The following is a 54,816-nucleotide window of genomic DNA, read 5'->3' as shown; positions in this document are numbered from 1 at the left end:
GGCGATCGTCGCCAACGACGCGGACCAAATCGGTTCCTACATGGCCGACGAGTGGATCATGGTCTCCGAGAACGGCATAACCACCGCCGAACAGTTCCTGGCCTTCGTCCGGTCGGGCGATCTCACGCACTCGGCGATGGAGCGCGTCGGTGAGCCCCGAATCCGCTACCACGGCGAACTCGCCCTCCTGAGCACCCGGGTCACCAATACCGCCCATTACCAAGGCATTCGATTCGACGCCGACGAATGGACCACCGACGCCTTCATCCACACCGACGGCCGGTGGCGCTGTCTGCTGACCCAGATCACCGCCACCAAGAAGTAGTGTTCGCGCGGGAGATCAGGCGGGCGGGGTGGCCATGAGGGCTCGGACGTGGCCGAGGACGTCGGGGTATCTGCGCAGGTGCGCGCCGCCGTTGAGATCGATGGTCGAGCCGGTCATCCAGGTGGCCTTGTCCGAAGCGAGGAAGGCGGCCATGTCGGCGATCTCCTCGGGACGGCCGCTGCGGCCGAGCGGGGCGTTCTCCAGGTAGTCCTCGGTCAGGCCGGGGACGAAGGCGATGCCGGCAACCAGGGGAGTGTCGACGAGGCCGGGGGAGATGGCGTTCACGCGGACCCGGCGATCGGCCAGCTCCAGCGCCGCGACCTCCACCAGCATCAGCACGCCTGCCTTCGCGGCGCAGTACGCGGCCATTCCGGTGCCGGGCTGGCGTCCGTTGAGCGAGGCGATGCAGGTGATGCTGCCGCCGTCGGCGATGCGGCGGGCCGCGTGCTTGAGCACGAGAAAGGTTCCGGTCAGGCAGACGTCGAGGGTGAGCTGCCAGTTCGCGAGCTCGAGGTCGGTGATCGGGCCGGTCATCGACAGGCCCGCGCAGCTGACCACGGCGTGCACGTCGTCGAGGTCCGCGAATCCGGCCGCGACGGACGCTTCGTCGGTGACGTCCATCCGGATGCTGGAGGCGGACCCGCCGATGGCTGTCGCGGCCTCGGCGGCCGCACTGTCGTTGACGTCGGCGACGATCACCCGGAAACCGTCGGCGGTGAGGGCGTGCGCGGTGGCCAGGCCGATGCCCGACGCGCCACCGATCACGATGGCGGTGCGCTGGTCTGTGGTCATGGTGCTCCTCGCGGCTGCGGACCTGCCCAGTAGACAGATTCTGGAAACTGTCCAGCGATCGTAGACACATTCTCGAAGATGTCTACTCCGTTGGTAGGATTCGTCCGTACCAGGACTGATCAGCCGTTCGGGAGGTGGGCCACGTGGTCGAAACGCAGGCGGTGACCGTCGGGGACAGGCTGATCGATGCGGCCCAGAAGATGCTGGCCCGCAAAGGGATTCGATCCACGACGATGATCGAGATCGCCGAGGAAGCGGGGGTGTCGCGCGCCTGGCTCTACCGGCACTTCCCCGACAAGACCGCGCTGCTCGGCGCCGCGATCGTTCGGCTCAACGACGCGCTGTGGACCGGGTCCCGCGCCGAACTCGATGTTCTCGGCACCTTCGGCGAACAACTCGCGGCAGGCGTGCGCATCGGCCGGGGAGCCTACGACGCCCCCGGTGCGCTGATCATGCGTCTGCGGCGCGACGAACCCGACGAATTCGCGCTGTGCACCGGTGCCGGCGTTTCGGGCCTCGTCCCCGATCTGGCCGACTTCTGGCTGCCCTACGTCGAAGCGGCCCTCGCGCGCGGCGAGATCCATCCCGGCCACGACCGCACCGAGGTCGCCGAATGGGTTGCGCGTGTACTGATCAGCCTCGGGACCGTCCCCGGTGAAACCGTCGACGTCGACGACAACGCCGCGGTGCTGCGCTACCTCCGTCGCTACCTACTCCCTGGACTGACCACCGACCCGATTGCGGGATAAGCCGTCTCACGCACGTCGATGACGCTCAGGCTCGGTCGGGGGTTCCAGGTGGAGACGGCCCAGATGACGATGAGGTCGATGACGATGATGATCACCGACCACCACGGGTAGTACGGCAGCGACAGGAAATTGGCGATGATCGACAGGACGGCCAGGCAGTAGGCGAAGATCCGGGCCCAGGTCGCGGTCAGCATCATGCCGATGGCCACCGCCACGAGGAATACCCCCAGCGCCAGGTGGATCCAGCCCCAGCTGCTGACGTCGAGCTCGTAGCTGTATTCGCTCGGGATCAGGAATAGCTCGTCCTTGGTGACGCCGGCGATACCGCGCAGGATGCTCAGCGTGCCTGCCACCAGGAGCATGATCGCCGCGAGCATGGTGATGCCTGCCGCGAGACCCTGGCGGACGGGGTGCGAGGTGATCGTCATGGATTCGACGGTAGGGGCTGTCGGGGACGATCCGGATCCCCCGTTCTGGGTGAGGTGGAGCGGCTCGGACGGATTCACCCGATTCGGATGATGTGGACGGCCGGGGTTCTTCGCGACGATGGCGGCAAGGGTCGAACCGTGACCGCCGCCCGGTGGACACGCATCACAGAAGTGAGGGTCGAATCATGTCGTCGGTGTGGGACGTTCTCTGGGTCATCATTGTGAGCTTCTGCTTTGTCGCCTACCTGATGTTGATGTTCTACCTGCTCACCGATCTTTTCCGTGACCGGTCCACCTCGGGCTGGGTGAAAGCGGTGTGGGTGGTGTGTTTGATCCTGTTCCCGCTGCTCACCGGACTGGTGTATCTGATCTTCCGCGGTAGCGGCATGGCGGAACGAACCGCCGAAGCGCAGAAGCAGGCGCGCACGGAGGCCGACGATTACATCAGGCAGGCCGCGGGCACGAACTCCGCCGCCCAGATCGCCGACGGGAAGAAGCTGCTCGACGCCGGGGCCATCACCGAGGCGGAATTCCAGCAGCTCAAGGCCAAGGCCCTCGCCTGACATCCGCGCACGACTGCGCGATCCGGCGTCGCTCACAGACAGGAACACCATCTGATGACCAGTCAGCAGGAAGCCTCGGCCAGCGTCGAAGCCGATAACGAGACGTTGCTGCGCTCGCTACCGTTCGAAGACACCCAGGATTTCGCCGATGCCGAGCGCGGGTTCGTCGCGGCGCTGACGCCGGGGGTGGTGAAGAACGCCGCGGGCAAGGTGGTGTGGGACATCGACGCCTACTCGTTCCTCGACGGCGAGTGCCCGCCCACGGTGAACCCGAGTCTGTGGCGGCAGTCGCAACTGTGTGTGAAGCAAGGCCTGTACGAGGTCACCGACGGCATCTTCCAGATCCGCGCATTCGATCTGTCCAACATGACGCTGGTCGAAGGTGACGCCGGCGTGATCGTGATCGATCCGCTGATCTCGGAGGAGACCGCCGCCGCCGGGCTCGCGCTGTACCGCGAGCATCGTGGCGACCGCCCGGTGGCCGGGGTGATCTATTCGCATTCCCACATCGACCATTTCGGCGGTGTGAAAGGGGTGACCACCGAAGCAGAGGTCGCGGCGGGGCGTTGCCCGATCATCGCGCCGGTCGGCTTCACCGAACACGCGGTCGAGGAGAACGTGTACGCGGGCACCGCGATGGCGCGCCGCTCGGCGTACATGTACGGCGCCGCACTTCCTCGTGGGCCGAAGGGGGCGGTCGGTGCCGGTCTCGGGCCGACCAATTCGCTCGGCACCCCGACCTTGATCTCGCCGACGGTCTACATCGACCACACCGGGCAGACCGTGACGGTGGACGGGGTGAGCATCGAATTCCAGATGACGCCGGGCACGGAGGCGCCCTCGGAGATGAACTTCTACTTCCCCGATCGGCGGGCGCTGTGCATGGCCGAGAACGCCACCCACACCCTGCACAATCTGCTGACATTGCGTGGTGCGCTGGTTCGCGATCCGCACGTGTGGTCGAAATACCTCACACAGGCGATCAACCGATACGCCGCCCGCACCGATGTCGTGTTCGCCTCGCACCATTGGCCGACCTGGGGAACCGACCGGCTGACCGAGTTCCTCTCGGTCCAGCGTGATCTCTACGGCTACCTCCACGACCAGACGTTGCGGGCATTGAACAAGGGCTCCACCGGCATCGAGATCGCCGAGGACCTGCCCTTGCCGCCGGCCGTCGTGAACTCGTGGTCGACCCACGGCTATTACGGGTCGGTGAGCCACAATGTCAAAGCGATCTACCAGCGATACATGGGCTGGTTCGACGGCAATCCCGCCACGCTGTGGCAGCACCCGCCGGTCGCGAACGCCCGCCGCCATGTCGAATTCATGGGCGGTGCCGACGAAGCCGTCGCCAAGGCGCGAAAGTCCTACGACGAGGGCGACTTCCGCTGGGTGGCCCAGGTGCTCAACTACGTCATCTTCGCCGACCCCGACAATGCCGAGGCGAAAGCGCTACAGGCCGACACGCTCGAACAGCTCGGCTTCGGCGCGGAGAACGGCACCTGGCGCAACTTCTTCCTGATGGGCGCCTACGAATTACGCAACGGCAATGTCGGTACTCCGCTGGCGACGTCCTCGGCCGACATTTCCGCCGCCCTGTCCGTGGAGCAGGTGTTCGACGCGATGGCGCTGCGCGTCGACGGCCCGCGCGCGTGGGACGCGACGATCGTCATCGACTGGCGCACCACCGATTCCGGCACGGTGCACCGCACCGAACTGCGCAACGGAGTGCTCGTGCACTTCGACGTCGAAGGCGAGCCCCCGCCCGCCCAGGCGACGTTCACGCTCACCGAAGCGGACCTGCGCGCGGCACTGCTCGGTGGCCAGGATCTGGCGACGATGATCGGCGACGGTCGCGTCACCGCCGAGGGTGATCCCGCCAAGCTGGCCGAACTGGTCGGCTACCTCGACGCCCCCGACCCGGATTTCGCGATCGTAACCCCCTGATCCACCGGTCCGCCGTCGAAGGAGCCGCGCACCGAGAGCGGAGGTCGTGACGTATGCCTGCCGTGCTGAGCTTTCTTGTCCCGCAGGAGCAACGTCGATCGCTGGACGAGCTGACCGACAAGCTGGATCTGTCGGTGGGCCAGGTCGCGTCGAAGCGGTCGGCGTTCTGGATCATGCTGGTGATGTCGGCGGTGATCGCTATTTCGGGGGTCATCGGCGATTCCACCGCGACGGTGATCGGCGCGATGATCGTCGCGCCGCTGTCGATACCGATCCTGGGTGTCGCGTTGGGCGTGGTGACCGGTCGCGGGCCGTTGCTCGGCCGGAGTCTGCTGCTGGTCCTGTCGGGGATCGTGGTGGTGGTCGCGCTGGGGTTCCTCTTCGCGCAGGTGCTGCCCAATCCGGTGAATGTGCTGTCCAACGCCCAGGTCGTCGGGCGGACCTCGCCGAAATTGATGGACCTGACCGCGGCGATAGCGACCGGCATCGTCGCGGCGATCGCGATCACCCGGCGTGACGTGGGCGATGTGCTGCCCGGGGTGGCGATCGCGATCTCGCTGGTGCCGCCGCTCGGGGTGGTGGGGGTGTGCCTGGGATCGCATGCGCCCGCGCTCGCCGGTGGCGCGTTCGTGCTGTTCGCGTCGAATGTGGTCGCGATGATCATCACGTCGACGATCGTGCTGCTCATCGCCGGGTACGCGCGCGAGGCCGATCCGGCGACGATGCGGCGGGGCCGGGCCTACCTGGTGCTCGGCGCGGCGCTGGTGCTGGTGGCGATCCCGATGATGCTCAACTCGCTGTCGACCCTGTGGGCCGGTCAGATCGCCGACGCGGCCGGCGACTGGCTCCGGGACACACCGGACGCACAGGTCATGGATGTCACCCTGCACAGCGATATCGCGACCGTCTCGGTGCTCGGTCCCGCGCAGTTGCCGCCGCGCGAGGAGTTGCAGCGGAAGGTGGACGAGCTCGTGCCGTGGGACCCGAAGCTGGTCATCATCCACACGGTCGGCGGTCGCGTGCAGTGAGCACAGCGCGACGCCCCCGGCACCGTGGCCGGGGGCGTCGTTCACCGGAAAATCAGCTGAGCAGTTTGGCTTTCGCGGCGGCGAATTCGGCGTCCGACAACGCGCCCGCGGAATGCAGCTCGGCCAATTTGCCGAGCTGGGCGACGGTGTCGTTGCCCGCACTCGGCGCGGCGGGCGGCGGGGGAGCCGGTTGCTGCGGCGGAGGCGGCGCCTGCTGTTGGGCGTAGGCCTGTTGTTCGGCCGCCCGCTGCGCGCCGCGCCGGTTGACCGCGTTCGAGGTGGCGGTCGCGGTTCCCGCGACGACCGCGGTTCTGGCGATGGTGCCGATCAGTCCCGGTCGCCCGACGCGACCCCTGCGAAGTGGCATATCGATTCCTTCCTAGGCGAGGGCGAGCGCGGCGTCGACGGCATCGCGCGGTACCTGCACGTGCAGCGCGACCTCGCCGTCGGCCGCGCGCACGGCGCTTGCCAGGCGCAGTGCCCACGTTTCCTCGAAAACGATGACGACAGCGGTCGTTCCCGGTTCCATCGACGCGCGGACCACATCGAGGTCGTCGTCGCTGACGAGGTCGATGTCGGCGGCCGTCAGACCCGTCAGACCCACCACGGCGATGTCGTCGTCGATCTCGCGTTCGGTGATCGCGCCCGCGTCGTCCATGGACAGCACGATCAGATCGAGCAGCGTGACCGTGCCTTTCGCGACGATCTCGGCCAGTGCCGCAGACACCGATTCGTCGATCTCGGTGCCGGGAAAAGTGAGCACAAGGAATTCGACCGGTCCGAGCGTTGCTGGTGATCCCATGGGCCGAATCATGCCGTCGGTGAGTGCCCGGCTGCTTCACCCGAATCGGATGAAAACAGGCGCGCGCAGTTCACCCGGAAAGTGTGAGGCGCGCCGGGACCGGCCCGCTTAGCGTCGTGGCATGGGCTCAGTAATCGGCGGTCTCCTGCCACTGGCGGTGGGTGTGGCGGTCTCGCCGATCCCGATCATCGCCGCCATTCTGATGATCTTGTCGAAGAACGCGGGCGGTGCCGCGAAGGGCTTCGCCGTGGGGTGGGTGGCCGGCATCCTCGTCGTGACCGGCGTGATGACCTTGCTCGCCGGGACACTGGGCGGCACGGACAGCGAACCGTCGACCGGCGCCTCGATCGTGAAGATCATTCTCGGCATCGCGCTGGTGGTCCTGGCGGTGATCCAGTGGCAGGAACGGTCGCAGACCGAGGTGCCCGGCTGGATGAAGGCGATCGACACGCTCACGCCGGTGAAGGCGCTGGGGCTGGGGGCGCTGCTGTCGGGCGTCAATCCGAAGAATCTGCTGCTGTGTGTGTCGGCGGGTGTCGCGATCGGGGCAGGCGGTCTGAGCGCGGGGGGCGACCTGGTCGCGATCGTGGTGTTCACCTTGCTCGCCTCGGTCACCGTGCTGGCGGTGGTCGTGGGGTACATGCTCGCGGCCGACAAACTCGGTCCGATGCTCGACAGCCTGCGGGAGTGGTTGCAGCTCAACAACCATGCGGTGATGGCGATCGTGCTGTTGATCATGGGCTCCGTGGTCGTCGGCAAGGGCATCGGCGGGCTGTAGCGAGGAGGAATCGTGGCGCTGTCGATACCGGTGTTCGAGTCACTGCACGGCTATCGGCGGGCCTGGCTGCGACCGGATGTGATCGCCGGTCTCACGGTGTGGGCGGTACTCGTGCCCGAAGCGCTGGCCTACGCGTCGATCGCCGGGGTGCCGCCGGTGGTCGGGCTCTACGCGGCGGTGCCGTCACTGGTGCTCTACGCGCTGGCAGGCAGTTCGCGGCACCTGGTGGTCGGCCCGATGTCGGCGACCGCGGCACTGTCGGCGGCGATCATCGCCCCGCTCGCGGGTGCCGACAACGGCCGCTACATCGCGTTGACAGCCGCACTCGCCATCGCAACCGGCCTGGTCGGTCTGCTCGCCGGTCTCATCCGGCTCGGCTTCATCGCCGCGTTCATCTCCGAACCGGTGCTCAAGGGCTTCATCGTCGGACTTGCCCTGGTCATCATCATCGGGCAGGTGCCCAAGTTGCTCGGCGTCGACAAACACGACGGCAACTTCTTCCGGCAGGCGTGGGGCATCATCACCGAGCTGGGCCATGCCCAGTGGCGCACTGTGACGGTCGGCCTGATCAGCCTCGCGCTGGTGCTCGCATTGCGCCGCTGGCTGCCGTTCGTTCCCGGCGCGTTGGTGGCTGTGGGGTTCGGCATCGTGGTCGTGACGTTGTTCGGACTCGACGACGAAGGTGTCTCGATCGTCGGTCATATCGACGCGGGACTGCCCACACTCGGCCTGCCGTCGGCGGTGTCGTTCGGTGACTACCTCGATCTGCTCGGTCCCGCCGTCGGAGTGTTGCTGATCGGCTTCGCCGAGGGTCTCGGCGCCGCGAAAACCTATGCGGCCAAGGCGGGTTATCCCATCGACGCGAATCGGGAGCTGTTCGGGCTCGGCGCCGCCAATCTCGGCGCGGGGCTGAGTTCGGGGATGGTCGTCAACGGCAGTTTGTCGAAGACGGCGGTCAACGGTGGGGCGGGGGCGAAAACCCAGCTCAGCGGGCTTGTCGTGGCCGGGCTCACCGTCATCACTCTGCTCTTCCTGACCGGGTTGTTCGAGAAACTGCCGGAGGCCACTTTGGCGGCGGTCGTGATCGCGGCCGTCATCGAACTGGTAGACATCGCCGCCCTGCGCCGCCTCTACCGGGTCTGGACCCACATGCTCGCCAGCATCTACGGCAGGGCGGCACGCGCCGACTTCCTGGCCGCGATGGCCGCGATGCTGGGCGTACTGATCTTCGATACGCTGCCGGGTCTGCTCATCGGTATCGGCGTGTCGATGCTGCTGCTGGTGTACCGGGCTTCGCAACCGCATGTGGCCGAGCTCGGCAAGGAAGGGTCGTTGTGGGTGGCCGCCGTCCGGCACCCGGACGCGGCGACGCGCCCAGATCTGCTGGTCGTGCGGGTGGAATCGGGGTTGTTCTTCGCCAACTCCGATTATGTGAAAGACCAGATCGAAGGGCTGTGCACCGACCGCACCCGGATGGTCGTCCTCGACGCCGAGACCTCGCCCTCGGTCGACGTGACCGCCGCGGCGATGCTGCTCGCCCTGCGTGACACGCTGGCCGCCCGGCGCATCGGGTTCGCGATCGCGCGACCGGTCGCCCAGTTCGGTGACGCCCTCGGCTCGGCCGAACACGGTGATGTCCCGGTCCCGATCTATCCCACCGTCGCCGCCGCGGCCGCGGCACTGTCCGGCTCATGACCATGCTCGCCTGCCGAAAGGAACTCAGATGAACGGCATTCTGGTCGCTCTCGTCGGAGCGCTGTTGTGCTTCTACGGGATTCGCTCGGTCCACCTGGGCTTGCTCGCGATCGGGTTCGGTCTCGGCTGGCTGATCGCGGACCTGTTCAACGCGAGCTTCTGGTGGCTGTTGCTGGCCGCGCTGATCGGCGCGGTGTCGGTCTGGGTGGTCACCTCGCTGGTGCTCCGTTTCGCCTCGTATTTCATCGGCGGTCTGACCGGCGTGATGATCGGTACAAAGCTGGCGACGGTGTTGCAGCCCGGTGACAAGAACGTCGCCTTGAGCATGATCGTCGCGCTCGCGGTCGGCGTGTCGGGCGCGTTCCTGGCACAGAAGTTCCGGGCTCGCGCACTGCTGTGGTTGACCTCGATCGGCGGCGCCAGCATGGTCTGTAGCGGTGTCGCGCTGTTCAGCGACTCGCTGTCGTTCCTGCGCGACCCCGAGCCAGGCTGGCAGCAGGTCACCGCCACCCTGGCCTGGGTGGGTCTGTCGATCCTCGGCTGGATCACCCAGCGCCACCTGTTCGCCGAGAAGCTGGGCATCCAGCACCTGGTCGGTGACGACGACGAGCCGGACATGAGAGACCGCAACGGCGGCTGGCCCACGAGGTGACCAGCCGGCGGTCGGCACCACCGGCTGGTCGAACCCGGATCAGTGGGCGGTGCCGCCCGTGGCCGGGGTGCGGCCGTGCTTCATCACCAGGGCGAGGATGAGGGCGACGGCCGAGGCCGCCGCGCAGACCCAGAAACCCAGTTGGTAGCCACGATCACCGAACAGGTCGGGCAGCGGGGTGGCCGGTTGGTCCTGGCCGCCGACGCTCACCAGGGCGCTCATGCCGTTGCTGTGCAGGAACGCGGTGACGATCGCGAGACCGATCGCGACACCCATGGACTGCATAACGCCGAGCATGCCCATGCTGACGCCCTGTTGTTCCTGCGGAACCGCCTCCACCAGCAGGATCGGCATACAGGCGTAGTACATGCCGAAGCCGATGCTGAAGATCGAGTTCACGATCAGGAAGTTGGTGGTGGTCAGCGGCAGGACCGCGAAGGCGACGGCCGCGGTGGCGAAGATGACAAGTGCCGCGACGAGCGGCAACCGGGCACCGACCCGCCTGGCGAGCAGACCGGCGACCGCGCCGAAGATCATCGTGATCACCGAACCGAGCAGCGCGATCCGGACGGCGAACTCGAGCAGGGTGTATCCGCTGCCGTAGGTGTAGCCGGGATCGAGCGTCACCTGCACGGCCTCGATCGGCAGTGCCTGACCCGTCAGCTGCTGGATCTGGGCCAGGGTGCCCTGCGCAACACCGTCGACGACGGTCGACTCCGGCGGGGTCTGGGACATGTAGGCGATGGCGTAGGACACGATGCCGATCTGCAGCGACGCGAAGAGCGCACCGGCCAGCACCAGCGCCACGCGGGGGTGGAACAGCAGCTGCATGTCCATGATCGGTGTGGTGGCCCGCTTCTCGACGAGGACGAACAGCACCAGCAGCAACAGGCCCGCGATCAGCCAGGCCAGCGTGGTCGGCTTCGACCAACCCCAGTCGTGGCCCTTGTCGACGTAGATCAAGGTGAGTGCGGCACCACCGGCGAGCAGTGCGGCGCCGACGATGTCGATGCGCTCGGTGACCCGCAGCTTGGACTCGGGCACGATGAACCACACCAGCGGCAACATCACCACAGTGAACGCCCCCAGTACCCAGAAGATGGCACGCCAGCTGTGGTTGTCGACGAGGTAGCCGCCGAGCAGCGGGCCCGCGATGGAGGCGACGCCGAAGCCGGTCGCGGTGAGACCGAGGGCGAGCGGAACCATCTTGCGCGGCATCAGATCCCGGATGAGACCGTAGGCGATCACCGCGGTCGCGATGGCGGTGGCTTGCAGGCAGCGACCGAACAGGAACACACCCCAGTTCGAGGTGGTCGCGTCGAGTACGCAGCCGATCACGAACAGGGCGCCGCAGATGAGGAACATCCGCTTCTTGCCCCAGACATCACTCATCTTGCCGATCAACGGAGACGCGGCCGCGCCGATCAAACCGAAAACGATGATGGCCCAGTTGATGTTGGCCCCGACGCCGGGGAAGCTCGGTGCGATCTTCTGTAGGGCCGCCGCGACGATCGTGTACTGCATCGGGGCGATCTCGGAGAAGAGCACGATCACGGCTAGGACCGTGAAAATTCTTGCGCGCGAAGCACCTTCGAGTCTTCCGGTGTCATTGGTGTCGTCTGGCTTGATGGTACTGGTGGACATGGCCACGCTCCGTTGTTCGAGCTGATAGAAATTTCGAGCTAGTAGATGTAGGCGGTGTGGGGAAGGTCGGTGACGGAAGTTCCGGCCCGCACGATGAATTCGCCGGGTTCGCTCTCCCAGCCGCTCGTGCCCCAGTGCTGGAAGGCGCGAGCGGGTAGGTCGATCGACACCGTGTGAGTCTCGCCGGGGGCGAGGCTGATGGTGGTGAAACCGGCGAGCCAGCGAACCGGACGGTCGATTGCGCTGTCCGGGCGCGAGAGATACACCTGGACAACCTGTTTGCCGGTTCGCTTACCGGTATTGGTCACCGTCAGCGCGACGGTGCGGCCCTCGACGGTGAGATCGCTGGTCTCCCAGGTGGTGTAGCCCAGACCGTGACCGAACGGGTAGGCGGGTTCGATGTCTGCCTTCAGCCACGCGCGGTAGCCGATGTGGATGCCCTCGGCGTAGTCGAGCACGCCGTCGACGGGGGTGGTGTCGAGCACGGGGACGTCGGCCATGGTCTTCGGCCACGTGGTCGGCAGTCGGCCGCCGGGTTCGGCGGTGCCGGTGAGGACATCGGCCAACGCCGCGCCGAACTCCTGGCCGGGGAACCAGGCGAGCAGCACGGCGGCGACATCGTCGCGCCACGGCATCTCCACCGGCGCACCGGAGTTCACCACGACCACCGTGCGGGGGTTCACGGCGGCGATCGCCGAGACCAGCTCGTCCTGGCGGCCGGGCAGCCGCAGCGAGGTGCGGTCGACGCCTTCGCTCTCGATCTGCTCGGTGGTGCCGACCACGACAACGGCCACCTCGGCGGCCGCTGCCTGTGCGACCGCGGCCGCGAACTCTTCGTCGTCGGCGCGCTGGGGACGGCGGATACCGAGCGTCGCGCCGAGGATGATGCCGAGGCCGGGCATCGCTTCCTCGATGCTGGTCACCACCTGGACATCGACCTCCTCGCCGACGGCGAGCACGCGCGTGACGTGGCGTTGCGGCGGGTTGAGCAGTGCGGCGGCCGGGTCGCCACCGTCGAGCACCATGTTCTCGTCGAGCACGGTCTCGCCGTCGAGGTCGAGCCGGATGTGACCGACCCCGCCGAAACCGATCTGCCATTCTCCGGCCATGTCGGCGCGCAGGCGCGTGTGCAGCTCGATCGTGTTCGACCGCGCCGCGAGTTCATCGCCGAGTAGGACGAGTCGGCTCGTGGTCCGGTGTTGGGTACCGAGCTCGGTCTCGTCCTTGAAATAGCGGGCCGACAAGCCGGGCTCGCCGGTTTCGGGGTCGGTCATGAGGGCGAGCGGGGCCGGGATCAGCGCCTCGGACAGGTGGACGCCCGCGGTGTGTGTCAGCGGTCGTCGGCCGGTGAGACCTTCGACGGGCGTCGTCGTGTGGCCCGGGATGACGGTGGCGCTACCGCCGCCGAGGAACCGGGGTTCCCCCGCCGACGGGCCGAGCAGGGCGACACCGGTTTCCGGTGCGAGCGGGAGGATTCCGTCGTTGCGCACCAGGACCATCGCCTCGGCGGCGACCCGGCGAACCAGGTCCTGTGCCTGCTCGTCACTGAAAACCGGTGTGGGCTGGGGTGTTCCGTCGAGCGCGCCGACGCGGTGTGCGAATCGCAGGATGCGGCGGACTTTGTCGTCGATCACGGATTCGGCGATCTCGCCTGAGCGAACCTTCGCGGCCAGCGGCTCACCCCACAGGTACCAGGGCCCCGGCATGCACAGGTCGGTGCCGTTGGCCGCGCTCTCGGTGCTGCGGACCGCGGTCCAGTCCGAGACGACGACACCGTCGAATCCCCACGCGCCCTTGAGTGGTTCGTCGAGCAGCGGGTTCTCGGTCATGGTCGTGCCGTTGACCGAGTTGTAGGCGTCCATGAGCATCCACGCGCCCGCTTCCACGGTGCGTTCGAAGGGGTAGAGGTACAGCTCGTGCAGCGCGCGGTCGCCGACCCGCACGTCGACGGTGAAGCGGTCGGTCTCGGAGTCGTTGGCCACGTAGTGCTTCGGGCACGCGCTGACCCCGTGCGCCTGCACCGATCGCACGGAGGCGCCGGCCATCTCGGCGGTGAGCAGCGGGTCCTCGGAAAAGCATTCGAAGTGCCTGCCGCCCAACGGCGAACGATGCAGGTTCATCGTCGGGCCGAGGACCGCGTAGACGTCCTTGCGGCGCGCTTCGGCGGCGATGAGGGCTCCGATCTCGGTGAGGAGTTCGGGATCCCAGGTCGCGGCGACCGCGGTGCCGGAAGGCAGGCTGACCGAGGGATCGCGCTCGTCCCAGTTCTCGCCACGCACCCCGGAGGGGCCGTCGGACACCGGCATCTCGGCGAGTCCGATCGCGGGGTCACCGGCCATCCGGAACAGGCCTGCGCCGGAGATCAGCCGGAGCTTGCCCTCCAGATCCAGCTCGGCGAGTAGCTCCTTGATGCGGTCTTCCATGAAGAGGCAGCCTTTCTTCGATCAGTGGGTGAGGGTGCTGGCCTGCTCGGACCAGTACGGGTTGTGCAGGAATTCGCCGGTGCCCGCGACGAATGCGCCACGGGCGGCTGGATCGTCGCGCAATTGGCCACGGAACCACGCTGCCGAGTAGCCGAGGTAGCGATAGACGCCTTCGGTGCAGCTGTAGTTGGTGCAGTCGGGCCGGCCCTGGATGTCGTTGTGCTGGGCGCCGACCAGCGCGGCGCGGGCCTTGGGCACCTGCGCGGGCAGGGCGTCGTAGTACGCCTGCATGGACTGCTCGCCGATCAGCTCGGGTGGCAGCTGCTGGGTCCCCGGCGAGATGCCGTCGGCCGAACCGTTGACCAGCAGCACCGAGCCCGAGGTGATCGCACTGGTGTCGACACAGGCGCTCTGGCCGTCGACCGTCGGCAGCGACGAACACACCGCGGCCAGCGGCATCTCGAGCGTCACGGCGGTGTCGACCAGGCCGGACCCACGCGCGAGCGCGTTCAGCGCACCCAGACCGCCTTGGGAGTGACCCGCCGCGCCCACCGCATCGAGATCGATCTTGCCGTGGAAGACGCTGCTCGGGTCGTTGTTCTGCCCGGCGAGGTAGCGCACGGCGTCGAGCATCTGCACGCCGGTTCCGGTGTCGGTCCGGTCGGCGGCGATCACGACGAATCCCCACGACGCGAGGTGTGCGAGCAGGTACGCGTATTCGCGTGGGTGCGCCATCGTGCCGTTGCCCCACGTGATGACCGGGTGAGCGCCCGCGCCGAGATCCGCCGGGTACCAGATGTCGTAGGTATCGCCGGTCGAGGTGCAGCAGTCGGCACCGGATCGCTCGGCCACCGCCCATGGCCCCGGGCTGTAGTAGGTCGCCTCGACCGGCGCGGCCGACTGGTAGGACGGCGCGGCCGAGACCGGTGCCGTCGACACGGCCGCGGTCAGCGCGACGGCGGTCAGGGCGATGCGGGTGCCTCGATGCACCCGCTGGACAGTTCTGATGCTCACGATCTCCGACGTTAAGCAGGTGAACGGGCATAGAGGGCCCGCCACGTCGTCTTGCAGACATGTTGCAGACACCCACGCGGGGGGCTGCCCGCGACGTATTCTCGGACTGATGAACGAGTCGACCCGCACCGGTGCGGACCTCGGATGACCGAGGTCGGTTCTGCGCTGCGCGCGGCACGAACGGCGGCGGGAATCAGTCTGCAGGGCATGTCCGCGCGCACGAACTATTCGAAGCCGTACCTGGGCCAGCTCGAGACCGGCGCCCGGATGGTGCGCGCCGAGCACGTGGCCGCGTACGCGTCGGCGCTGCACACTCCGCTGGATCATCTGCGCGACCGGCTCACCGTCGATTCGGTCAGCGAACTCGACGATCTGCCCACGCAGCTGTCGTCGCTGCTGCTGCCGCCCGTGGCGCACTCGCGCGGCGATCACCCCACCTTCGCCGCGACGGAGCTGACGGACGCCGAGCAGCTCGCCACCTGGGCGCGCGCCCGGCAGTGGGACGACGGACCGGCGCCGCGCCGCGCGGTGACGGCCTGGCTGTCGGTGAATCTGCCGCGTTTGCAGCAGCTCTCGGCCGCGGGCGGGCATGGGCGCGCCTTCCGGGCCGGTGCCGAGCTGGCCGATATCGCGGCCGCCATGAGCTGGGACGTGGAAGACGTCGTCGCCGGTCGCCGGTACTCGGTCGCCGCGGCACGGCTGTCGCATGCCGCGGGCGAGGAGGTGCTCACCGCCGCGATCCTCGCCGAGGCATCCTGGCAGCTCCTCGACAGCGGCAGGCCGGCCGAAGGGCTCGAGGTGGCCCAGCTGGCCCAATATCTGGCGCGGCGTACCGCGACGCCCCTGCTCCGGGTCGCACTCGCCGAGTTGGAGGCATACGCGCACGGCATTCTCGGTGATCATGCCGCGTTCCAGCGTGCGATTGTCATCGCGGCGGAATGCCGTTGCGAAGCCGCCGGGACAGTGGCCGGTGACAGCGTTGCCGACCGGAGCCTCACCGCGGCCACCGTCGGCATGATTCTCGGACCGCGCCGGAATTGGCCGGGGCCAGGCCAGCAGTGGCGGCTGCTCGGCAACAGCTACCGTCACCTCATCGCTACCCGACCCGATCTGGCTCGCATCGGCTTCGGCGAGATGCACACGCCGCTGTCGCAGGATCTTGTGACACCGGCGACGGCCGCGATCTCCTCGGCACGCCTACAGCTGATGCTCGGCGAGCCCGAGCTGGCCGTCGACCACGTAGGTCTCGCCCTGTCGCTGTGCGGTCGACGACCGACGGGCCGGACCGCTGCCCGGCTGTTGGATTTCCTGCACGAGTCGACCGAGTTCGCCGAGGTCTCGAGGGTCGGCGAGGTCCGCACCAGCATTCGCGAGCTGGTCGCACGCTGAGTTCGCGTTCGACCGTCGGCAGGTTCTCAGCCCGTAGCCGTTACCCGCGGTGGGACATCAGCAGGCCGATGATCCCGGACTCCTGGCTCTGTGTGCTGATCATGTCGCGGGCCGCCTGTTCGACCGGCCCACCGGTGGATATTCCGTCGAACGTCTGCGCCATGGCGATGCCGCCCTGGTGATGGCGGTACATCAGACGCAGGAACATCGTCTCCGCGTCGGCGCCGTGTGCCTGCGTGAGCGCGTCGAGGTCGGCGCGAGTGGCCATGCCGGGCATGGTCATCGACGAGGACGCGGCGGTGTGGTGACCGGTGGGCATCCACGACATCGGGTGCGGGTTGGTCGGGGTCGCCGCGGCCAGCCGGAGCCAGCCGAGCATCATGCCGATCTCGAGGCGCTGGGCATCGGCGATCTGGTCGGCCAGCCGCCGCACGGTGGGATCGACATCGACGGCCAGGCGCTCGACCATGATGAGCGCCTGCTGATGGTGACCCGTCATGTCCTGCACGAAGCCGATCTCGGTGGGCGTCAATACCGGTGTGACGGTGGCGGTCTCGGAGAAGCAGAGCGGTCGGATGGCCGCGCCGACCACCAGCAGCAGCAGTACCGTCGCCGCACCCGCGGCGCCGAGCAGCACCCGCCGGGTCATGAGCCGACCGTCGACCGCTGATCGGTGGGCGGGGTGTACACCTCGGGCGACAGCTCCAAGATGAGCAACCCGTTGTCGGCGCAGGCGGCCCAGAGCTGGTTGCCGCGCCACTCGGGAGCGGAGAAGCACCAGTCGGTGGAGAGGTCACCGAAGGCCACGTCACCGGTGCGCGAACTCCGCGCCTGCTCGGGATCGAGAACGCCCGCGTCGACGGCCTGCATCACCGATTGCGCGCTGAGCAGCGGCACTCCGATGATCGAGGCGAGCGCGTGCGGGGAGTTCCACAGTTCGCTGTTCTGACCGGTACGCGCGGGCGGGTTGTAGTAGGCGATCTCGCGTACCCGGAGCGGGTCGCGGACGTCGAAAACCCGGATGCCGGAGGCGATCCAGCCACATGCGAGCGCGGTGGGGTTCACCGGGCGATCGGCGGAGCAGTAGTGGGCGTCGTATGTGAAGATCGACCCACCCATCCCGGAGGCGAGCGCGCTGTCGCGATGTTGTTGCAGGTTGATCTCCAGCTTGATGGAGTTCACGATGCGCGGGTTGGTGTCGTCGGAGATGTCGATGAGTTTGACGCCGCCGGATCCGGCCTCGTCGGCGGTGAACAGGTAGGGCACGCCGTTGTAGGTGACGGGCACGTTCTGCTGCGTCGCCCAGCCATCGGTCCAGGTCAGCTGGGAGATGATCGGCACCTGCGGGTCGGGGTCGCGCCGCTGCACCGCACTGGTGTCGAGGACGGTGAGCCCGCCCATGTTGTTGGCCAGGTAGAGGCGGTTGCCGTCGGCGCGCAGGCCCATGCCGTGCATGGACTGCCCCGGCATGCCCTGCCAGATCACGTGGGGGTCGGCCGGATCGGTCAGGTCGACGGCGCTGACGATGCCGGGGATGACCCCCGATGCCCAGTAGGTGCGGCCGTCGGGGGAGAAGCCGCCCTCGTGCGCCGTGATCGGGACCGGCAGGCTCACGTCGGTGCCGGGTCCCGGGTTGAGCAGGCGCGGGTGCGCGCAGTCGGAGATGTCGTAGATCGAGATCAGTCCCGCTCCGGTGAACGCGGGAGCTCCGGTGCCGACCAGCAGCTTTCGCGCGGCGTTGACCTTGAGGCTCTCCCAGGTGCCCGCCAGCATCGCGGGTTCGGTGAGCGTGGCGGTGAGCACCGGGTTCGCCGGATCGGCGACGTCGACCACCTGCACGCCTTGCGCGGGACCGAGCAGGTTGCCGGGGAAGAAGCTGCCGAGGTAGACGCAGTGATCGAACTGCGTGGAGGTGATGCCGGCGCCGCGGCCCGCGTAGCCGCCGATGCGGCTGATGTTGCAGCGGTAGCCCTGGGTGCTGCGGCCGCTGTCGCGTTCGGTGGCGGGTACGTCGCCCTGGAGGCCCGGTTCGGGGATCGCGTCGCTCGCACAGCTCGCGCGGGCGACGGCGGTATCGGCGAGGCCGCGGTCCTCCTGAACGACGGCAGGCGAGTCCGGCTGCGCGGTGCCGACGGCGTTGGGGACCACGAGCACGGCCGCGACCGCGATCAGCAAACAGTAACGTGTTCTCATGGCTGACTCTCGTGCTCGGTGGCCAGGGTGACCAGTGCCGCCGCGGTCTGACGGCAGAAGCGCTCGCCGTCCTCGTCACCGCGGGTGAGCGCGCGCAGGAGGGTTGCGCCGCGCAGGAATTCGAAGATCAGGTCGGGATCGCAGGCCGGTTTGACCTGTCCGTTCGCGATCGCCGCGTCGATGGTCGCGCGGATGGCGACCCTGGCCAGGCCTTCGCCGCGTTCGCGCAGGCGCTGGTAGCTCTGTTCGTCGTCGTGGTAGGCCGAGAGCAGGCCGGGGATACCGGAGCGGGCCGCGGGATGGGTGGCCGCGGCGAAGAACAGTCGTGTCCAGGCCAGCAGGTCAGCGGCGATATCGCCGGTCGGCTGCGGGACGGTGCCGGTGTCGAGGGCGAAGATCGCGTCCTCGACGAGGTGGATCTTGTTGGGCCACCGGCGGTAGATCGAGGTGGCGACCACCCCGGCTCGGCGCGCCACGCCCTGGATGGTCGTGGCCTGGAAACCCTGCTCCACCAACAACTCCTGAGTGGCTCGCAGCACCTGCTCGTCCAGCTGTGGGTCGCGCGGTCGGCCGGGACCCTGTCGGGCCTCGCTCTTGTCGGTCACCGGTTGATTCCTCCTTCGACGTGGGCTGAGCGTAGCCGAGGTCGAGCGTTTTTCAAAAACGCTTCATGGTGTATTCGAATTAGCTAACTTGAAACGTGTTCTACACCCTCTCTCGAAGGAAAAGTCCATGCTGACTCCCCAGGACGAACTGCTCTGCCACCAACTGCCGACGACCTTCGACCACGTCGCCCAGAGCGATCTGCGCTGGACCGAACGCATCGTGCTCTACGGCTTCGACACCACCGGCCGGGTCAGCGTCATGACCGGCATGGCGCGCTACCCCAACCGCAATGTGATGGACGCCTACGCGATGGTCACCATCGACGGCACCGCGCACGTGGCGCGGCTCTCGCGCGAGATCAGCGGCAAGTACGACGACCTCGGCGCCTGGCAGATCGGCCCCTACCGCTACGAGATCACCGAGCCGCTGCGCGGCGTGCGCGCGACCCTCGGCGACAACGACCACGGCCTGCGCCTGGAACTGAACTTCGCCGGCCAGTTCCCCGCCTACGAGCAGGAACCCGCCTTCTTCCGTACCCGTGGCCGGGTCCGTGAGGATGCCCGCCGCTACTACCAGAACGGTGAGGTCTCCGGGTGGCTCGAGGTCGACGGCGAACGCATCGAGATCGATCCCAGCACGTGGTGGTTCGGCCGCGACCACTCGTGGGGCACCCGCCACGGCGGCGGTGGCGGCAGCCTCGGTGAGGGCGGCGGCCTGCAGCCCTCGGAGATCCCCGACGGCGTGCTGTACTTCATGGGCATCTTCCAGTTCGACGACGAACTGGTGCATTTCGCGCAGCGCGAGACCGCCGACGGGCAGCGCTGGCACTTCGAAGGGTCGATCCAGCGCCCGATCGAGGCCGAAGTACCGACCGTGCCGATCGTCAGCGTGACCCATGACCTGAAGTTCCGTGACGACTTCCGGATCGTGTCGGAGGGCTCGTTCACCACCGACGCCGCCGACGGCAGCGTGCGCACCTTCGCCGTCACCGCACTGCACGATTTCTGGCCCGGTCTGGCCGGCTACGACATGTATCGCGGCTACGCGTCGGGGATCTGGAAGGGTGAGTCCTACAGCGACGGCTACACCGTGGATCTGTCCGACACCGCCGAACTGCGCCCGGTGAGCATGCTCACCGAGACTTTCGTCGAGGTCGAGTCCAGCGACGGCAAGGTGGGCTACGGCCTGGTCGAGATGGTGTTCATGGGCCGCAATGCCCGGTACGGGTACGAGGGGTACTGATGACTACTCGCCCCACCGCCGAGGACCTGCCGAGCGCTGTCGTTCCCGTGTTGCGCCACGGTTTTCCCGACGCCGAGTCCGCGCGGGTGACGAACTGGTCCGCCAGCCCGCGCGGTCTCGCCACCGAGACCTTCCTGTTCGACCTCGAACGCGCGGACACCGAGCCGGTCTCGCTGGTGCTGCGCCGCCCGCCCGAGGTGGCGCTGTTCCCCGACTACGACCTGCTGCGTCAGGTCCTGGTCATGCGCCGCCTGGCCGATACTCCGATCGCCGTTCCGGCGGTGCGGTGGCTCGAACGCGACGACACCACGCTGGGTAGCCCGTACTTCGTCATGGACCGCATCGACGGCTCCGCCCCTGGCGACCTGCCGTCCTACCACTCGGCGGGTCTGTACTTCGACGCCGAACCCGCCGATCGCGCCACGATGTGGTGGGGCTGCGTCGACACCATCGCCGAGATCCACCAACTCGACTGGCGCACACTGAACTTGGATTTCCTGTCCTTCCCGAAGTTCGGCGCGGCACCGCTGGAGCAGATGATCGGCTACGTCGATTCGGCGCTGGCCTGGGCGACCACCACCCAGCCGCCCGCGCTGCGGCGGGCCGTCGAATGGCTGCGCGTCAACCTCTACGAACCCGAACACATCACCCTCTGCTGGGGCGACGCGCGTATGTCGAACATCCTCTACGACACCGAATTCCGCGTCGCGGGGGTGCTCGACTGGGAGATCGCCTACATCGGCGACCACGAGGCGGATCTCGCCTGGATGCTGTTCCTGGACTGGGCCTGCTCGGAATTCCAGGGAACCGAACGGCTTCCGGGTACTCCCACCCGCGAGGAGTCGATCGCCCGCTACGAGGAACGCAGCGGCATGAAGGTCCGCAACCTGCGCTACAACGAGGTGCTGGCCGCCGTCCTGCTCAGTATTCCGTTGCTGCGCATGGCCCATCGCCTGAACTTGCCGCCGGACATCGACATCACCGCCTTCTGCACCCAGCGGGTAGGGGAGTTGCTCGGCGACGAGTAGAAACGGTGCCGACTCGAACACGGGTCCGCACGATTCGTGTTCGAGCGGCGGTCAGGTGAGCACGCGCTGGTGGCGGTCCTGGTCGAAGGTGGGCAGGGGAGCGCCGGTGCGCAGCACGCGGGCGATCGCGGGCTCGGCGAGATGCAGGCGGCCGATGGCCACCAGGTCGAATTCGCCGTCGGCGAGCCGTCGGTAGAGGCCGTCGAGCGCGGCCGGTTCGGGAACGCCCTGCTCGTGTAGCGACGTGCTCAGTCCGACGCTGCCGACAGCCATGCTGTACGCGCCGGTCAGCTTCTTGGCCCAGCCCGCCAAAGTCAGGTCGCTGCCGTCGAAGGCGGGTCGGTCGAAAAACCTGCTGCTGGCGTCGAATACATCCACACCGGCCTCCGCCAGGGCGGTGAGGATCTGTCCGAGTTCGTCGGGATTCTCGGCGATGCGTGCGCCGTAGTCCTGCTGTTTGTGCTGGGAGAAGCGGTAGAAGATCGGCAGTCGCGGACCTATTTCCCGGCGGATCGCGCGCACGACCTCGACCGGGAAATTGACGCGTCTGCCCAGATCGCCGCCCCAGTGGTCGGTGCGTTGATTGGTGGCCTCCCAGAGGAACGCGTCGAGGAGATAGCCGTGGCCGGCGTGGACGGCGATACCGTCGAAACCGACCGCCACCGCGTTGCGGGCCGAGCGTACGTAGGCGGCGATCACATCCTCGATGTCGTGTTCGGTCATGGGGCGGTCGGTGCGCTCACCGTCGACAGGTAGCGCTGGGAGTACGTCGTGCGCCCGACCCGGCCCCACAGTCCCGAGGGGCGCAGGGGTGTGAGCGCCGGGTCCACACGAGCCATCGCGCCCCACAGCGGGCCGACGTGCCACAGTTGCGGCACGATCTTGCCGCCTGCGCCGTGGACGCCGTCGACCACGCGCCGCCATCCGGACAGGGCTGATTCGCCGTGTAGCCGAGGCACTTTCGTGCTGTCGACCGCCGTCGGATGATCGATCGCGACGCCTTCGGTGATGATCAGCCCGGTGCCGCCCTCGGCGCGCCTGCGGTAGTAGGCGGCGACGTCGTCTCCGGGTGTGCCGCCGGGGGAGTGCTGCCGGGTCATCGGCGACATGACGATCCGGTTCGGCACTGTCAACGGCCCGATTCGCAGGGGAGTGAACAGGGCGTCGGCGGCGGTCATGCACCCACGCTCTCAGTGTTGGCGGCCCCGGGCAATCGGCAGGCCCGCTGAGCGGCATCGTGAATTATGTAACAGGTTACTATGTAATGATGCCCTCGGAACCCTCGCCCCGCCCCGGCAGGCCCCGCGACGCCGACAAAGACCTCGCGGTACTCATCGCCGCCAGGCAGCTGCTCGCCGAGGTCGGCTACGCGCAGGCGACGGTCGTCGCGATCGCCAAGCGCGCCGGGGTCAACACCCCCGCCATCTATCGCCGGTGGCCGACTCGTCAAGCGCTGCTCGAAGAGGCTGTTCACGGCCCCGGTGGGCACTCGCTGCCGGAGCCGACCGGCGATCTCCGGGCCGATCTGGCGACCTGGGTGCGCATCTTCCTGGCTCGCGCCGACAGTCCCGCCGCCCGTGCGGGCGTGCCGGGCCTGCTCGCCGATTCGCAGACCGAGGAGGCTCGCCGCAGGTTGCTCGCGATCGGCACGCCCGTGCGTAAGGCCTTCGCCGAGTTGCTGGGTAGCGCGGTCGACGACGGCCGGATCGCCCCCGGCGCCGATGTGGACCTGATCTTCGAGATCCTCTCGGGTACCACGACATTCCATGCGCTGCTGCGTGACGCCGAGGAGGGTGAAGCCTTCGTCGCGCGCCTGGCCGACGCGCTGTATGTCCTGGCGTCCGCGGGGCGCTGAGGCGGCTGATCACCATGACTCGGGCACGTTCCAATAACGTTACATGCTAGTATGTAATTGTGAGTCGAAAGCCCCGTGGAGTGCGCGCATGAAGGTCGACCTGCAGTTGGGCGCGCGCCCGGAGCAGGTGATCGCGCGGTCCGCCGAGCTGATCGCCTGTGGGGTCGACGGCCTGTTCACCTTCGAAGGCGCCCACGATGTCTTCCTCCCGCTGACCCTGGCCGCCGCGGGCCCCGAGCCGGTCGACCTGATGACGAACGTCGCCATCGCCCTTCCGCGTAGCCCGGTCCACCTGGCGCACGCCGCCTACGACCTGCACCTGCTCAGCGGTGGCCGGTTCCGCCTCGGGCTCGGTTCGCAGACCCGCGCGCACATCGAAAAGCGGTACGGCGGTGAGTGGTCGCGCCCGGCCGCGCGCATGCGGGACATGGTGCTCGCCATCAAAGCCGTGCTCGGCTCCTGGCAGGAGGGCACCCCGCTGCGCTACGACGGCCAGTTCACCCGGCACACCCTGATGCCGCCGACCTTCGATCCCGGCCCGAATCCCTTGGGGCTGCCGCAGATCTGCCTCGGCGCGCTCGGCCCGATCGTGACCAGGACCGCGGCCGAAGTGGCCGACGGGCTGCTGGTCATGCCGTTCAACAGCGCCCGCATTTCACCGAACACACCATGCCCGCCATCGAGGAGGGGCTCGACCGCGCCGGGCGCGATGCCGACGATCTGCACATCTATCCACAGGTGATCGTCGCGATGGGTCGCACGCCGGGTGAGCTGGCGGCCGCGGCCGTCGGTGCGCGTCGGCTGCTCGGCTTCTACGGGTCGACGCCCGCGTACCGCGCGGTCCTCGACGCCGAGGGCTGGGGTGAGCTGCAACCGGAATTGAACGCGCTGTCCAAGCGCGGCGAGGTCGCGGCGATGACCGACCTCATCGATCAGACGATGCTCGACACCTTGGCTGTGCACGGGACACCGGAGCAGTGCGCCGCGGCGATCATCGAACGCTTCGGTGCGTACGCCGACCGGATCTGTTGCTATTTCCCGGGTTACGACGTGTCCGACGAGTACATCAAGGACCTCGTCACCGCATTGCAGGTGCCGTGAGCATCCGGATCGAGGTCACCGACGGTGTCGCGGTGCTGACGCTGGATCGGCCCGAACGCCGCAACGCCTTCACGGGCGCGATGGGCCGGGCGATCGGCACGGCCTACCGCGACCTGGACGCCGACGACGCGGTGCGCGTCATCGTGCTCACCGGCGCGCCCCCGGCATTCTGCGCCGGCGCGGACATCGGTGGGGGTGACAGAACCTTCGACAAGCCCGACAGCGCGACGTTTTCCGCGTCTCCCGTCGACCCACCCGCCTTCGCCCTGCGCAAGCCGGTGATCGCCGCGGTGAACGGGCACGCGATCGGCATCGGCCTGACCATCGCCATGCAGGCCGACATTCGCATCGTCGCCGAGGACGCGCGCTACGCCATTCCCCAAGTGCGGCTGGGTGTTCTGCCCGACGCGATGGCACATTGGACGGTGGCCAAGGTCGCCGGAATATCGGTCGCGGCCGACATCCTCCTGTCGGGTCGGACCTTCGACGGTCACGAAGCGGTCCGGCTCGGGCTCGCCGGCCGGTGTCTCCCGGGGGCTGAGGTATTGCCCGCGGCCCTCGCGATGGCGCGCGATATGGCGGTGAATGTGGCGCCGATGTCTGCCGCTCTCAGTAAGAGGCTGTTGTGGGACACCGCGATCCACGGCTACGAACCCGCCCGGGTCGCCGAACTGGAAACCGAGTCGCACCTGCGTGTCATGGGTGGACCCGATGCGGGCGAGGGCATGCGTGCCCGCGCCGATCGGCGCCGACCGGTCTGGTCGGCGCGGTTGTCGCGCGATTGGCGGGGATTCCGGCCACCGATGTGATAGCCGCCTTCGCCCGCGAATCGTCGCGCGGCGGGTGCTGAGCCTGTTTCGCGAGTCGGTCGACCGCGGTTTCGCCGCAATCGGTTTCAGCGCCGGGTGTCGGCCTCGCGTTGCCGCCACTGGCGGGGGCTGACCCCGTACTTCGCGCTGAACCACCGCGAGAAGTTGCTCACCGACGAAAAGCCGAGCAGGTCACCTACTTCGGTGAGGGAGTGGCGGCGGTTGGCCACCATCCGCTCGGCCAGTGCCCCGCGGATCTCGTCGACCATCGAGGTGAACGTGGTGCCCTCCTGGGCGAGCTTGCGGTGGACCGTGCGCCGGTCGACCCCGAGGCTGCGCGCCACCTGGTCGACGGTGCACCGGCCCGTCGGCAACAGTAGTTCGACGAGTTCGCGGACCCGGTCGGCGACCGTGGCCTCCCGCGAGGGCGCCATCGCGCCGAGCAACTGCTGCGCGTAGGCGTGCAGCAGCGGATCGGCCATCGCGTTCTCCGCGTCGAGATCGCTGCTGTAAGTGAGGATTCCGTCGAAATCCTGATCGAACTCGACATGCGGGCCGAACATCTTGAGGTAGGTGTTGCGGTCGCGCGGGGCGGGGTGGGAGAAGCACACCTGCATCGGCCGCCAGGTGGGTCCGACGAAACCGCGGAGCAATCCGTGCAGCACCCCGGTGGTGAGTTCGACGGCCTGCCGTACGGGCACCGCTCGGCCGACGTCCACGCTCACCCGAATGGTGGCCATGCCGTTCGCCTCGATGACCTCGGTGTGCAGCGCCTCGTTGTACATGTGCTCGTGGCGCGACAGCAGCCGCAGCGCGCTGCGCACGTCCGGTTCCTCGCGGATGACCAGGCTCAACGGGCCGAGGTTGGAGAAGCGGCGAAGCTGCGCCAACCGCACACCGAAGTCCTCGCGGCCGGATTCGGCGGCCGAGCGTTCCAGTAGTTCGGCGACGGCTTCGGCCGGAATCCAGCGGTCCTGCGTGCCGAAACCGGCCGGGTCGAGTCCGCAATCGCGGATCAGCCGGGCCGGTTCGAGCCCGAGCGAGCGCGCCAGTTCGACGTAGTCGTTCAGTGACGCGTACCTGGACAACGGCTTCATCCGACACCTCCTCGCTGTCCCGAAATGAATAGTTTTCTGTCCCGTGAGGGCAAATATCCCGGTGTGACCCACCCTACAGTTAGCTGCATCACACAGGAGGAGATGGCAGTGGCACACGCAATTCGATTCGCTGAAACCGGTGGTCCCGACGTGCTGCGGTGGGAGTCCACCGAGGTCGGTGAGCCGGGGCCGGGCCAGGTCCGGATCCGGCACGAGGCGGTCGGTCTCAACTTCGCCGACACGTATTTCCGCACCGGCCTGTACCCGGCAGCGTTGCCGGCGGGCCTCGGCGTGGAGGGGGCGGGCGTCATCGAAGCCGTCGGCCCCGGCGTCGACTTCGCGCCCGGTGACCGCGTCACCTACACCGGCAGCCCGCTCGGCGCGTACAGCACCGAACGGATCATGCCCGCCGAGCACCTGATCGCCCTGCCCGACGCGATCGCGTTCGACACCGCGGCCGCGACCACCATGCGCGGCCTGACCACCGCCTATCTGTTGCGCCGCATCCATCCGCTGCGCGCGGGCGACACGGTGCTCCTGCACGCGGCGGCGGGTGGGGTCGGTCAGCTGTTCACCCAGTGGGCGAAGCTGCTCGGGGTCAGTGTGATCGGCACCGTCTCCAGCGAGGAGAAGGCGGCGGTCGCCCGCGCCAACGGCTGCGACCACGTGGTGATCTACACCCGCGAGGACGTCGCGACCCGGGTCCGTGAAATCACCGGCGGCGCGGGTGTTCCCGTGGTCTACGACAGCATCGGCAAGACCACCTTCCAGTCCTCGATCGACTCCCTCGCCCGCCGCGGGCTGCTGGTGTGCTTCGGCACCGCCTCGGGTCCGGTGCCGCCGATCGAGCCGATGCAGCTGGCCGTGAAGGGCTCGCTGTTCGTCACCCGGCCCGCGCTCGCGGACTACATCGCCGACCCGGGCGAACGCGCCGAACTGGCCGGCGAACTGCACGACCACCTCACCGCGGGCCGCCTGCGGGTCGAGATCAATCAGCGCTACGAACTCCCGAACGCCGTCCAGGCGCATCGCGACCTCGAAGCGGGCCGCAGCGTCGGCGCGTCGGTCTTCGCGATCTGACGCGCCCATCGGAAAGGAACAAGCCAATGACCGTTCGAACCGCGATCCACGCGGTGCCGCTGACCGCGACCATCGGCGCGCAACTGCACGGGGTGAACCTCGCCGAGGTCGCCGTCGACGACGCCCTGTTCGCCGAACTGCGCACCCTGCTGCTGCGCCACAAGGTGCTCTTCGTCCGCGACCAGGACATCACCCGCGCCGAACACGTCGCCCTCGCTGAACGTTTCGGCCCGCTCGAGGACCACCCGGCTCTCGGCAGCGATCCCGACCACCCTGGTCTGGTCCGCATCTACAAGGACCTCGACAGTGCGCCCGAGCACTACGAGAACGCCTACCACTGCGATGCCACCTGGCGGGTCAATCCACCGATGGGCGCCGTGCTGCGCTGCGTGGAAACGCCGCCCGTCGGCGGCGACACCATCTGGGTGAACATGGTCGAGGCGTACAAGCGGCTGCCGCAGTCGGTGAAATCGCAGATCGCGCATCTGCGGGCCCGGCACAGTATCGAGGCGAGTTTCGGCGCCGCACTCACCGAGGAGAAGCGGCTCGCCCTGCACGAGCGCTTCCCCGACGCCGAACATCCGGTCGTGCGCATTCACCCGGACACCGGCGAGGACATTCTGTTCGTCAATTCCTTCACGACGCACCTGGTCAATTACCACACGCCGGAGAACATCCGATTCGGCGCCGACTACGCGCCGGGCGCGAGCGAACTCCTCAATTACCTGATGCGCCAGGCGAGTATCCCCGAGTATCAGGTGCGCTGGCGCTGGACCGAGAACAGCTTCGCGATCTGGGACAACCGGTGCACCCAGCACTACGCGGTCCAGGACTACTGGCCCGCCGTCCGCAAGATGGAACGTGCCGGGATCGTCGGCGACCGTCCCTTCTGACATTCCCTTTTTCGATAACCCCCGCAATTCCGATCGGAGTACCCCCATGCATTTTCACGACGACGCACTGTTCCCCGAGAACCAGGAAAAGCTGGTCATCACCGTCGCACCGTACGGCCCGGAATGGGAACTCGACGACTTCCGCGACGACCTGCCGCTGACCATGGACGAGCACGTCCAGGCGGCCGTGGACTGCTACGAAGCCGGCGCCACCGTGCTGCACATCCACGTGCGTGAACTCGACGGCAAGGGCTCCAAGCGCCTGTCGAAGTTCAACGAGCTGCTCGGCCGCCTGCGCGAGGCCGTGCCGGACATGATCCTGCAGGTCGGCGGCTCTATCTCGTTCTCGCCCGAAGGCGAAGGCGCCGACGCGAAATGGCTCACCGACGACGCCCGGCACCTGCTGGCCGAGCTCGATCCCAAGCCCGATCAGGTCACCATCGCGATCAACACCAGCCAGATGAACATCGTCGAGCTGATGACCGAGGACGACATCGCGGGCACCTCCTTCGAGCGGCCCGAGGTGTTCGAGGCCTATCGCGAGATGTTCGTCCCGGCGGGTCCGACCTGGGTCGCCGAACACCTGAAGCGTTTGCAGGCCAACGGCATTCAGCCGCACTTCCAGCTGTCGAGCATCCCGCAGCTCGAGACCGTGGAGCGGCTGATCCGGCGCGGCGTCTACACCGGCCCGCTCATGCTGACCTGGGTCGGCATCGGCGGCGGCTTCGACGGCCCGAACCCCTACAACATGATGGAGTTCATCCGCCGGACCCCCGACGGCGCCGTGCTCACCCTGGAGACGCTGATGCGCAGCGTGCTGCCGGTGAACACGATGGCCATCGCCATGGGTCTGCACGCGCGCTGCGGCAACGAGGACACCCTGTGGGGCCGCAAGGGCGAGAAGATGACCTCGGTCCAGCAGGTGCGCCAGCTGGTCCGGATCGCGGGCGAACTCGGCCGTGAGGTCGCCACCGGCAAGGAAGCGCGCGAGATCTACAAACTCGACGAGCACTACACCGACGCTGACGAGACGCTCGCCAAGCTCGGGTTCGCCCCGAATCGCCGGCCGGGCCAGGTCGGGTTCACCCACCACGCCTGACCCTTCCCCTTCTCGACAACCCGGTGGACGTCAGCGACGACGTCCACCGGTTCGCAGGAGCACCCATGGACCTCACCACCACCGCCGCGAAGCCCGCGCCGGCGCCGAGCCGTTCCTCGACCATCCGCCGCAACTATCCCTGGCTGGTGTTCGCACTGGCCTTCGGCCTGCTACTGGCCGACTACATGTCCCGACAAGTGTTGAGCGCGGTCTTTCCGTTCCTGAAAACCGAATGGACGCTGTCGGATTCGCAGCTGGCGTCACTGAGCAGCGTGGTCGCGCTGATGGTCGGGTTGCTCACCCTGCCACTGTCGGTGCTGGCCGACCGGTGGGGCCGGGTCAAGAGCCTGGTGCTGATGGCCGTGGTGTGGAGTATCGCGACGCTGGTGTGCGCACTGGCCGACAACTATCCGCAGATGCTGGCCGCGCGTTTCTTCGTCGGCGTCGGGGAGGCCGCCTACGGCAGCGTCGGTATCGCGCTGGTGCTCAGTGTGTTCGCCGCGCGGCGGCATGCCGCGCTGAGCGGCGCGTTCATGGCCGGTGGTTCGTTCGGATCGGTGCTCGGTGTCGCCGCGGGCGGTGTGATCGCCGTGCACCTCGGGTGGCGGTGGTCGTTCGCGACGATGGCGGTGTTCGGGCTCGTGCTGGCCGTGGCGTTCTGGGTGGTGGTCAAGGAGCGGCGCAACGCCGAACACGCGGCCGAACCCGCTCCCGAAGTCGCCTTCCGCGCGCCGATTTCGACCCTGTTCACCAATCCGGCGGTGCTGTGCGCCTATGTGGGCAGCGGGTTGCAGATGTTCACCGCCGCGGTGCTGCTGTCGTGGATGCCCAGCTTCTTCAACCGCTACTACGGGCTGGCCCCGGACCGGGCCGCGGGTCTGGCGGCCGTGATCGTGACACTCGTCGGCACCGGCATGGTGGTGTGCGGGGTGATCACCGACCGGGTCGGACGTTCGGAGATGGCCCGCAAGTGGACCACCGCGATCGTGTTCTGCCTGATCTCGCTCGTCACCCTCGGCATCGGATTCAGCCTGAGTACCGGTGCGCCGCAACTGATTCTGCTCGGCATCGGCGCGTTCTTCGCCGGCGGCTCGGCCGGTCCCACCGTCGCCATGGTCGCCAACCTCACCCACCCTTCGGTTCGCGCCTCGGCGTTCGGCACCCTCACCCTCGCCAACAGTCTGCTCGGGCTGGCGCTCGGCCCGTTCGTCGTCGGCGTGCTCGCCGATCACCTCGGGTTGCAGAACGCGCTGCGTATCACCCCGGTGGTGTCGGTGCTCGCCATCGCCGCCCTGGTCCTCGGCCGCCGGATGTACCCGATCGGTCTGCGCAGACTCGCCACCGTCCACGCGGCCGCTCCGCACTGATCCCGTCGAAAAGGATTACCGCACAGATGAACTCCCTGAACGAACCCACCGTCGTGATCGTGCCCGGTCTGCGTGACCATGTCGCCGGCCACTGGCAGACGCTGCTCGCCGACACCCTCGACAAGGTGGCGATCGTGCCGCCGCTCGAGCGCGACGGGCTGAGCCTGGCCGCGCGGGTCGCCGCACTCGAGGCGGTGCTCGCCGAGATCGACGGCCCTGTCGTCCTGGTCGCGCACAGCGCGGGCGTGATGATCACCGTCCACTGGGCTCAGCAGTCCGACCGGCCGGTGCGCGGCGCGCTGCTCGCCACTCCGCCCGACTTCGAAACCCCGCTGCCACCGGGCTATCCGGCCGCCGAGGAACTGGCGGCCAACGGCTGGACGCCGATCCCGCGGCGGCAGTTGCCGTTCCCGAGCATCGTGGCCGCGAGCAGCACCGATCCCTTGGCCACGACGCGTCGCGTCGCGGGCATGGCCGAGGTGTGGGGGAGCAGGCTGGTCGACCTCGGCGATGTCGGCCATCTGAATCCGGCGGCGGGCTACGGTCCGTGGCCGCGCGCCGGAGAACTGCTCGACGAACTCCTCGACCTCACCGGGGAGCTCGCCCGATGACGACGGTGTTCGCCACGGCCGCCGCGGCGGTCGCCGATATCGGGTCCGGATCCTCGCTCGCCGTCGGCGGTTTCGGAGTGTGCGGCATTCCCGACGCGCTCATCGCCGCACTGGCGGCGGGCACGGCCGACGAGCTGGAGATCTTCTCCAACAACTGCGGCACCGACAGTCATGGGCTGGGGATCTTGCTGGCGCAGAAGCGCATCCGCCGGATCACCGCGTCCTATGTCGGGGAGAACGCCGAGTTCGCGCGCCAGTATCTGTCCGGTGAACTGGAAGTCGAACTGACACCGCAGGGCACCCTCGCCGAGAAACTGCGCGCGGGCGGGACCGGGATTCCGGCCTTCTTCACCGCGGCGGGCGTCGGGACGCCGGTATCCGACGGGGGATTGCCGTGGCGATACCGGCCCGACGGGTCCGTCGCGGTCGCCTCGCCCGCCAAAGAGGTCCGCACCTTCCACGGTCGCCGGTTCGTGCTCGAGGAATCCATCACCGCCGACTACGCGCTCGTGCACGCCCTGATCGGTGACACCGACGGAAACCTGGTGTTCAACAAGGCCGCCCGCAATTTCAACCCGCTCGCCGCGATGGCGGGCACGGTGTGTATCGCCCAGGTCGAGACGCTGGTGCCCGCCGGTTCCCTCGACCCGGCGCAGGTGCATCTGCCCGGCGTGTTCGTCGACCGGATCGTGCACACGGGACCGCAGACCAAACTCATCGAAAGGCGAACCGTGTCATGACCGCATCGACTGTGGCGCTCGGCTGGACGCGCACCGAGATGGCCGCCCGCGCCGCGCGGGAACTACGGCCCGGCGAGTACGTCAACCTCGGTATCGGGCTGCCCACCCTGATCCCCAATTTCCTGCCCGAGGGTGTGGCGGTGACGCTGCATTCGGAGAACGGGATCCTCGGCACCGGTCCCTACCCCCACGACGACGACGTCGACGCCGACCTGATCAACGCGGGCAAGGAAACCGTCACCGTCGCCGACGGCGCCTCGTTCTTCGATTCGTCGCTCAGTTTCGGCATGATCCGTGGTGGCCACATCGACACCGCGGTCCTCGGCGGCATGCAGGTCTCGGCCGCGGGCGACCTCGCCAACTGGATGGTGCCGGGTCAGATGATCAAAGGGATGGGCGGGGCGATGGACCTGGTCCACGGCGCCCGCCGCGTGATCGTGGTGATGACCCACACCGACAAGGCAGGCACCCCGAAAATCGTGCCGACCTGTACCTTGCCGCTCACCGGGGCGGGCGTCGTGCATCGGATCATCACCGATTTGGCTGTCGTCGACGTCGAGCCGACGGGTCTGATCCTGCGCGAATGCGCACCGGGCGTGCGGGAGGAACACGTCCGCGCCGTTACCGCGGCACCGCTCACGTCGGGCTGATCACCTTCTTGCGCAGGTGCCCGTAGACGACCGAGGTGCGGACGTTGGCGAGTTCCGGACGCGTTGTCAGCTTGTCCAGGACCACCCCGTGCAGATGGTCGGTGTCGCGGACGGCCACGTGCACGAGGAAATCGTCGTTGCCGGTGAGCACGAACAGCGAGATCACCTCGGGCATCTGCTCCAGGAACGCCTGGAAGCCCTCGATCACCGCGCGGGTCGGCGGGTGGACGCGCACGGCGATCACCGCCTGCAACCCGCGCCCGATCGCCGCGAGGTCCGCCTCCGCGTGGAACCCGGTCAGGATGCCGCGTTCGCGCAGCGATCTGATCCGCTCCAGACAGGTCGAGGGGGCGATGTCGAGCGCTTGGGCCATGTCGCGATTGGTGCGCCGACCATCCTGTTGCAGCATCCGTACCAACGCCGAATCTAGTTCGTCCACGCTCGCCTCTCTCTAGCAATTTCCGAATCTAGTTCGGAGTGTACGCATTGTTACTGACTATATTGCTAGCGTCTCGCCGGCCAGCTGATCTTCGTTCGGCTGCGATACTTCGGAAAGAGGTGCCTTCCGGTGCGTGAACGAGGGCCGAGCGTGGGGGCGGTGGGCGCGGTGGTGGCGGCCGCACTGTTGTGGAGCAGTTCCTACGCGGTGACGAAAGTGCTGTTGGCCGACCTCGGCCCGCTCAGTATCGGGGCCGTCCGATTCACCGTGGCGGCGTTGCTGCTCGCCGCGATGGTGCGGCTGGACCGCCACCGCGGCGACCGGCCGGATGCCAGGCAGCGACGCCGGCTCTACCTGTGCGGATTGCTCGGCATCACCGTGTATTTCGTCCTCGAGAACGTCGGCGTGGATCTGTCCACAGCCTCCGACGCGGCTCTCATCGTGGCCACATACCCGCTGATGACGATGCTGCTGGAGCTGGCCGTCCTGCGCGTACGGCTGCCGCCGCTGCGGGTGGCGGGCGTGCTGCTGGCCACCGCCGGCGCCGTTCTCGTTGTCCACGACGGTGCCCGGATCGGCGGCAGCGCACGGTGGCTCGGCGACATCATCCTGCTGCTCGGCGGACTGGCCTGGGCGGGCTACAACGTGCTCGGCAAGCGGGCGAGCGCCGGACACAGCGCCCTGACCGTCACCTATTACCAGACCATGGCAGGGGCGGGCGGATTCCTCCTGATCGCGCTCCTGGAAGCCGACAGCTGGCGCATGCCGGACGTGACCACGTCGTCGCTGCTCGTCTACCTGGCCGTGGCGTGCTCGGTCGGCGGGTTCCTGCTCTACAACTACGGCCTGCGCAGGATGGCGCCGAGCGTCGCGGTGAACATCCTCAACCTGGTCCCGGTCTTCGGTGTGCTCAGCGCCGTGATCATCAACGGCGAACCGTTGCGGCTCGCCCAGGTGGCGGGCGGCGCGGTGATCGTCGCCGGCGTCGCACTGGGTTTGATCGAACGGCAATCGTCCTCCCCGGCCGAGCGGCCGAGCGAACTCACCGCGAGTCGTTGACAGTGGGTGGAGGTACTGCGGTTACCTGGAAGGGCCGTCACTCCCGTGAGCGCGGGAGTCGGCGTGTACTGGAAACAGAGGCCAGGCGAGAACCGAATCAGACAGGAGACTGCTCATGCGAGCGACCTACATGTACGGCCCCGGCGATGTCCGCGTCATCGAGGTCGCCGACCCGGTGATCGTCGACCCGACGGACGCGGTGGTTCGGATCGTCCGCAGCTGCATCTGTGGTTCGGACCTGCATCCGTATCACTCCATGGCGCCGTCGTCACAGGGCAGCCCGATGGGTCACGAATGCGTCGGTGTCGTCGAAGACGTCGGGCGTGAAGTGCGCACGGTCAAGAAGGGAGACCTGGTGATCACGCCGTTCGCGTGGTCGGACGGCACCTGCGAGTTCTGTCGTGAGGGCTTGCAGACTTCGTGCAAGCACGGCGGCTTCTGGGGTGGCGGAAAAGTCGGTGGGTTGCAGGCCGAAGCGGTGCGCGTGCCCCTGGCCGACGGCACGCTCGTGGCGGTGCCGGTGGCGGAGACCTCGCCGCTGATCCCGTCGCTGCTGACGCTGTCCGATGTCTACGGCACCGGCCATCACGCCGCGGTCAAGGCCCGCGTCACCTCGGACACCACGGTCACCGTCATCGGGGACGGGGCTGTCGGGCTGATGGCCGTGTTGTCCGCCCGTCGGCTCGGCGCCGAGCGGATCATTCTGATGGGTCGGCACAAGCAGCGCACCGACCTGGGGCGCGAGTTCGGCGCGACCGAGGTCGTGGCCGAACGTGGTGACGACGGCATCGCCGCGGTGCGCGAACTGACCGGCGGCGACGGCACCCACGTCGTCATCGAGGCGGTCGGCCACATGCCCGCCTATGAGCAGGCCATCGGTGTGGTGCGGCCGGGTGGCGTGATCAGCCGTGTAGGTGTTCCCCAGTATTCGAAGGCTCCCATCGGATTCGGCACCTTGTTCGGCCCGAACATCACCCTCACCGGTGGCCCGGCCCCGGCCCGCGCCTACATCGACACCCTGCTGCCGGGTGTCCTCGACGGCAGTGTCGATCCGGGCAAGGTGTTCGACCGCGAGATCGGCCTCGACGAGGTTCCCGCGGGCTACCGCGCGATGGACAACCGCGAAGCTCTCAAAGTCCTGGTCCGCCCCTGACCTCGTGAAACCCCGGTCAGCGGAGGTCGTCGGGGTGCGGGCCGGTGCCGAACGGGTTCGGCTCGTCCTCGGCGAGGATGCCCACAAAAGGTTCGCCCTCGTCGGCGAAGGTGTACGCGCCGCCTTCGATGCGGTCGATCAGGCCGTGCGTCCAGGCTGCTTCGCTGTCGGCGGAGTGCACCCACATGTTCATGATCTCGCCGATGTGGCCGAGCTGCCCCGGACCCTGCTCCGGTGTGTAGTACTCGGTGACCGAGGCGCGCCACTGCTCGAGGCCGATCATTCGTTGCTTCAGGAGTGCGACGGCCTCGGCACGCGGTAGGTCGACGATGAAACCGATGGCGGCCGAGATCATGTCCATCTGCTGGTCGTAGGAGGTCAGGGCCTCGCGGAGCAGCGTGAGGAACTCCTCGGTGCCCTTGTCGGTGATCTCGTACTCGACGCGGGGCGGACCGCCGACGGTGCTCGGAGCGACCTCGTGCGCGAGGAGCAGTCCCTGCTTGGCCATCTGCTTGAGCGCGTGGTAGATCGAGCCGGGCTTGGCGTTGGACCATTCGTGCGCGCCCCAGAATTCCAGGTCGTTGCGCACCTGATAACCGTGCGCTCGTCCGTGCTGACGGACCGCGCCGAGGACCAGCAGCCGGATCGCTGACATGGACGTCTCCCTTCCGAGCGAATGCGATCAAAATAGCAGTATTCAAGTTTGACTAACCGAACCGGGCCCGGTACCTTGGCCATCTAGTCAAATTTGATCACTGGTGATGGAGGGTGTTTTGACTGACCACGATCTCTCGATCGTCGTCGAAGGCCTGCGCAAGAAATACGGGGCGAAGCAGGCCCTCGACGGACTCGATCTCGCTGTTCGAGCCGGGACCGTACACGCGGTACTCGGCCCGAACGGCGCGGGAAAGACCACGGCCGTGCGCATCATGTCCACGTTGCTCCGGCCGGAGGCAGGGCGGGTCGAGGTGGCGGGCATCGACGTGCGCACGCGAGCCGACGAGGTGCGTTCGCGCATCGGCCTGCTCGGCCAGAGCGCGGCTGTCGACGAGGAACTCAGCGGTCGGCAGAACCTGGAGATGTTCGGGCGTCTCTACCATCTGGGCGCGCGGCGCGCGGGTGTCAGGGCCGACGAACTCCTCGCGCGATTCGGTCTCGCGGACACCGGCAAGAAGGCGGTCAAGCAGTACAGCGGCGGTATGCGGCGCCGGCTCGACCTCGCGGCGTCCCTCATCTCCCAACCGCAGGTGCTGTTCCTGGACGAACCCACGACCGGGCTCGATCCCCGTGGCCGCGCCGAGGTGTGGAGTTCGGTGCGTTCCCTGGTCGACGGCGGTACGACCGTGCTGCTGACCACGCAATACCTGGAGGAGGCCGATCAATTGGCCGATCAGATCTCGGTGATCGACCACGGGAAGGTCATCGCGGAGGGCACCGCCGACCAGCTGAAATCCAAGACCGGCGGCGACCGCATCGACGTGGTCCTGCACGACTCCACCCAACTGGCGCTCGCGGCCGCGCTCATCCCCGGCGAGGCGGTGGTGGACGAGGACCGGCGGATGGTCAGTGCCGCGGTCGGTGACCGGATGGCGGCGCTCACCGAGACGGTCCGGGCGCTGGAGACCAACGGCATCGAGGCCGAGGACATCGCGATCAGACGGCCGACGCTCGACGAAGTCTTCATGCAGCTGACCAAGGAGGACGCGGCGTGAGCGCGACATATTCGACGAACCGGACCCTGTGCACGGCGCTCACCGATTCCTGGACGATGACCAGACGCGAGCTGGCGCACTGGGCCCGCCAGCCCGTTCAGGTGGTCGTCGGTCTGGTGTTCCCGGTGATGCTGTTGCTGATGTTCAGCTACCTGATCGGCGGCGGGCGCGGCATCGACGGTGACTTCAAGGACTACCTGGTCCCCGGAATCCTCACCATGACCATGGCTTTCGGCCTCGAGGCGACCATGCTCGCGGTGACCCAGGACCTCGGCAAAGGGGTCATCGATCGATTCCGCTCGATGCCGATGAACTCGGCCGCGGTCCTGGTGGGTCGCAGTGTCGCCGACATGCTGCAGTCGGCGGTCGGGCTGATCGTGATGATCGCGGTCGGGTACGCGATCGGCTGGCGCTGGCACGACGGTGCCGCGTCGTTCCTGGCGGCGGTGGGGCTGTTGTTGCTGTTCCGGTTCGCGATGCTGTGGATCGGCATCTACCTGGCGATGGTCGCGGGCAAGCCCGAACTGGTGCAGGCGGTGCAGATCCTGGTCTGGCCGATCAGTTTCCTCTCCAATGCCATCGCCTCGCCCGAGTCGATGCCGTCCTGGCTGGGTGCGGTCGTCGAGTGGAACCCGATGTCGGCGACGGCCACGGCGGTGCGCGGCCTGCTGGGCAATCCGGGTGCGGTCGGCGACTCCTGGGCCGGGGCACACGCCGAGATGCTGGCGGTGGCGTGGCCGCTCGGTTTGATCGCGGTGTTCTTCCCGCTGGCGGTGAAGCGGTTCCGAGATCTGAGTCGCTAGCTCAGCGCAGCATCTCGGTGCTGACCACGGAGAGCAACTGCAACCTCTCGTAGCTCTCGGTGCCGGGTGTCGCGGTGTAGACCAGCAGCAGATGGGACTGTTCGGGGTCGAGCAGGGTGTGGCAGTTCAGGTCCATGGCGCCGACCTCGGGATGCAGGAAACGCTTCATATCCCGGGGCCGGACGCCGATCTCGTGGGTCTGCCACAGGGTTCGGAACTCCTCGCAATCGGCCAGGAGCAGGGTCGCGTAGTGCGCGGCGCGGGAATCGGGACCGTGCCTGGTCACGGCTTCGCGGAGTCCGGAGACGAACATCCGGGACAGGAACGGGTGGTCGTCGGGTGCGTAACGGTCGCGTTCGGCGGGGTCGGTGAACCAGCGGTAGCCGATGCTGCGAGCGGGGCCGGTGTAGTGGGTGGTGTCGCCGGTGAGGGCGGTCCCGAGCGGAGTCTGGCGCAGTGTCTCGCCGAGCTCGGTGACGATCTCGGCGGGCGTGTCGTAGAGGCGGTCGAGGATCCGCAGCAGACCGGGACTGATGTGCTCGCTGATCGCGCCGCGCAGGGGTGGGCTGTGGCCCGCGAGGCGGAACACGTGGTCGCGTTCGTCGAGGGACAGGTGTAGTCCCTGGGCGATGGAGGCGATCATCTGTTCCGATGGATGCGGTCCGCGTTCCTGCTCCAGCCGGGCGTAATAGTCGGTCGACATGTGACACAGGACGGCGACCTCTTCGCGCCGCAACCCGGTCGTCCTGCGCCGCCGCCCGCGCGCCAGACCGACGTCCTCGGGTTGCAACGACTCCCGGCGTCGTCGGAGGAACTCCGCCAGCCCCGCACGATCGATCACCAGAGATCTCCTTCGGTGTGACTGATTCGGTTCTACCGCCGAGGCCCGCGGGTATCCACTGATCGACAGTCCCTGGATGTCACCACTCGATCCGGCGATCGTGGATATCGACACCACCAGCCCAGCACACCGAGACACAGGAGACGCGACATGCCACGTCGGCAACCCGACATCACTGTTCCCGACCTCACCGGTCACCGCGCTGTGGTCACCGGAGCCAGCGATGGCATGGGCGTCGGGATCGCGTCGCGCCTGGCGGCGGCCGGAGCCGAAGTCGTTCTCCCGGTACGCAATCAGCGCAAAGGCGAGGCAGCGCTAGCCACCGTCCGGCAGACGAGCCCTGATGCGAAGGTCTCGCTGCGCGAACTCGACCTGTCCTCCTTGGCATCGGTGGCGGCGCTCGGCAAGACCTTGCTGGCGGAGGACCGCCCGATCCATCTGCTGATCAACAACGCGGGCGTGATGACCCCACCGGATCGTCAGGTCACCGCCGACGGTGTCGAATTGCAGTTCGGCACCAACCACCTCGGGCACTTCGCACTGGTCGGACACCTCATGCCCCTGCTCCGCGCGGGGCGTGCGCGCGTCACCTCCCAGGTCAGCGTCGCGGCCAACCAGAACCGGATCAACTGGGACGACCTGAACTGGGAACGCTCCTACCACGGCAGGGCCGCCTACAGTCAGTCCAAGATCGCGCTCGGTCTCTTCGGGCTCGAGCTCGGCAGACGTAGCCGCGCACACGGATGGGGCATCACCAGCAATCTCGCCCACCCCGGCGTCGCACCGACGAATCTGCTCGCCGCCCGGCCCGAGGTCGGGCGCACCGAGGACACCACGGGGGTCAAGCTCATCCGGTGGCTGTCGGCCCGCGGCATCCTGCTCGGCACCGTCGAGTCGGCGAAACTTCCCGCCCTCTACGCCGCCACCTCGCCCGATGCCGAGACCGAACGCTTCTACGGACCCAGCGGACCGGGACATCTCGGCGGCCCACCGGCCGAGCAGAAGCTCTACAGCCGGCTGCGCGACCACGACGACGCCCAGCGCATCTGGCAGATCTCCGAAGAGCTCACCGACGTCCGGGTGTCGGCATGACGGGTTCGGGCGCCTACGGACGAGCCGGGTAGCCCCATTCTCGGCACGCCGACCTCAGCGCGTCCGGGATCGTCTCGTCGGCGGGCAGTGGCCGGGCAGGCTGGATGGCGCCGGAGCGGATGGTGTCGCTCCAGTCGCCGATGCCGCGAACGTAGCTGCCGTGGTCGAAACGGCCGTAATCCAGCATCGAGGGTTGCCACTCGACGTCGAGGAACTGGCACAGGCCGCGCACGGTTTCCTCGGGGCGGTGGGTCAGGTCCTCGTAGCGGATCTCGTGGCCGTCCAGGGCCGCTCTTGCCTCGTTCATCGCCGCGACGAACTCCAGCGTCCGCCGCACTGGGTCGATCTCCCGGCGATCCGCCCAGGCGCGGCCCAGGGAGTCGGCGATCTGCACCGGGTGGCGCAACAGGAACACGTAGCGGGCGTCGGGCCAGCACGCGGCGATCCGTGGCCAGGTCAGCACGCTGCTCGTCGTCTTGTTGACCATCCGGTCCTTCCCGCTGCGTTCCAGCTCATGGTGCAGGAGGCGGTCCCAGAGAAGATGTTCGAGCTCGCGGATCGTCAGGCCGAGCGCGTCCAGCGAGATGCTCGCGTAGCGCTCGGTGATGTCGTCGGCGGCCCAGTCGAGTTCCTGGACGGTGAGCAGGTTCAGGTGTAGTTCGTGCGGGGCGTGGATGCGTGCGTGGCTGTCGAGGACCGACCGCAGCAGGGTCGACCCGGATCGGGGCGCGGACAGGATGAAGATCGGCGCGGGCACGAGGCGGTTCGCGGTCGCCTGCTTCACGGTCGTGGGCTCGGCAGCGCAGCGGTGATCAGGCCCCGGCGGAGGAGGAGATCGACGACGTGAGCGGCGGATTCGGCGACCGGCTCGGCGGTGGTGTCTATCCGCAGAGCGGGGAGCAGTGGTTCCTCGTAGGCCGCGTCGACCCCGGTGAGCTGGGTGAGTTCGCCTCGGGACCGGCGCCCGTACAGGCCCTTGACGTCGCGTTGTGCGCAGGTCGAGAGCGCGGTAGCGACGTGGACTTCGGCGAAGTCGAGGCCGGCGTCTTCGTGGCGCACCCGCATCAGCGCGCGATCGGCGGCGTACGGCGCGATGGCTGCCACGAGAACGAGCACGCCGTGCCCGGCCAGCATCAGCGCGAGGGTGGTGATCCGGCCGAGATTCTGTGTGCGGTCGTCGGGGGACAGGCCGAGTTCGGGCCACAGCCGCCCGCGCACGTCGTCGCCGTCGAGTACCTCGACCCGATGCCCGGCGGCCGCCACCCGATGCCGGGTGGCGGCGGCGATGGTGGATTTTCCCGAACTGGGCAGCCCGGTCAGCAGAACTGTCCCGCCCGGTCTGCCGGGCCCGTCATTCATCAGACATTTCTGACAGGGCGAAATTATGCGGGGGTATCGATTGTGCGATCGACGCGTAAACGACTGCTGCCCAAAAGAATTCGTCCTGGCGCGATAAGGGAAACGGTGCCACTGATAATGATTCGGCGCATCTCTGGCCTAGTTTCCGAAGACGAGACTGCGCAGAACCAGGAACCGCAAACCGCCGACCGCGGCCATGACGGCGATCACCGCACCCGCCTGCGCGACCTCCCCGAGATCTGGCGCCAGGAAATCCAGCCCGGCCAGCGCCGCCGTGCTGATGGCGAGGCCGAGCAGCGCCAGCCCGCCACCCTCCCATTGCGCGGTGAATCCGCCGACCCTGCTTCCCGCCCGGAAGGTGAGCTGACGGTGCAATTCGTTGGCGATCACGGTGCTCACGATCGATCCGGCGACATTGGCGACCAGTGGACCGCTGTCGTGCATGGTCATGAACAGCAGCACATAGGCGATGTTGCTGGCGCCGCCGACCAGGGCGAACCGGATGAGCTGAGCGAGGGCGTGGTCGCCGCGCAGGAATCGCAGCACGCCGGCGGGATCGATGTGCGACGCAGAGCCGACCCACGGTGCGTAGGTGCTGGTGGGCAGCATTCCCGGGCGGGTGATCTGCGAGACGGTCATGTTCGTTCCGATCGAGGGTGCGGACCCGGCGGTGCTGCCGGACAACGCTTGTGACTATACGTAGAAGTATACGTATAAACAAGTGTCGCGTCGGCACGGCAACCGTCATCGGCGAGATCGGCATTGGCACCCGCGGCGCAGTGGGCGGACACTGGAGGAATGGTTGACAGGGAGCAACGCACACCCTTCTACGGGGTGGTGCTGATTCTCGCAGCGTTGGGCGCGTCGATGGCGGTCAGTTACTACGGGCCGACCTGGTTTCGCGTCACCGTCTACATCCTCACGGTGGTGGTAGTCCTGGTCGGCGGTGTCATGACCTTCCGCGACTACTCGCACTGACGCAGCGAATTCGCGCGTCGCGCCCTGGCCTGTCAGGGGGCGCGATGGGTTGTGCTGGGGCAGTATGGGTCCCGGCCAGCTCGCCGGGCTGCACCCGGCCGTACCCGCTGAGGAGTTCGCCGTGGCATACATCGTGGATTTCGCGACCGTTTCGACCCAGGGATTGGAGTCGTCGCCGGTCGCCGACGCGCTCGCGGGATTGCGGGCGAACGAGGCCAGGTATTTCAAGAACAAATACGATCACGTCTTCACCGTGGAGCCCGCCGGCGAGGCGAAGCAGGCCGTCGACTGGGTGAGCCGGATACTCGCGGAAGAACGTGACATCGTCATCGCCTCGCGCCCGCTCGAAGCTACCGCTTTCCAGGTCGAGAACATTCGTATGGCCTATGTCTTCTACGAAAGCGGCCTGTCGATCAACGTGATGTACTCGATCGACGATGCGAAGAAACGGGCGGTCGGGTTCAAGCTGAGCGACGGAATGGAAGTACCCGCGGAGCTCGACTCGTTCAAGTTCGCACGGCAGAAGTCGAAGCTCGCAGGCACTATTCGCGGTTCCTACTTCGTCATCAAGGGCGAGTACTGACCGCTCCGGTGCTGGATTCATCGTGCGGCAAACCCTGTTGGGAGTGCGGCCGTAGCGAGGACCCTGTGGTGGTTCGAGTATTCCCGCTCGCTGCCGCAAGGAGACTCTCATGACCGTCGAAGCCAATACCCGACTCAACAACGTGGATATCGACGCCGTCGGTGGTCTCGTGGCGGCTGTCGGAGCCGATCCGGCCAAGGGCCAGACCACCTGGGCGGCGCATGTCGGGTGGAAGGGCGGGTTCGCCTCGGAGGCGCGCGTCCGCAAGTTCGCGGCGATCCCGTCGGACGAACCGTCGGCTCTCGGCGGCGCCGACACCGCCCCCAACCCCGTCGAACAACTTCTCGCGGCCCTCGGCAACTGCCTCGCCGTCGGCTACGCGGCCAACGCCACGATCGCCGGTATCCGAATCGACGATCTGCGCATCGACGTGAAGGGCGACCTCGACCTGCACGTGTTCCTCGGGCTCGCCCAGGGACACGCGGGCTTCGAATCCATCACCGCGACGGTGTCGATCGATTCGGACGCCACCCGGGAGCAGCTCGAGGACCTGCACACGAAGGTGCAGTCCAGCTCGCCGGTAGGGCACACATTGAGCAACGCGGTGCCCGTCGACATCACTCTCGCCTAGGCGCGGGTCTCCCACGGCTCGGTCGTTTGACTGCGTTGCATTGCCGAGAAATTCGGCCGTAAACAGAACAGTCCCCGGTAGTCTCCATCGAATCCGTGAGCTCAGTCGTCGCTGACGACTCCGGTGTTCGATTGGCTTGCCGGGGGCTTAGCCAGATCCTGAAATGACGTCACTACGGTCGACGAACGTCTTCATCGGCAGTGCGGCTCATTCCGGTGTTCCGGTATGTGTCCAGTCTTCTCCGGATCTGCTCGATGTCAATACCTTCGCGCTGTCGAATATCGCCTGATTTCGACCGTCGTGCCGAGAATTCATCGCATTGTGTGGATGGCCTTTTCGGAGGACAGTGGATATGTCCGGTGGCGCCCACCGGGGCGCCGCCCTTCCTGGAGTAGGAGGTGGCCCGTGTACGCACGTTCCAGCACATTCGCTGCCCAGCGGTCGTCGATCGACCGTGGTATCGCATACCTCCACAATGCGGTGATGCCGAACATGCCCGAAATCGACGGGTGGGTCGGCATGTCACTGATGGTGGACAGGGCGACAGGCCGATGCATCGCCACGACCGCGTGGGAATCCGAGGACGCCCTGCACGACAGCAGGATGCGCGTCCGATCGCTGCGCGACGGTCTGGCCGAAGCGCTCAACGGTCAGGTCGAGCACATCGAGGAATGGGAAGTCGCGGTGATGCACCGCGATCACCTGGCCGGCGCGAGTGCCTGCACCCGATGCACCTGGATCCAGGTCGACCCGACGGCAGTCGACTTGGCGATTCACACGTTCAAGTCCAGCTTGCTGCCGGAATTCGAGAAGATCGAAGGATTCCGCAGCGCCAGCCTGTTCGTCGACCGCGACACCGGCCGAGGGGTGGGATCCACGGTCTGGGCAAGCCGAGAGGAATTGGACAACAGCCGCCCCCTGGTGGATCGCATGCGAGCCGAAGCGGTCCGCACCATGGGAGCCGAAGTCCTCGAGGTGGCGGAGTTCAGACTCGGCTTCGCCCATCTGCGTGTTCCCGAGTTGGTCTGAACGACGAGACATCCGGCCGTGGAGCGGCAACTCCCGGCCGGCCTTCGGGCTGTAACGAAGGAGCATTGTGAATGCCTCAATCGGAGCCGGCGAACCACTCGACGCGGCTGAGCGTGCGGAACTACAGCGCCTGCGACAGGAGCTGACCGAACTTCGTAGCGCCCGTGGCGCGGAATCGCCGAACGCCGCTCCGGTCGACGGCACACGTTCCTCCGGTCACCGGAAATTGCGCTGGACGGGTGCGGCGGTCCTGCTCGTGCTGGTCGCCGTCCTGTCCTTTTGCGCGGTCCTCGCCCGCTACGCCCACAACGAGGTCCTCGACACCGACCGCTATGTCCGGACGATGGCGTCGCTGGGGTCGGACCCGGTGCTGCAGGGCGAACTCACCGATCAGATCACCGAGGAGGTGATGACGCGCCTCGATGTCGAGGCGATCACCGCCGACGCGCTGCGGTCGATCACCGACGACGCTCCCCGCGTGCCACCCGCCGTGGTTGGGCTGGCGCCGGTGATCGCCGATCAGGCCGAGTCGTTCGTGCACCGGACAGTCGAAGCGTTCGTCGCCTCCGACCAGTTCGAAGCCCTGTGGATCCAGGCCAACGAGCAGGCGCATCAGGCGCTGGTCGCTGTACTGACCGGGCAGACCCGGCCCGGCGTCGATGTCAGTGATCAGGGCGTTGTCAGCATCTCGCTGGCCCCGATCGTCGACCGGGTCCGCGCCGCGCTGATCGATCGGGGGTTCGCGTTCGCGGACAAGGTCCCCACGGTCGACAAATCGTTCGTGCTGTTCGAATCGTCCGAACTCGTCAAGGCGCAGCGGGCGACCTCGGCGTTGGACAAGGCCTCCGCGGTGCTGCCCTGGCTGACCTTGCTGGTCGCCGTCGGTGCCGTGTGGGTGGCGCCGAACGGTGCACGCCGACGCGCCGTTGCGCTGGTCGGAGTCAGCATCGCGATCGCGATGGCGCTGCTGGCCGTGGCGATCGCTCTCGGCCGGTCGTGGTATCTGGGGGCGGTCCCGGCGGACGTGCTGTCCGCGCAGGCGGCCACGGTGCTGATCGACACCGTGCTGGTTCCGCTGCGCACCGCCTTGCGGGCGGTGTTCGTGCTGGCCGTGGTGATCGCGGTCGTGGGATACCTCACCGGATCATCGGGGTCCGCGGCCGCGGTTCGTGGCGCGGGTGCTCGGGCGCTCGACGCGCTGCGCGTGCCCGCGGACAGGCGGGCCCCGTATCCGATCGAGTCCGCGGTCGCGCGGTTCCGCATCCCGCTGCGGGTGGTCATCATCGTGATCGCGGTGACGACCCTGGTGTTCTGGCCGTATCCGTCGGGCGTGGTCGTGGTGGTGACCGTGCTGGTCGCGGTGGCCGCCCTGCTGGTAGTGGAACTGGTGGCCCGGCCCGCGCTGGTCGGACGCGACGCACCTGTCTGACAACGAATTTCCAGGAGTACGCCACGACTGCCGGGACGGTGGGTTTCGATGAGCAACGATTCGGCGGGGCAGATCGGCGGCACTCGACGACTGCTGGCGGTGCTGCTGGCGATGGCGATGTTCGTGCTCGTCGTCGATACATCGCTGATGAACGTGTCGATCTCGGCGGTGGTTCGCGATCTCGAGACAACTGTCAGTGGCGTCCAAGCGGCGATCGCGCTGGAGGCGCTGGTTTCGGCCGCGTTCATCCTGATCGGGGGAAAGGTAGGTGATCTGATCGGACGCAAGCGGGCCTATGCGCTCGGTCTGATCGGCTACGCGGTCGGGGCGTCGGCGATGGCGTTCGCGCAGAGCCTGATCGCGATCGTCGTCTTCTGGGCCGTGCTCGGCGGGATCGGCGCGGCGCTGCTGTTGCCCGCGATGCAATCGCTGATCCACGGCAACTTCGAAGGAGCGGCGCAGAAGAAGGTCTATGCCCTGGTCGGCGCGGCTGCTGCGATCGCCGCCGCGGTCGGCCCACTGCTCGGCGGATTCATCACCACCTACCTGTCGTGGCGCGTCGGGTTCGTGTTGGAGGTGGTCGTCATCGTGATCGTGCTGTCCGGGATGGGCATCGTCCGCGATGTGTCCTACACCGGCCCCCGCGGCGTCGATCTGGTCGGGGCGGCGCTGTCGGTTCTCGGCATGGGCGGAATCGTGCTGGGCATCCTGGTGTGGCAGGAGGGCGGCGAAGCGGTCGGTGCGCTCCTGGCTGTCGGCGCCGTCGCGCTGGCCGGTCTGGCCTATTGGCTGGTCCGGCGTAAGCGCGCGGGAAAGTCGACACTGCTCGACCCGGACCTGTTCCGGTCCAAGATCTTCCGGCTGGGCATCTCGGGACAGATGCTGCAGCAGATCGCCCTCGGCGGCACGATGATCGCCCTGCCGATCTATCTACAGATGGTGCTCGAGTACAACGCGATGCAAGCCGGGCTGTCCATCGCGCCCCTGTCGTTGAGCATGTTCGCCGTGGCGGTGCTCGCGGGCAAATACGCGGGGGATCGGCCGGCGAGCACCATCATCCGGTGGGGATTCGTGCTCCTCACCCTCGGGACGGTGGTACTCATCCCGATCGTGCCCCGAGCGGAATTCGGCTGGGGGCTCATCATTCCCCTCATCATCGCGGGATCGGGGTTGGGTCTGCTGGTGTCTCAGCTCAACGACTACACACTGGCCCCGATCGAAGAGGAGCGGATCAGCGAAGCCGCCGGCGTCAATTCGGCGGCCGGGTCGTTCGGGTTGTCCTTCGGGCTGGCGTTCGCCGGAGCCATCATGCTGGCGACGTTGTCGATCACCTTCACGAGCATGGCGGAATCGAGCACGGTGCTCCCGCAGGCACAGCAACAACAGGTGTCGCAGGTGCTGGAGGACGACGCCGAGATCATGAGCAACACCCAGCTCGATCAACTGCTCGTCGACCAACCTCCGCAGATCCGCGACGAGATCGTTCGTATCAACACCGAGGCTCGGCCCTTCGCCCTGCAGGTGGCGCTGCTGGTTCCGCTCCTGGCCGGTCTCGTCGGGTTGTTCAACTCGTTCCGGATGAGGCGCGTCCCGGAAGCCGTGCCGAAGCCGTCCTGATCCAGGTCGCGATATCGGAAGGTGGCCATCAGCCACACCTGGGGTCCCTGGTGTGGCGGGCCGATCCGGACGATGGTTTACCTATGAGTGGCATGAAGTCGACCACCGAGGTGTGGCGGGAGAAGATCCCCGACTTGCGTCTGCGTTGCCCGGCATGGATGTCTCGACCATGCTGATCTGGCTGGCAATTCCGGTCTTCATTGTCGCCGTCGCGGCGGAGTTCGGGTACATCAAGCGTCACGGCAAGCCGTACGACTACCGTGACTCGGCTACCTCCATCGCCGCCGGTGTGGGGTACCAACTCCTCAACATTCCATGGGCGCTGGCGGAGCTCGCGATCTTCGCGTCTGTTTCCTCGCTGGTGCCGTGGCACCTCGAGGGCTGGGTCGCGTGGGCTGTCGCACTGGTCGGGGTCGACTTCGCCTACTACTGGTTTCATCGCGCGCACCACGAAATCCGGGTGTTCTGGTCGGTTCACCTCGTGCATCACTCGAGCGAGAAGTTCAACCTCACCACGGCACTACGCACGCCCTGGCTGGTGGTCACGTCCCTGCCGTTCCTTGCTCCACTGGCATTGTCGGGAATCGACGGCAGGATCATCGCCGCCTCCTACGCGATCAGCCTGCTGTACCAGTTCGGCATCCACACCGAGGCCATCGACAAACTCTGGGCGCCTGTCGAATTCGTGTTCAACACGCCGAGCCACCACCGCGTGCACCACGGCTCCAACACTGAATATCTCGACCGTAACTACGGTGGCGTGCTCATCATCTGGGACCGCATCTTCGGTTCCTTCGAACCGGAGGGCGAGCAGGCGGTCTACGGCCTCACCAAGAACGTCGACACCTACAACATCGCAAAGATCAACGCCCGCGAGATAGTCGCGATCTGGCAGGACGTCGAGAACGCGGCGAAATTCTCGGACAAGCTCGGCTTCCTGTTCCGACGTCCCGGTTGGCAGCCACAGCCGACCTGACTCACCGAGCGACCTCGGTGAGTCAGGCCCTTCCGATGTCGGCGTCCTGGCCGAGCTATTCCGTGAAGTCGACCTTGGTGCCGTCGATCCAGCCCGGCAGGCTGTCCGCGACGAAGTCGGACATGTCGCGGCCCGCGTCGATCGTCGATTCGACGTCGGCGAGGTAGGTGGCCATCGCGCGTTTGGCCGACGGCGTGGACGCCGCGGTGAGGAAGTGGGCGCGTTCGATGTGCAGGCCCTTCTCTAGCGAGGTCGAACCACCCTGGTAGACAGCGTGTTTGATACCACGGACCGCCGTGGGGGAGCGCTTCGCCAACCTGGCAGCCGTCGCCTGCGCCTCGGTCAGCAGCTCGTCGGCGTCGATCAATCTGTGCACGAGCCCGATCTCCAGCGCCCGGCTCGGGGTGATCGGAGCGCCCTCGAGACACAATTCCAGGGCACGGCCCGCGCCCAGCACGCGAGTCAGCATCTGGGTGCCACCGCCGCCGGGGATGATGCCGACCAGGATCTCGGGCTGCCCGATTTCGAAGGGGCCATCGGCCATCAGGCGCAGGTCGCACGCCAGCGACAACTCGCAACCGCCACCCAGCGCGCGGCCGTTGAGCGCGGCGATGAAGACGGTGCTGGACTCGCGCATCAGACGGCACACCTCGTGATAGCGGCGCAGATTCGCGACACCGCCCGCGCCGGCCCGGGCCAGGCCCGCCTGCCCGCCGGGAACATGGTCGGCCAAAGAACTCATCCGCAGCGCCGCGCCCGCCGTGCGCGTGTTCAGCGTCAGCGGTGCGGCAGCTACGCCCGCCAGGATCTCCGACACCGAGTAGTGGCTGACGAACACCCCGTCGACGGCGCTGGTGAGCACGACCGCGCGGACTTCGTCGTCGCTGTCGATGGCGCGCAGGAGGTCGAGCAGTTCACCCATCACGGCATCGGTGAGGAAGTTGTAGGGCGGGTTGTTCAACCAGATAATTTGGACGGGGCCGGTCCGGTCGGTGCGGAGAAACTCCATGCGAGTGCCCTTTCGGTGGTCGAGGTGGTGGGCGCTGAGGTTGTCGCTACAGCCCGTAGGCACGTTCGAGTTCGGCCAGCGCGTCACCGCAGTACGGTGCGACCCGCTGGACATGGGGCAGTGCGGTCGCGCACGCGGTCACGCACAGGTTGAGGCGGTTCGCGTAGGACAGGATCGTCAGGTTGAGTGCTTGACCGTCGAGCGGGATCGATACCGCGTGCCACTCCTCCAGGGTCATACCGTTGTAGTGCAATTGCCGGCTCGGCCCCGGCATGTTGGAGATGACGACATTGAACATCGGCTTGATCCGGCTGCTCACGCCGAGTACCAGACTCGCGCCGAAGGGCGCCATGAGCATCGCCGTATACGCCATGACCGCGGCGCCCGACATCCGGCTCATATGTTCCTTGGCAGCGACCGTCGAGGCGACGATCGCCGAGACGCGTTCCCGCACATCGGTGATATCGGTCGCGAGGGTGGCCAGCGCCATGGTCGTCGCGTTGCCTTCGGCATCGTCGCTGTCCTTGGGGCGGAACGACATCGGCATGCCGGCGATCAGTGGGTCCGCGGGCAGCGCGTCGATCTCGGCGAGGTAGTGGCGCAGGCCGCCCGCGCAGATCGCGAGGATGACGTCGTTGATCGTTCCCCCGCATCGCTGAGCGAGCGCGGTGATGCGCGCCAGCTCGAACGACTGGGTGGCTATCCGGCGTTCGGCGGTGATCGCGCCGTTGAGGATCGAAGCCGGCGCGGAATACGGCTTGATCAGTGCCGCGTCGGACTCGAACAGCCCGCCGTACATCCGTGAGATCGCCTGCACACCCGTGAGCTGATCGGCGATTCCCCGGATCGGCGCGTTCATCAGTCGCCGGAGCGAGGAGAGCGGGCTCCCGCCCGCACCTTCCGAATCCCGGGTCGGCTGGGGCCGGGGCTTCCTGGTTTCCCGATAGGCCCAGATCGCCGGCCTGCCGCGTTCGTCGGGATCGTTCGACATCACTTTGCGGGCGAGCCGCACGGTGGCGACGCCGTCGAGCAGGGCGTGGTGTCCCTTGACGTAGAGCGCCAGGCGTCCGTCGTCGAGGCCCTCGATGACGTGCAGTTGCCACAGCGGGTGCGACCGATCCATCGGTACGCCGTGCAGGCGCGAGACCAGGGCGCCGAGCTCACGCTGTCCGCCCGGTGCGGGCAGTACATGGTGCTGGAGGTGGTAGTCGAGGTCCGGCGCTTCGACGCTGACCCATTGTGGGAGCACGCGAGCGATCAGCGCGGAGTCGATGCGGCGGTCGAAGGGGCTGGTCGCACCGGTGTAGGTCCGCAGCTCGTCGAGCAGGTCCGCGACGAAGTCCGGGCCCGCGTCCGCCGGCAGCCGGAAGATGTCGAGGTGTGCGATGTTCATCAGGTTGGAGTCGGTTTCCCCCCAGAGGAAGGCGACATCGATCGGGTTCAGCGTGGTGGTCGACATGGGGTGGTGGCCTCCGGCGAGAATTCTGTAGTGGACGCGGCTCGCAACGGTGCTCGGCCGTCAGTGGCGATGTCGGTCATGCGTCGTTCTCGGTGCGCGCGGTAGGCAGTACTGCCGTCAGCCATGCGGTGAGTTCGGCATCCACCCGATCCAGGGCTGTGGTCGATCGCTGTGCCTTGGCGACCAGGATCGCGCCCTCGATCGCCGCGATCGCGGTGGTCGACAGCGACTGGGCGCGTGGCATCGGTACCCCTTGTTGCCACAGCGCGACGGTGATCAGCGACTCCCAGGACGCGAAGGCCTCGCCCGCGGCGTTCTTCGCCTCGGCGAAATCGCCGCTTTCCAGCGCGCCCGCGGCGATGGGGCAGCCTGCCGCGAAATCGGTGTCGTGGAGTTGGCGCCGGAACAGGTCGACGATGTGCGACAGCGTCTCGGTGGGGCCGCTCGCGGCCAGATCGTTGAGGATCATCGACGCCATCAGCGCCCCGGCGTGCCGGGTGGCTTCCTCGGCGAGCTGTGCTTTGCCGCCGGGGAAGTGGTGATAGATCGAGCCCCGAGGCGCGTGCGAGCGGGCGATCACGTCGGCGAAGGACGTGCCCTCGATGCCCTTCTCACGGAAAAGCAGGGCCGCGCCGATCAGCATCTTGTCGCGGGCCGACGCTGTCACTCCGGCCGCGTTGTTCTCTGCGGTCACCGCGTCACCCTCCTATGTTCAGCATCATAGCCGTATTCGGCCAAGATCGCGTTCGCGCACTGTTTCCACCTGAGTTTCGCAGGTAAATTCAAGTTCACCATTGACTGTAACACGTAGTTACGGCTACATTGCGTTCATCCCACTATGTAGCGCGTCATAGACGACGAGCTCGTTCGGATCACCGATGATCCGAGGCAGAAGGGCTTTCGCAGATGAGCTTCCCCATCGAGACAACCGACGGATATCGCCTGGTCGTCACCACGGCCGGCGATCCCACCCGGCCCACCGTCGTGCTGGTCCACGGCTTCCCCGACGACCACACGGTCTGGAACGGCGTCGCGCGCGTGCTGTCGGACCGGTTCCACACCGTGACGTTCGACGTACGTGGCAGCGGCGAATCGGACAAACCCCGGGCGATCTCCGCCTATCGCAAGGATCAGCTCGTCGCCGATATCGGTGCGGTGATCGAAGCGGTCTCCCCGGACCGGCCAGTGCACCTGATCGGCCACGACTGGGGCGCGGTGCAGGCCTGGCACGCCGCCGCGGCCCCGGCGACACGCTCGGCGATCGCCTCCCTGACCTCGATCTCCGGGCCCTGTCTGGACGGTGTCCCGCACTGGCTGCGGAGCAGCCTCGCCGCCGGACCGGCCGGATGGCGTGCGGTCGCCACGATGTGGAAGTCCCCGCTGTACATGGGTGCGCTGGCCACCCCCGTGCTCGGCGCGCTGCTGTGCCGGCTCGGCCTCGTCGACGCCGCGATCGGGCTCGCGCACCGACTGGAAACCGGTGTGGCACCTGATATTTCGCCGCACCGAGCGCGCGACAACCGCGCCGGTCTCAAGATCTACAGCGCCAATCTGGTACCGACGCTGCTGCGTCCCGACCTGCGCAGGGTCGGAGTGCCGGTGCAGGTGCTCGCCCCGCGTCGCGACATCTTCATCACGCCCGCCGCACAGCGCGACGTCGCCCACGTCGCCGACCAGTGGCAGGTCCACGACGTCGACGGCGGCCACTGGGCCCCGGCGTTCGACCCCACCGAGATCGCCGGTCGCATCCGCGTGTTCGTCGACGTCGTCGAAGCATCCACCACCGCAACCCAGGCAGGAGAACCCCGTGAGCACACTGCATGATCGAGACAGAGTCGCACTCAAAGCGCGTGCCGTGACATGGGATTGGACCGGCCTGCCGTTCCACTACGTCTACGACGACCCGTTCTCGACCCATGTCATCAACAGCTTCAACATGCTGCTGCCAGAGGGCGAGGTGTTCTTCGTCCAGGTCTTCCAGCAGGCGCTGCCGCTGATCACCGATCCCGAGATCCACGACGATGTCGTGGGATTCATCGGGCAGGAGGCCACACACTCGTCCGCGCATCAGAGCCTGGTCGACTACCTCGACCTGCACGGGCTGGACTCCACCCGGTTCACCGACCAGATCCGGTGGTTCTTCCGGGCACTGCTCGGTGAGCGCGAACTGACCGACCGGCGTGCGCACAACTGGCTGCTCGAACGCGTCGCGGTGGTCGCGGCGCTCGAGCACTTCACGTCGTACCTGGGCGATTGGGCGCTCAACGCCGGCGCGTGGCGGCAGGGCACCATCGAGCCGCGTGCGCTCGACCTGGTGTTGTGGCACCTTGCCGAGGAAGTCGAACATCGGCACGTCGCCTACGACCTGTTCACGCATCTGGACGGCAGCTATTGGCATCGCATCAGGGCCTATCTGGTCGCGATGCCCACCTTCGCCTTGCTGCACTTCCGCGGAATGCGGCTGCTGCTCAACGACGATCCGGTCGCCGAACGCGGACTGTTCGCGACGGTGCGTGCCGCGCGCCGCGCCTGGCGTGCGGGAATGGTGCCGTCACCCGGCAGCCTCGCGAAGATGTCCATCGAGTACTTCAGGCCGTCCTACCATCCGCGCAATTACGGCTCGACCTCCCAGGCGGTCGCCTATCTCGCGGCCTCTCCCGCCGCACTGGCCGCGTCATGAGCGAGATCCGGACCACCTCGGACCGGGGCGGCGTCGTGCTCGATCGTCGCCACATCCCACCATCTTTCACCGATCCGAACCGGCCCGATCGGGTCATGCGGGCCTACCGTTCCCTGCTGCGCTTCTACAGCGCGGTCAGCAATGTGCGCCTGCCCGCGGCCGGGCCGGCGGTCGTGGAGCGCGGCATCGCGGTCCGGGTCGTGGAGAAGACGGCCGAGGCGCTGGGCGTGGTGAGCCTGACGCTGCGATCCTGTGCCGGGACCGAGCTGCCGCGCTGGCATCCCGGCTCGCACATCGATGTCACACTGCCGTCGGGGACGGTGCGCCAGTACTCGTTGTGCGGCGATCCCGACGACCGGCTGACGTACCGGATCGCGGTGCGCTGGATCGACGGCGGAACGGCGTCGACCGAGATCCACGACGACGTGCGCGAAGGCTCGATCCTCTCGATCCGCGGCCCCCGCAACGCTTTCCCGTTCGCCGATCCCCGGCTGGCGAAGGCCGACATCGACAACATCGCCTTCGTCGCCGGCGGGATCGGCATCACCGCCCTGCTGCCCATGATCCGCCACGCCCACCGGTCCGGCCTCGACTGGACCCTCACCTACTTCGGCCGCAACGCGGCGACGCTGCCGTTCCTGACGGAGCTCGCCGCCACGGACCGGAATCGGATCCGCGTGCTGACCACCGAGCGCAACGGCCGCCCCGACCCCGCCGAGCTGCTCGCCGATGTCCGCGCCGGCTCGTCGATCTACTACTGCGGTCCGCCCCGGCTACACGAGGCTTTTCGCGCGTTCCTGCCCGAAACGGGCGCGGCAGGCCTGCATTTCGAACGCTTCTCGGCACCACCGGTGGTCGGCGGCGAGCCGTTCCGAATCCGTTTGGCGCGCACCGGCACCGACATCGAGGTCGCCGCGGACCAGTCGGCCCTGTCCGCGGTACGCGCGACCCGGCCGGGCACCGCCTACTCGTGTCAGCAAGGTTTCTGCGGCACCTGCCGGGTCAAGGTGCTCGACGGCGCCGTCGAGAGCCGGGGGACCGCGCGGTTCCTCGACGAACCCGACACCATGCTGCTGTGCACCGACCGCGCGCGAGGATGCCGAGTCACCGTCGACCTGTGATCACCGATACCGGGGACGCGGGATGCGCGCATCACTGGAGCGAACATGTGGCCATCGGTCGCCTAGCGCACGGGACGACCATGGAAGGCCCAGAAGCTCAACGCATACCGAGCGTGGTGGCTATCGGTGTCCGTCTCGGAGCGCAGCGGTTTGAATCTGATAACCCTGGGGGCTCAGGCGTTGCAGGACTTCGGAATAGGTGCCGGTGCGGTGCAGCAGCGCGGTGGTAGCGCGTCCGGCGGT

Annotated in this window: 57 protein-coding genes and 2 pseudogenes (2 of these 59 cut by a window edge); 37 read left to right on the top strand and 22 right to left on the bottom strand. The window is 67.5% G+C overall.

The annotated features are described in order from the left end of the window. On the top strand, window positions 1–325 hold the 3' portion of the coding sequence (locus tag ACWF99_RS30545) for a nuclear transport factor 2 family protein (protein WP_452538073.1). It extends 74 nt beyond the left edge of the window; 325 of the gene's 399 nt are visible here — the last part of the coding sequence; its start codon lies beyond the left edge, outside the window; its stop codon occupies window positions 323–325. Between the two features lie 15 nt (window positions 326–340). Here the strand turns inward: ACWF99_RS30545 and ACWF99_RS30540 are convergent, their stop codons facing one another. After that, a complete protein-coding gene (locus ACWF99_RS30540; RefSeq protein WP_452538072.1) occupies window positions 341–1,117 on the bottom strand; it encodes an SDR family NAD(P)-dependent oxidoreductase in 777 nt (258 codons plus the stop codon). A gap of 143 nt (window positions 1,118–1,260) precedes the next feature. Between ACWF99_RS30540 and ACWF99_RS30535 the strand changes: the two genes are divergently transcribed. Then, a complete protein-coding gene (locus ACWF99_RS30535) occupies window positions 1,261–1,866 on the top strand; it encodes a TetR/AcrR family transcriptional regulator (RefSeq protein ID WP_378629632.1) in 606 nt (201 codons plus the stop codon). Here the strand turns inward: ACWF99_RS30535 and ACWF99_RS30530 are convergent. Continuing rightward, entirely contained in the window at window positions 1,824–2,294 is a 471-nt protein-coding gene (locus ACWF99_RS30530) for a DUF7144 family membrane protein (RefSeq protein ID WP_378629633.1), read from the bottom strand. The genes ACWF99_RS30535 and ACWF99_RS30530 overlap by 43 nt on opposite strands. 185 nt (window positions 2,295–2,479) lie before the next feature. Here ACWF99_RS30530 and ACWF99_RS30525 point away from each other — a divergent pair, with 185 nt between their 5' ends. The 3 genes from ACWF99_RS30525 to ACWF99_RS30515 are packed head-to-tail and all read left to right on the top strand — an operon-like array spanning window position 2,480 to window position 5,835. Next, window positions 2,480–2,857 (top strand): SHOCT domain-containing protein, encoded by a 378-nt coding sequence (locus ACWF99_RS30525; RefSeq protein ID WP_378629635.1) that lies wholly within the window; start codon window positions 2,480–2,482, stop codon window positions 2,855–2,857. 54 nt (window positions 2,858–2,911) lie between these two features. After that, window positions 2,912–4,807, top strand: coding sequence for an alkyl/aryl-sulfatase (locus ACWF99_RS30520; RefSeq protein WP_378629636.1), 1,896 nt, complete (start codon window positions 2,912–2,914; stop codon window positions 4,805–4,807). Between the two features lie 53 nt (window positions 4,808–4,860). Beyond that, on the top strand, window positions 4,861–5,835 hold the full coding sequence (locus ACWF99_RS30515; protein WP_452538071.1) for a DUF389 domain-containing protein: 975 nt from the start codon (window positions 4,861–4,863) through the stop codon (window positions 5,833–5,835). A gap of 52 nt (window positions 5,836–5,887) precedes the next feature. Here ACWF99_RS30515 and ACWF99_RS30510 read toward each other — a convergent pair whose 3' ends face one another. Then, window positions 5,888–6,202, bottom strand: coding sequence for an SHOCT domain-containing protein (locus ACWF99_RS30510; protein ID WP_378629643.1), 315 nt, complete (start codon window positions 6,200–6,202; stop codon window positions 5,888–5,890). A gap of 12 nt (window positions 6,203–6,214) precedes the next feature. Then, window positions 6,215–6,637: a DUF6325 family protein gene (locus ACWF99_RS30505; protein ID WP_378629646.1), complete on the bottom strand. Its 423-nt coding sequence runs from the start codon at window positions 6,635–6,637 to the stop codon at window positions 6,215–6,217. A gap of 121 nt (window positions 6,638–6,758) precedes the next feature. Here ACWF99_RS30505 and ACWF99_RS30500 point away from each other — a divergent pair, with 121 nt between their 5' ends. Genes ACWF99_RS30500 through ACWF99_RS30490 form a run of 3 tightly spaced genes read left to right on the top strand, consistent with a single transcriptional unit; the run spans window position 6,759 to window position 9,762 of the window. After that, a complete protein-coding gene (locus ACWF99_RS30500) occupies window positions 6,759–7,415 on the top strand; it encodes a GAP family protein (protein ID WP_378629647.1) in 657 nt (218 codons plus the stop codon). A 12-nt stretch (window positions 7,416–7,427) separates the two neighbouring features. Beyond that, entirely contained in the window at window positions 7,428–9,110 is a 1,683-nt protein-coding gene (locus ACWF99_RS30495) for a SulP family inorganic anion transporter (protein WP_452538070.1), read from the top strand. A 28-nt stretch (window positions 9,111–9,138) separates the two neighbouring features. After that, window positions 9,139–9,762 (top strand): DUF4203 domain-containing protein, encoded by a 624-nt coding sequence (locus ACWF99_RS30490; RefSeq protein WP_452538069.1) that lies wholly within the window; start codon window positions 9,139–9,141, stop codon window positions 9,760–9,762. A gap of 39 nt (window positions 9,763–9,801) precedes the next feature. On the opposite strand, the gene ACWF99_RS30485 is transcribed toward ACWF99_RS30490, so the two are convergent. The 3 genes from ACWF99_RS30485 to ACWF99_RS30475 all read right to left on the bottom strand — a co-directional run bounded on the left by ACWF99_RS30485 (window position 9,802) and on the right by ACWF99_RS30475 (window position 14,843). Beyond that, window positions 9,802–11,316: an MFS transporter gene (locus tag ACWF99_RS30485; protein WP_452538068.1), complete on the bottom strand. Its 1,515-nt coding sequence runs from the start codon at window positions 11,314–11,316 to the stop codon at window positions 9,802–9,804. 128 nt (window positions 11,317–11,444) lie between these two features. Next, window positions 11,445–13,829, bottom strand: a complete 2,385-nt coding sequence (locus tag ACWF99_RS30480; RefSeq protein ID WP_452538067.1) for a beta-glucosidase — start codon at window positions 13,827–13,829, stop codon at window positions 11,445–11,447. Window positions 13,830–13,850: 21 nt separating this feature from the next. Further along, on the bottom strand, window positions 13,851–14,843 hold the full coding sequence (locus tag ACWF99_RS30475) for a poly(ethylene terephthalate) hydrolase family protein (RefSeq protein ID WP_452538066.1): 993 nt from the start codon (window positions 14,841–14,843) through the stop codon (window positions 13,851–13,853). A 144-nt stretch (window positions 14,844–14,987) separates the two neighbouring features. Here ACWF99_RS30475 and ACWF99_RS30470 point away from each other — a divergent pair, with 144 nt between their 5' ends. Then, complete coding sequence (locus ACWF99_RS30470; protein WP_452538065.1) at window positions 14,988–16,232, top strand: helix-turn-helix domain-containing protein; 1,245 nt, start codon at window positions 14,988–14,990, stop codon at window positions 16,230–16,232. Window positions 16,233–16,272: 40 nt separating this feature from the next. Here ACWF99_RS30470 and ACWF99_RS30465 read toward each other — a convergent pair whose 3' ends face one another. Genes ACWF99_RS30465 through ACWF99_RS30455 form a run of 3 tightly spaced genes read right to left on the bottom strand, consistent with a single transcriptional unit; the run spans window position 16,273 to window position 19,030 of the window. Further along, window positions 16,273–16,881 (bottom strand): DUF305 domain-containing protein, encoded by a 609-nt coding sequence (locus ACWF99_RS30465; RefSeq protein ID WP_452538064.1) that lies wholly within the window; start codon window positions 16,879–16,881, stop codon window positions 16,273–16,275. Continuing rightward, the gene (locus ACWF99_RS30460; RefSeq protein WP_452538063.1) at window positions 16,878–18,425 is read right to left on the bottom strand and encodes an LVIVD repeat-containing protein; all 1,548 of its coding nucleotides are present in this window, start codon (window positions 18,423–18,425) and stop codon (window positions 16,878–16,880) included. The genes ACWF99_RS30465 and ACWF99_RS30460 overlap by 4 nt, the downstream gene beginning before the upstream one ends. Further along, window positions 18,422–19,030, bottom strand: coding sequence for a TetR/AcrR family transcriptional regulator (locus ACWF99_RS30455; protein WP_378629661.1), 609 nt, complete (start codon window positions 19,028–19,030; stop codon window positions 18,422–18,424). Before ACWF99_RS30455 ends, ACWF99_RS30460 begins: the two co-directional genes overlap by 4 nt. 127 nt (window positions 19,031–19,157) lie before the next feature. Between ACWF99_RS30455 and ACWF99_RS30450 the strand changes: the two genes are divergently transcribed. Then, the gene (locus ACWF99_RS30450; protein WP_452538062.1) at window positions 19,158–20,273 is read left to right on the top strand and encodes a hypothetical protein; all 1,116 of its coding nucleotides are present in this window, start codon (window positions 19,158–19,160) and stop codon (window positions 20,271–20,273) included. Further along, the gene (locus ACWF99_RS30445; RefSeq protein WP_378629665.1) at window positions 20,273–21,301 is read left to right on the top strand and encodes a phosphotransferase family protein; all 1,029 of its coding nucleotides are present in this window, start codon (window positions 20,273–20,275) and stop codon (window positions 21,299–21,301) included. The genes ACWF99_RS30450 and ACWF99_RS30445 overlap by 1 nt, the downstream gene beginning before the upstream one ends. A 51-nt stretch (window positions 21,302–21,352) precedes the next feature. Here the strand turns inward: ACWF99_RS30445 and ACWF99_RS30440 are convergent. Beyond that, a pseudogene (locus tag ACWF99_RS30440) lies at window positions 21,353–22,479 on the bottom strand (NADH:flavin oxidoreductase). An 89-nt stretch (window positions 22,480–22,568) separates the two neighbouring features. Between ACWF99_RS30440 and ACWF99_RS30435 the strand changes: the two are divergent. The 3 genes and pseudogenes from ACWF99_RS30435 (at window position 22,569) to ACWF99_RS30425 (ending at window position 25,066) form a co-directional block, all read left to right on the top strand. Next, window positions 22,569–23,156 (top strand): TetR/AcrR family transcriptional regulator, encoded by a 588-nt coding sequence (locus ACWF99_RS30435; RefSeq protein WP_378629669.1) that lies wholly within the window; start codon window positions 22,569–22,571, stop codon window positions 23,154–23,156. A gap of 88 nt (window positions 23,157–23,244) precedes the next feature. Further along, window positions 23,245–24,257, top strand: a pseudogene (locus ACWF99_RS30430) (TIGR03617 family F420-dependent LLM class oxidoreductase). Next, entirely contained in the window at window positions 24,254–25,066 is an 813-nt protein-coding gene (locus ACWF99_RS30425) for an enoyl-CoA hydratase/isomerase family protein (RefSeq protein WP_452538061.1), read from the top strand. Before ACWF99_RS30430 ends, ACWF99_RS30425 begins: the two are co-directional and overlap by 4 nt. Window positions 25,067–25,152: 86 nt before the next feature. On the opposite strand, the gene ACWF99_RS30420 is transcribed toward ACWF99_RS30425, so the two are convergent. Beyond that, window positions 25,153–26,163 carry an AraC family transcriptional regulator gene (locus tag ACWF99_RS30420; RefSeq protein WP_452538060.1) on the bottom strand — a complete coding sequence of 337 codons (1,011 nt, stop codon included), beginning with the start codon at window positions 26,161–26,163 and terminating at the stop codon, window positions 25,153–25,155. Window positions 26,164–26,271: 108 nt separating this feature from the next. Between ACWF99_RS30420 and ACWF99_RS30415 the strand changes: the two genes are divergently transcribed. The 7 genes from ACWF99_RS30415 to ACWF99_RS30385 all read left to right on the top strand — a co-directional run bounded on the left by ACWF99_RS30415 (window position 26,272) and on the right by ACWF99_RS30385 (window position 32,603). Beyond that, entirely contained in the window at window positions 26,272–27,243 is a 972-nt protein-coding gene (locus tag ACWF99_RS30415; protein WP_378629675.1) for a quinone oxidoreductase family protein, read from the top strand. A gap of 26 nt (window positions 27,244–27,269) precedes the next feature. Then, window positions 27,270–28,136, top strand: coding sequence for a TauD/TfdA dioxygenase family protein (locus ACWF99_RS30410; RefSeq protein WP_378629676.1), 867 nt, complete (start codon window positions 27,270–27,272; stop codon window positions 28,134–28,136). Window positions 28,137–28,182: 46 nt separating this feature from the next. After that, the gene (locus ACWF99_RS30405; protein WP_452538059.1) at window positions 28,183–29,235 is read left to right on the top strand and encodes a 3-keto-5-aminohexanoate cleavage protein; all 1,053 of its coding nucleotides are present in this window, start codon (window positions 28,183–28,185) and stop codon (window positions 29,233–29,235) included. Between the two features lie 65 nt (window positions 29,236–29,300). Continuing rightward, on the top strand, window positions 29,301–30,602 hold the full coding sequence (locus ACWF99_RS30400) for an MFS transporter (RefSeq protein ID WP_452538058.1): 1,302 nt from the start codon (window positions 29,301–29,303) through the stop codon (window positions 30,600–30,602). 26 nt (window positions 30,603–30,628) lie between these two features. Beyond that, window positions 30,629–31,213 (top strand): RBBP9/YdeN family alpha/beta hydrolase, encoded by a 585-nt coding sequence (locus ACWF99_RS30395; RefSeq protein ID WP_378629681.1) that lies wholly within the window; start codon window positions 30,629–30,631, stop codon window positions 31,211–31,213. Then, window positions 31,210–31,953, top strand: a complete 744-nt coding sequence (locus ACWF99_RS30390; RefSeq protein WP_452538057.1) for a CoA transferase subunit A — start codon at window positions 31,210–31,212, stop codon at window positions 31,951–31,953. The genes ACWF99_RS30395 and ACWF99_RS30390 overlap by 4 nt, the downstream gene beginning before the upstream one ends. After that, a complete protein-coding gene (locus ACWF99_RS30385) occupies window positions 31,950–32,603 on the top strand; it encodes a CoA transferase subunit B (RefSeq protein WP_452538056.1) in 654 nt (217 codons plus the stop codon). The genes ACWF99_RS30390 and ACWF99_RS30385 overlap by 4 nt, the downstream gene beginning before the upstream one ends. Here the strand turns inward: ACWF99_RS30385 and ACWF99_RS30380 are convergent. Beyond that, window positions 32,590–33,042, bottom strand: coding sequence for an Lrp/AsnC family transcriptional regulator (locus tag ACWF99_RS30380; RefSeq protein ID WP_378629686.1), 453 nt, complete (start codon window positions 33,040–33,042; stop codon window positions 32,590–32,592). The two genes, ACWF99_RS30385 and ACWF99_RS30380, sit on opposite strands and share 14 nt — an antisense overlap. Window positions 33,043–33,171: 129 nt before the next feature. On the opposite strand from ACWF99_RS30380, the gene ACWF99_RS30375 reads away from it, so the two are divergent. Both ACWF99_RS30375 and ACWF99_RS30370 read left to right on the top strand, forming a co-directional pair. After that, window positions 33,172–34,101 carry a DMT family transporter gene (locus ACWF99_RS30375; protein WP_452538055.1) on the top strand — a complete coding sequence of 310 codons (930 nt, stop codon included), beginning with the start codon at window positions 33,172–33,174 and terminating at the stop codon, window positions 34,099–34,101. A gap of 115 nt (window positions 34,102–34,216) precedes the next feature. Continuing rightward, window positions 34,217–35,254: a zinc-binding dehydrogenase gene (locus ACWF99_RS30370; protein WP_452538054.1), complete on the top strand. Its 1,038-nt coding sequence runs from the start codon at window positions 34,217–34,219 to the stop codon at window positions 35,252–35,254. A 16-nt stretch (window positions 35,255–35,270) separates the two neighbouring features. On the opposite strand, the gene ACWF99_RS30365 is transcribed toward ACWF99_RS30370, so the two are convergent. Beyond that, the gene (locus ACWF99_RS30365) at window positions 35,271–35,909 is read right to left on the bottom strand and encodes a PadR family transcriptional regulator (RefSeq protein WP_378629691.1); all 639 of its coding nucleotides are present in this window, start codon (window positions 35,907–35,909) and stop codon (window positions 35,271–35,273) included. Window positions 35,910–36,027: 118 nt separating this feature from the next. On the opposite strand from ACWF99_RS30365, the gene ACWF99_RS30360 reads away from it, so the two are divergent. Beyond that, a complete protein-coding gene (locus tag ACWF99_RS30360; RefSeq protein ID WP_378629694.1) occupies window positions 36,028–36,966 on the top strand; it encodes an ATP-binding cassette domain-containing protein in 939 nt (312 codons plus the stop codon). Beyond that, the gene (locus tag ACWF99_RS30355; protein WP_378629696.1) at window positions 36,963–37,769 is read left to right on the top strand and encodes an ABC transporter permease; all 807 of its coding nucleotides are present in this window, start codon (window positions 36,963–36,965) and stop codon (window positions 37,767–37,769) included. Before ACWF99_RS30360 ends, ACWF99_RS30355 begins: the two co-directional genes overlap by 4 nt. A 1-nt stretch (window position 37,770) precedes the next feature. Here the strand turns inward: ACWF99_RS30355 and ACWF99_RS30350 are convergent, their stop codons facing one another. Further along, window positions 37,771–38,610 carry a helix-turn-helix transcriptional regulator gene (locus ACWF99_RS30350; protein WP_452538053.1) on the bottom strand — a complete coding sequence of 280 codons (840 nt, stop codon included), beginning with the start codon at window positions 38,608–38,610 and terminating at the stop codon, window positions 37,771–37,773. A gap of 150 nt (window positions 38,611–38,760) precedes the next feature. Between ACWF99_RS30350 and ACWF99_RS30345 the strand changes: the two genes are divergently transcribed. Further along, complete coding sequence (locus ACWF99_RS30345; protein ID WP_452538052.1) at window positions 38,761–39,702, top strand: SDR family oxidoreductase; 942 nt, start codon at window positions 38,761–38,763, stop codon at window positions 39,700–39,702. Between the two features lie 13 nt (window positions 39,703–39,715). Here ACWF99_RS30345 and ACWF99_RS30340 read toward each other — a convergent pair whose 3' ends face one another. The 3 genes from ACWF99_RS30340 to ACWF99_RS30330 all read right to left on the bottom strand — a co-directional run bounded on the left by ACWF99_RS30340 (window position 39,716) and on the right by ACWF99_RS30330 (window position 41,700). Continuing rightward, window positions 39,716–40,486, bottom strand: a complete 771-nt coding sequence (locus ACWF99_RS30340) for a sulfotransferase family protein (protein ID WP_452538051.1) — start codon at window positions 40,484–40,486, stop codon at window positions 39,716–39,718. After that, window positions 40,483–41,061 (bottom strand): adenylyl-sulfate kinase, encoded by a 579-nt coding sequence (gene cysC / locus ACWF99_RS30335; protein ID WP_378659616.1) that lies wholly within the window; start codon window positions 41,059–41,061, stop codon window positions 40,483–40,485. The genes ACWF99_RS30340 and cysC overlap by 4 nt, the downstream gene beginning before the upstream one ends. A gap of 138 nt (window positions 41,062–41,199) precedes the next feature. After that, window positions 41,200–41,700: a GtrA family protein gene (locus tag ACWF99_RS30330; RefSeq protein WP_378659613.1), complete on the bottom strand. Its 501-nt coding sequence runs from the start codon at window positions 41,698–41,700 to the stop codon at window positions 41,200–41,202. A 159-nt stretch (window positions 41,701–41,859) separates the two neighbouring features. Here ACWF99_RS30330 and ACWF99_RS30325 point away from each other — a divergent pair, with 159 nt between their 5' ends. The 8 genes from ACWF99_RS30325 to ACWF99_RS30290 all read left to right on the top strand — a co-directional run bounded on the left by ACWF99_RS30325 (window position 41,860) and on the right by ACWF99_RS30290 (window position 48,304). Continuing rightward, window positions 41,860–42,039, top strand: coding sequence for a hypothetical protein (locus tag ACWF99_RS30325; protein ID WP_101464077.1), 180 nt, complete (start codon window positions 41,860–41,862; stop codon window positions 42,037–42,039). A 121-nt stretch (window positions 42,040–42,160) separates the two neighbouring features. Continuing rightward, window positions 42,161–42,622, top strand: coding sequence for a phage tail protein (locus ACWF99_RS30320; RefSeq protein ID WP_452538050.1), 462 nt, complete (start codon window positions 42,161–42,163; stop codon window positions 42,620–42,622). Window positions 42,623–42,731: 109 nt separating this feature from the next. Beyond that, window positions 42,732–43,253, top strand: a complete 522-nt coding sequence (locus ACWF99_RS30315) for an OsmC family protein (protein WP_452538049.1) — start codon at window positions 42,732–42,734, stop codon at window positions 43,251–43,253. 163 nt (window positions 43,254–43,416) lie between these two features. Then, the gene (locus ACWF99_RS30310; protein ID WP_378629709.1) at window positions 43,417–43,542 is read left to right on the top strand and encodes a hypothetical protein; all 126 of its coding nucleotides are present in this window, start codon (window positions 43,417–43,419) and stop codon (window positions 43,540–43,542) included. A gap of 194 nt (window positions 43,543–43,736) precedes the next feature. Next, window positions 43,737–44,282 carry a hypothetical protein gene (locus ACWF99_RS30305; protein ID WP_378629711.1) on the top strand — a complete coding sequence of 182 codons (546 nt, stop codon included), beginning with the start codon at window positions 43,737–43,739 and terminating at the stop codon, window positions 44,280–44,282. Between the two features lie 67 nt (window positions 44,283–44,349). Beyond that, window positions 44,350–45,711 carry a hypothetical protein gene (locus ACWF99_RS30300; RefSeq protein ID WP_452538048.1) on the top strand — a complete coding sequence of 454 codons (1,362 nt, stop codon included), beginning with the start codon at window positions 44,350–44,352 and terminating at the stop codon, window positions 45,709–45,711. 48 nt (window positions 45,712–45,759) lie between these two features. After that, on the top strand, window positions 45,760–47,328 hold the full coding sequence (locus ACWF99_RS30295) for an MFS transporter (RefSeq protein WP_452538047.1): 1,569 nt from the start codon (window positions 45,760–45,762) through the stop codon (window positions 47,326–47,328). A 154-nt stretch (window positions 47,329–47,482) separates the two neighbouring features. After that, window positions 47,483–48,304 carry a sterol desaturase family protein gene (locus ACWF99_RS30290; RefSeq protein ID WP_452538046.1) on the top strand — a complete coding sequence of 274 codons (822 nt, stop codon included), beginning with the start codon at window positions 47,483–47,485 and terminating at the stop codon, window positions 48,302–48,304. 55 nt (window positions 48,305–48,359) lie between these two features. Here ACWF99_RS30290 and ACWF99_RS30285 read toward each other — a convergent pair whose 3' ends face one another. The 3 genes from ACWF99_RS30285 to ACWF99_RS30275 all read right to left on the bottom strand — a co-directional run bounded on the left by ACWF99_RS30285 (window position 48,360) and on the right by ACWF99_RS30275 (window position 51,466). Next, window positions 48,360–49,313, bottom strand: coding sequence for an enoyl-CoA hydratase/isomerase family protein (locus ACWF99_RS30285; RefSeq protein ID WP_452538045.1), 954 nt, complete (start codon window positions 49,311–49,313; stop codon window positions 48,360–48,362). 46 nt (window positions 49,314–49,359) lie between these two features. Then, a complete protein-coding gene (locus tag ACWF99_RS30280) occupies window positions 49,360–50,772 on the bottom strand; it encodes a WS/DGAT/MGAT family O-acyltransferase (protein ID WP_452538044.1) in 1,413 nt (470 codons plus the stop codon). Window positions 50,773–50,848: 76 nt separating this feature from the next. Continuing rightward, on the bottom strand, window positions 50,849–51,466 hold the full coding sequence (locus ACWF99_RS30275; protein ID WP_378629722.1) for a TetR/AcrR family transcriptional regulator: 618 nt from the start codon (window positions 51,464–51,466) through the stop codon (window positions 50,849–50,851). A gap of 212 nt (window positions 51,467–51,678) precedes the next feature. Between ACWF99_RS30275 and ACWF99_RS30270 the strand changes: the two genes are divergently transcribed. The 3 genes from ACWF99_RS30270 to ACWF99_RS30260 are packed head-to-tail and all read left to right on the top strand — an operon-like array spanning window position 51,679 to window position 54,573. Beyond that, window positions 51,679–52,596: an alpha/beta fold hydrolase gene (locus ACWF99_RS30270; protein WP_452538043.1), complete on the top strand. Its 918-nt coding sequence runs from the start codon at window positions 51,679–51,681 to the stop codon at window positions 52,594–52,596. Next, window positions 52,580–53,452: a metal-dependent hydrolase gene (locus tag ACWF99_RS30265; RefSeq protein WP_378629725.1), complete on the top strand. Its 873-nt coding sequence runs from the start codon at window positions 52,580–52,582 to the stop codon at window positions 53,450–53,452. The genes ACWF99_RS30270 and ACWF99_RS30265 overlap by 17 nt, the downstream gene beginning before the upstream one ends. After that, window positions 53,449–54,573 carry a PDR/VanB family oxidoreductase gene (locus tag ACWF99_RS30260; protein WP_452538042.1) on the top strand — a complete coding sequence of 375 codons (1,125 nt, stop codon included), beginning with the start codon at window positions 53,449–53,451 and terminating at the stop codon, window positions 54,571–54,573. The genes ACWF99_RS30265 and ACWF99_RS30260 overlap by 4 nt, the downstream gene beginning before the upstream one ends. Before the next feature lie 120 nt (window positions 54,574–54,693). On the opposite strand, the gene ACWF99_RS30255 is transcribed toward ACWF99_RS30260, so the two are convergent. Beyond that, window positions 54,694–54,816 carry the 3' portion of an oxygenase MpaB family protein gene (locus ACWF99_RS30255; RefSeq protein ID WP_452538041.1) on the bottom strand. Its footprint extends 879 nt past the window's final position, so the window shows 123 of its 1,002 coding nt (coding positions 880–1,002); its start codon lies off the right edge, out of view; its stop codon occupies window positions 54,694–54,696.

It is taken from the genome of Nocardia sp. NPDC055002 (assembly GCF_053608825.1).
This window is presented reverse-complemented; position numbering and strand designations above follow the sequence as displayed.

Bases quoted from the DNA above. Each gene is read 5' to 3' on its own strand.
- ACWF99_RS30540 (WP_452538072.1), bottom strand. From the start codon at position 1,117: ATGACCACAGACCAGCGCACCGCCATCGTGATCGGTGGCGCGTCGGGC.
- ACWF99_RS30530 (WP_378629633.1), bottom strand. From the start codon at position 2,294: ATGACGATCACCTCGCACCCCGTCCGCCAGGGTCTCGCGGCAGGCATC.
- ACWF99_RS30525 (WP_378629635.1), top strand. From the start codon at position 2,480: ATGTCGTCGGTGTGGGACGTTCTCTGGGTCATCATTGTGAGCTTCTGC.
- ACWF99_RS30520 (WP_378629636.1), top strand. From the start codon at position 2,912: ATGACCAGTCAGCAGGAAGCCTCGGCCAGCGTCGAAGCCGATAACGAG.
- ACWF99_RS30515 (WP_452538071.1), top strand. From the start codon at position 4,861: ATGCCTGCCGTGCTGAGCTTTCTTGTCCCGCAGGAGCAACGTCGATCG.
- ACWF99_RS30510 (WP_378629643.1), bottom strand. From the start codon at position 6,202: ATGCCACTTCGCAGGGGTCGCGTCGGGCGACCGGGACTGATCGGCACC.
- ACWF99_RS30505 (WP_378629646.1), bottom strand. From the start codon at position 6,637: ATGGGATCACCAGCAACGCTCGGACCGGTCGAATTCCTTGTGCTCACT.
- ACWF99_RS30500 (WP_378629647.1), top strand. From the start codon at position 6,759: ATGGGCTCAGTAATCGGCGGTCTCCTGCCACTGGCGGTGGGTGTGGCG.
- ACWF99_RS30490 (WP_452538069.1), top strand. From the start codon at position 9,139: ATGAACGGCATTCTGGTCGCTCTCGTCGGAGCGCTGTTGTGCTTCTAC.
- ACWF99_RS30480 (WP_452538067.1), bottom strand. From the start codon at position 13,829: ATGGAAGACCGCATCAAGGAGCTACTCGCCGAGCTGGATCTGGAGGGC.
- ACWF99_RS30470 (WP_452538065.1), top strand. From the start codon at position 14,988: ATGACCGAGGTCGGTTCTGCGCTGCGCGCGGCACGAACGGCGGCGGGA.
- ACWF99_RS30465 (WP_452538064.1), bottom strand. From the start codon at position 16,881: ATGACCCGGCGGGTGCTGCTCGGCGCCGCGGGTGCGGCGACGGTACTG.
- ACWF99_RS30460 (WP_452538063.1), bottom strand. From the start codon at position 18,425: ATGAGAACACGTTACTGTTTGCTGATCGCGGTCGCGGCCGTGCTCGTG.
- ACWF99_RS30450 (WP_452538062.1), top strand. From the start codon at position 19,158: ATGCTGACTCCCCAGGACGAACTGCTCTGCCACCAACTGCCGACGACC.
- ACWF99_RS30445 (WP_378629665.1), top strand. From the start codon at position 20,273: ATGACTACTCGCCCCACCGCCGAGGACCTGCCGAGCGCTGTCGTTCCC.
- ACWF99_RS30435 (WP_378629669.1), top strand. From the start codon at position 22,569: ATGCCCTCGGAACCCTCGCCCCGCCCCGGCAGGCCCCGCGACGCCGAC.
- ACWF99_RS30420 (WP_452538060.1), bottom strand. From the start codon at position 26,163: ATGAAGCCGTTGTCCAGGTACGCGTCACTGAACGACTACGTCGAACTG.
- ACWF99_RS30410 (WP_378629676.1), top strand. From the start codon at position 27,270: ATGACCGTTCGAACCGCGATCCACGCGGTGCCGCTGACCGCGACCATC.
- ACWF99_RS30405 (WP_452538059.1), top strand. From the start codon at position 28,183: ATGCATTTTCACGACGACGCACTGTTCCCCGAGAACCAGGAAAAGCTG.
- ACWF99_RS30400 (WP_452538058.1), top strand. From the start codon at position 29,301: ATGGACCTCACCACCACCGCCGCGAAGCCCGCGCCGGCGCCGAGCCGT.
- ACWF99_RS30395 (WP_378629681.1), top strand. From the start codon at position 30,629: ATGAACTCCCTGAACGAACCCACCGTCGTGATCGTGCCCGGTCTGCGT.
- ACWF99_RS30390 (WP_452538057.1), top strand. From the start codon at position 31,210: ATGACGACGGTGTTCGCCACGGCCGCCGCGGCGGTCGCCGATATCGGG.
- ACWF99_RS30385 (WP_452538056.1), top strand. From the start codon at position 31,950: ATGACCGCATCGACTGTGGCGCTCGGCTGGACGCGCACCGAGATGGCC.
- ACWF99_RS30370 (WP_452538054.1), top strand. From the start codon at position 34,217: ATGCGAGCGACCTACATGTACGGCCCCGGCGATGTCCGCGTCATCGAG.
- ACWF99_RS30365 (WP_378629691.1), bottom strand. From the start codon at position 35,909: ATGTCAGCGATCCGGCTGCTGGTCCTCGGCGCGGTCCGTCAGCACGGA.
- ACWF99_RS30345 (WP_452538052.1), top strand. From the start codon at position 38,761: ATGCCACGTCGGCAACCCGACATCACTGTTCCCGACCTCACCGGTCAC.
- cysC (WP_378659616.1), bottom strand. From the start codon at position 41,061: ATGAATGACGGGCCCGGCAGACCGGGCGGGACAGTTCTGCTGACCGGG.
- ACWF99_RS30330 (WP_378659613.1), bottom strand. From the start codon at position 41,700: ATGACCGTCTCGCAGATCACCCGCCCGGGAATGCTGCCCACCAGCACC.
- ACWF99_RS30325 (WP_101464077.1), top strand. From the start codon at position 41,860: ATGGTTGACAGGGAGCAACGCACACCCTTCTACGGGGTGGTGCTGATT.
- ACWF99_RS30315 (WP_452538049.1), top strand. From the start codon at position 42,732: ATGACCGTCGAAGCCAATACCCGACTCAACAACGTGGATATCGACGCC.
- ACWF99_RS30310 (WP_378629709.1), top strand. From the start codon at position 43,417: ATGACGTCACTACGGTCGACGAACGTCTTCATCGGCAGTGCGGCTCAT.
- ACWF99_RS30305 (WP_378629711.1), top strand. From the start codon at position 43,737: ATGCCGAACATGCCCGAAATCGACGGGTGGGTCGGCATGTCACTGATG.
- ACWF99_RS30295 (WP_452538047.1), top strand. From the start codon at position 45,760: ATGAGCAACGATTCGGCGGGGCAGATCGGCGGCACTCGACGACTGCTG.
- ACWF99_RS30290 (WP_452538046.1), top strand. From the start codon at position 47,483: ATGGATGTCTCGACCATGCTGATCTGGCTGGCAATTCCGGTCTTCATT.
- ACWF99_RS30285 (WP_452538045.1), bottom strand. From the start codon at position 49,313: ATGGAGTTTCTCCGCACCGACCGGACCGGCCCCGTCCAAATTATCTGG.
- ACWF99_RS30280 (WP_452538044.1), bottom strand. From the start codon at position 50,772: ATGTCGACCACCACGCTGAACCCGATCGATGTCGCCTTCCTCTGGGGG.
- ACWF99_RS30270 (WP_452538043.1), top strand. From the start codon at position 51,679: ATGAGCTTCCCCATCGAGACAACCGACGGATATCGCCTGGTCGTCACC.
- ACWF99_RS30260 (WP_452538042.1), top strand. From the start codon at position 53,449: ATGAGCGAGATCCGGACCACCTCGGACCGGGGCGGCGTCGTGCTCGAT.